Genomic DNA, 55313 nt, shown 5'->3' on the forward strand with positions numbered 1-55313 from the left:
GTTCGTGATTGGACCGGATAAGAAAATCAAATTGACAATCTCTTACCCGATGACAACGGGTCGGGATTTCAACGAAGTGTTGCGCGCCATCGACAGCCTTCAACTGACTGCGCGCCACCAACTTGCGACACCGGCGAACTGGGCCAAAGGCGAAGACGTGGTGATCGTACCGTCGGTATCGGATGACGAGGCCGCCAAGCGCTTTCCCAAGGGATGGAAGGCTCCGGTCCCCTATCTGCGTCTCGTTGAGATGCCAGGCTGAAGAAAACCCAAGGAGAAAAGGATGAGTACCAATCTTACCCGCCGTTCGTTCGGTGTCTTGTCAGCCAGTCTGACTGTCATCGCTCTACCGCAGCTCGGATTTGCACAGGCAACGCAGTACGCCAACCCAGGCCTGCTCACTGAGGCTGCGGACTTGATCGCCGCGATCTCGCCGGTCGTTGAAAGTGCTACTTCGCATGGCGATATCGGTCTGGTCGTGGTCGACGTTCGCACTCGTGACGCCTATGAGGCTGGTCACATCTCCGGAGCAGTTCATCTGGACCCGAACGCTGTCGTCGCGCCCCACAGCCCGATCGACGGATCCCTTCGATCAGTCCAAGAGATCGAAGCCATTATTGGCAACCTTGGCATAGATGCAGACAGCATCGTCGTGGTTTACGATGATCGCGGCGGATTTCACGCCGCTCGCATGTTTTGGCTCCTTGAATATCTCGGGCATCAGAATGTCTCCATTCTGAATGGTGGGTGGACGGCGTGGCAAGTCGCTGGCGGACCGAATTCAACGAAAGTCTCAATACCAGAAAACGCCATTTTCCAGGCTGCACCGAGCCCCCGGCGCCATGCAACGGCCGAAGATGTCTTAGAGCATCACGGCGCACCGGATGCGGTACTTATCGATGTCCGTCCAACACATATGTTTGATGAGGGTCATATCCCTTGGGCTCTGAATGTGCCTTGGTCGAAGAACCTCGACGAGGATGGAAAGTTCCTGCCCGCCGATGCGCTGATGGCGCATTTCGAACGCCACGGTATTGCGCCTGAGAGCAATTTGATCATGCATTGCCAGAATGGCCTCGCTTCGTCGCACAGCTACGTTGCGCTGCGTCTTTTAGGGGTCCCACGAGTACGGGTGTACCATCGATCCTGGGCGGAGTGGGGCAGCGATCCCTCCTTGCCGAAAGCCACATCCTGACAAAGTGCGCGCCCATTCCAACGGGCGTGTACAACGGATAAATTCACGGCGGAGGAGTTTGCGCAGTGAAGACGGTATTGCCATGTGGATCAAACTGCCTACGTCCGGTAACAAAGGTGGATGCTGGGCAGCTACTGACCCTCTTGACGACGCCCGAAGTGCAACGATTTCTCTGTGATGACAAGATTCTGACGCCACCCGAAATCGCAGCATTCCTTGCAGACAGCAACAGTCGCGACCCGGAAGGTCTGGGACTGTGGGTGATTGAAACGGAGACGAAGGAGATCGCGGGCATCGTCGGCCTGATGCCAGTGACTGGCCCTCTTGAAGATATTCCAGAGCTGGCGGGTGGCATTGAGCCAACCATTGCGCTTGGCCCCCGATTTTGGGGGCAAGGGTTGGCCCACCGCGCCTTGGCCGCCGTGATCGACCATGCTCGCGATACCCTTTGCCTTTCCAAGCTGGTTGCATCCGTTGATGTGCCAAATAAAGCGTCGCACCGTTTGCTTCAATCTTGTGGCTTCCAAAAGATCGGCAGGTCCAAGGGCGTCGCCTATGAGTTAATACTCTACGTGCTCCCGTTGAAGCAGCCCGTGGCAGACTAAGCCCGCGATGACACCCGCAAGCCCCTTTGTGTTCTTCGTCCTAACCGGCGTCGTGAGCCTTCCTTTTTGGGCACTTGGCACACTGACCGATATTCGGGTGTTACCTACGCTTCCGCTAAGCTCACTTATGGTGGTTGCTCCAGCCATGGCGGCCTCCGTTCTGGTTCTGCGTTTCGGCGGAGTTCAGGCGCTCAGACGATTCTGGAGAAGGTCCGTTGACGCCACTGCGATGCGGCCATGGGCATGGGTTGTCGCAGTTGGTACGATGCCATTGGTGATGGTCCTATCTGGCGTCTGGCTTCTCGCAACGGGGCAAGACCTGCCAGCCCTTCAGTTGGATCCGGGCAAACTACTAGTTTTGTTTGCACTGTTTCTGTTTGCGGCGACGGTCGAGGAACTCGGTTGGACGGGCTACGCCGCGCGCGCGCTTTATGTCTCGCATGGCTTGCTTGCTGCCGGTGCTATTCTTGGTGTCGCGACCGTCCTGTGGCACATCATTCCCCTGTCGCAGGCAGGGCGCACGTGGGAATGGATCGCGTGGTGGTCCGTCGGCACGATCTCCCGCAGAATCATCATCCTTTGGCTTTTCGTCCACGGCGGCCAGAGCGTGTTCGCAACCTCGCTGTTCCACGCCATGAGCAATCTGAGCTGGATGGCGTTCCCTGTCATGGGATCCCATTTCGATCCGCAGAGCGTCGCGGTAATAATGGTCTTGATCGCGACACTGATCTTGGTTTGTCACTGCGATTAGCAAGCCGCTGGCGGCTTGCTGACGGCCCAAATGTATGTACCGGCTGCTGTTCGCAAATGATTTCTAGCATGTTCTCGGAAGTCGCTCATATGTATCCGGCCTGTTGATCGACACGCGGGTCGTGGCCTTGTTGGGGTTACGCTCGCACCGTGATCTCATTAGCGGACAGGTCGGTGTTGACCATTTGGGCCGTCAGATTCTGGGGGCGTAGTTTTTCCGTTCCATGCTTTCGATCTATCGCGAACTCCTTTGGGTTGCCTCAGGTTCTCAAATACCGTCAGCAACCTCATCTCTCGGGGCGTCGAACGCCGTTTTGTGCCTCAGAATGCTCCATGCCATTCGCGCGAGCTTGTTAGCCAGCGCGACAGCAGCCTTGTTTCGATGCATGCGCTCTGAAGCGCGAGTCAACCACTCGCCGAAGCCGAAGTCCGGCCAACGGTGCGGTCTCATCATGATGATCTTGGCGGCCTGAACGAACAGCATCCTCAGATACCTACTGCCGCGCTTCGATATGCGTCCAAGTACCGTTCGTCCCCCGGTACTGTATTGTCGGGGCACAAGTCCGACCCAGGCCGCAAAGTCTCGACCGCGATCAAATGCGTCTCATGCGTGGCGATATTTCATCCTTGCGTTCTTCAAGGATAGTTTCGAATGAGCTCTTCAGGGCGCGTAGACCTTTGCGCACTGTGATGCCCTGTTCGATCAGAAAGGCGCGGATCTGATTGATCGTTGCCGTCCGGCGAGACACTAATCGTGATCTGACCCGGTGAAGCGCTTGAAGATCGAGCTGATCCTGGCTCTTCTCAGACACGGCTTGGAGATTAGGCCGAAGCGCGGCCTCGGCGATTGCCTCTGCATCGTTGTAGTCGTTCTTCTGACCTTTATTGAACGGCTTCACATAGATCGCCGGGATGATCCGGGGCTCGAAGCCCATCTCGCGCAGTGTCCGGCTGACAAAGTGGGCGCTCAGGCATGCCTCCATGCCCACGATACAGCGCGGCAGCTTCTCGAACGTCGCCGCCAACGCCAGTCGCTTGATCTGCTTGCGCAGAACCCGCTGCCCAGACAGATCAAAACCCACAATGTGGAATGTGTCCTTGCCAATATCGATGCCAACCGACATCAGCTCATCAAAGTCTTTCTTCGCCATGCTACTTCTCCAGTTTGCAGAAATAGGCAGAGCCTAACCTGCTGGGTGAAGCAGCCGGTACATCCCATTACCGGACCTTCGGCAATATCTCCGGCGCCGCAGTTCAGCCTACCTAGACCGGCCATTCGCTGCACGTGCAAAATCTCAATTAGCCTGAATTCACGGATCGCGGGACACATCGGAAATCGCGCACAATAACCGATGACTAAGGCACTTTGATCCGATCGGCATCCAAGGTTGACACATCCGTAACGTCGCATCACCTTTCCGAAAGGTTAAGTGCGTTTGAGTAGGAGTATTACATGCTAGGGTTATCGCACCCGCAGGCACTCACCCGCATTTCGGACCCTATACATGGAACCATTCCATTGACGATCTTTGACCGAGACTTTGTTGATCGCCCAGATTTCCAACGGTTGCACTACGTCCTTCAACAGTCCGTCAGTTTCGTTGCCTTCCCTTCGAACAAGAACACTTGGTTTCCGCATTCTCTCGGAACGGCCCACACCGTAGCCAGGATGTTCAGCAGTGCATTGTCGAACGCAAGTGACATCGACTTATGTGCATAGACACCCGAATGGATAAAATGAACGGATAGTGCGTGTTTTCTGAGAGAGCGTTTTTTGGCAACCACCCGCTGAAACGAAGAGCTTCAGTGTTGCGAGCACCAATCCGATCCTGCTAAGAAGATCGCAGAAAATGCAATTGAAAACGGTGCTGTTCCCCGACAGATTCTGGCGCGTTCCGCGGAAATTCTTGACAACAACACTATCCGCGAAGGAGCATTGTTCTGCACGAACTCGATCATCACCTCAGATACGAAAATCGGGAAGTTCTTCCATTTGAACATGAATTCTTATGCTTGCCATAATTGCGCCATAGGGGCCTATTTGACGTTCCGCCTGCCGTCTATTGCCGTGGTCGCGTGTATATTGGTAACTTTGCCTTCTTGGGCACTGGCATGATGGTCAAGCAGGGTGTTGAATCCAATCCATTGATCATTCGCGAGAGAGCGGTGATCGGTGCCGTCGTGACAAAAGATGTCCCGCCCCATACAACGGTGATCGGCAAGCCAGCCGGACCTTTGGCGAAAGAGTAGAGATGGCATACTTTCGAAAAAAGAAACGTCGACGCACTAACTCCTTTTGCCAGGAGCTTGCGCGAGACAGGTTGCTGCTGGGGCAGATTGCTTCCCGACAGGTCCGCAGTGTTGACCGCGTTTCGTGCTTGTCGGACGTAGAGTTCACCGCATTTTCACAATGGGGCGAAGATGGAATACTCGAGTGGATCGTTCATCAGGTTGGCGATCTGCCCGAGAGTTTCATCGAATTTGGCGTTGAAGACTATCGCGAGAGCAATACCCGTTTCCTCCTGCAGAACCGCAACTGGCGTGGGCTGGTGATCGATGGGTCGGTGGAGAATATTAAGAAAATTAGGTCCGACGCCCTGTCTTGGCGCCATGATCTGACCGCGCGTGATGCCTTCATCGACTGCGAAAACATAAATAGGCTTTTCGAGGAAGCCGGATTTGCGGGTGAGGTTGGGCTTCTCAGCATCGACATTGATGGCAACGATTACTGGGTCTGGGAGGCAATCACTGTCGTGAACCCGGTAATCGTAGTTGTCGAAACCAATGCGGTTTTTGGGGATGTGGCGGCGGTAACTGTGCCCTATCGCAAGGACTTCGAGCGTACGAAAGCACACTTCTCGAATCTGTTCTTTGGAGCGTCGCCCAAGGCGCTGGAGCATTTGGCGAATGAGAAAGGGTATCAACTGCTTGGCACAAACAGTGTCGGCAGCAACGCGTTCTTCGTTCGGAATGAAGTGGCCGAGCGCATTGTACCAAGGGTGTCCGACCGAGTTTTTCACCCGAGCCGCATTCGAGAGGCGCGCGACGTTTCAGGCGCTCTATCCTATTTGACGGGTCCCATGCGGACCGAGGAAATAGCTCACATGGAAGTTGTCAACGTGGAGTCTGGTGAAACTGCGCCGCTTTCGAATTTTGCGCCATTGTTCAGCGAGCAATGGACACAACGACTTGGCCAAGGTTCCACAGAATGAGCTTCATCCCAATTTATGCGCCAGACATAGGGGCACGTGAGGAAGCCAATGTTTTGGATTGTTTGCGGTCGACTTGGATCTCTTCCAAGGGAAAATACATCCCCGAGTTTGAGCAGGCTTTTGCCAAGCGCGTGATGGTTCCCCATGCAACGGGTGTTTGCAATGGAACCGTCGCGTTGCACTTGGCGCTTGAGGCTTTGAGGATCGGGCCTGGTGACGAGGTTCTGGTACCAACGCTCACCTATGTCGCGACGGCGAATGCCGTGGTTTACACGGGCGCGACGCCGGTGTTCGTGGATTGCGATCCCGAGACCTGGCAGGTCTCCGTTCCGGATATGGCTGCGAAAATAACGTCCAAGACCCGCGCAATCGTGCCGGTCCACCTATATGGCGGGGCCTGCGATATGCACGCAATTATGACTCTCGCAAGAGAGAAAGACCTGCATGTCATTGAAGACTGCGCCGAGGCAATCGGAACATATGTCGGCGAACAGCATGTCGGCAGCTTTGGCGACATCTCCACATTCAGTTTTTTTGGCAACAAGACGATCACCACCGGAGAAGGCGGAATGGTCGTGACGCCCGACAAGGCCCTTCATGACCGCGCGCTTCATTTGCGCGGTCAGGGGTTGGCCGCCAATCGCGAGTATTGGCATGACGCCATCGGGTTCAACTATCGGATGACGAATATCTGCGCGGCCATTGGTGTTGCTCAGCTGGAAAGGGTCGACGCGTTTTTGGAACGAAAGCAGGCGCTGTTTGAGGCGTTCCGGGCTGGGTTGGCTGACCTGCCGTTGCAATTTCAGGCCAGCCAGGATGGCACGACCCATAGCCAATGGCTGATTTCCATTCTCGTCAAAACGCCAGATCAGCGAGAGGATTTGCGCGCTGCGATGAAGAAGGATGGCATTGAGACACGCCCTGTGTTTTATCCCCTTCATACCCTGCCGATTTATGCGCAAGACGGTTTCTCCCTTCCCGTTTCCGAGAACATCAGCCTCAGGGGCCTCGCGTTGCCAAGCTGGCCGGGCCTGACGGATCAGGACGTCGAGCGTATTGTTGCATCTATTCGGCAGTTCTTTGGTGGCCAACGCAGATGACCCAGTCGAACCTGAGACCATGCGCGCCGCGCAAGGTGGGAATTGTCCTGGATGGCTTCGTCGATCTTTTGGGCGCTCGTGATTTCATTGTGGCTTTTGTCGACGCGTTGAACCGTTCCAGGGGCGATCGCGAGGTTGTGCTTTTGTTGCGCATACCACCCAAGAAATCTCTGGTGGAACGGGTGCGCTATCATCTTGGCTTTACAGACCTCACAGAACTGGCGCAGGAGAAGTTGACGCCGCTCTATGGGGCCGGGCTGTCAGACAACCAGATCGAAATCTTGCCGCGCGGTGACAAAGCGTTGCAAGGGACTATCGAGCGTCTTGGTATTGACGTCATAGGCCCTCTGACGAAGTGCCCAAAGTCCGATCTTAACGTTCCTTGGTTTGGTTATCTTTACGACTTCCAACACAAGTATTTGTCGGAACTGTTCACCGAAGAAGAATGTCTGGCCCGAGACCAGCGGTTTAGCGAGATCCTACTGGGCGCAAACTCGGTTGTTGTAAATGCGCTGGCGGTGAAAAAAGATGTCGAGAGGTTCTTTCCTGGATTGGGACACAAGGTTGTCAACCTGAGCCTCAGCGCGTCCCCAAAAGAAGACTGGTTCGACTTAGATATTGAAGGCACGCAAACGAGGTATGGCACGGGGTCCAGATACTTCATTGTATCCAACCAGTTTTGGCTGCACAAGAATCACGAGACGGTCATTGAGGCCTTTGCCAAATTCAGCGCCACCCACCCGAATATCGGTCTTGTTTTAACCGGGGATACCTTCGACTCTCGGTCGCCGACCCGGCTTGAGGACATAAACAACGTTATTGCAGAGCATGGCCTGACGGACCGTGTGCACGTTCTGGGACTGATCCCGAAACTTGATCAAATCGCATTGATGCGAGGTGGTATCGCCGTGGTCCAGGCGACGTCCTTCGAAGGCGGCCCCGGTGGCGGGAGCGTATTTGACGCAATCTCGCTCGGTGTGCCGACAATCGTGTCAGACATTGCGATAAACAAAGAGATTGAGCACTTAGTCACCCTGTATTTCAGGCTGAACGATGTGTCAGACCTCGTTGAGAAAATGGAACAGTCATTGGGATTGCCAGTTGGCAGACAGGATGTGGGTAATCTGCTTAAGTCTGGGGCTGAACGGCGAGAGAAACATGGTCACGGTATCTGGCGAGCCGTCGACATGGCCGCGGGCGGTCTTTATGATACTAACCCGAAAGGCGGTCCAGATGGATCGTAGGCAGATGTTGAACCAACAACCACTTTGAGCCAGTCGCGTTCCGACCGCTGAGTTCAAATGGGCAAAAAACAATCGGAGCAGACTACGATGAATACGCCTCCACTCGCTCTTCATAGCTACGCTGACCCTCGTGGCAGGTTGTTCAATCACGATGGGAAACTGCGTCGACTGATCTACAACGACGCGCGAGATTTCTACAAAGGCTTCATCTCCTCTGAGTTGTATCACGATCTCACGCGGGACGGGCTGTTGGTGGACGCGAACATTGTCGACGACGACCAAGACGGTGCACTTGTGATTGAACACCCGGTCATTCACCCGGTTTCCTTTCCTAACGAATGGTCTTTCGAAGGATTGAAGACGTGTGCGCTTATGATGCTCGATTTACAGCAACGCCTTCTGGAGCACGGCTTTTCCCTTTATGATGGCCATTCATTCAACGTTCTTTTTAGTGGCGCGCAGCCGACATTTGTCGATTTCACGTCAATCACAGAGTCCGCACCACGCGGATGGAGCGCCTATCGTGAGTTCCGCCACTATGTTTTGAACCCATTACGGCTCATGGCGGCCGGAAACGAAGAGATTCCCAGGGCGATGCTTGCCCGAGGAAAGGGTGTAAGTGATGATGACGTTGAGCTTCTTGTTGGGCGTGGAAGTGGCCTGCTTGGTAGGCCAAGCCGGTTTCTCAAGAAGAAATACTACAAGATAAAGAGAGACCCGAAAGACATTGTCAAAGGACTGCGGACGTCGGTCGAAAAGCTAGAGTTTCCCAGGAAGACAACGAAATGGGGCGACTATTCTGAGGATTCGCCACCGGTTGATCTTCCTCAGTATGACAACATGAAACGAGAGAGTGCTCGCAAAGTCTTGGAGCAGCTGAGGCCAAAAACCATTCTTGATGTGGCGTGCAATCAGGGATGGTATGCGCGGCTGGGAGAGCACTTTGGTGCAAAAGTCGTCGGCTTCGACATTGACGAACTTGCCATTAACAAGGCCTTTGTCGATTGCCGTAACGCAAAGGTGAATGTACTTCCTCTCGTCATGGATTTCGCCAATCCGTCTCCGGCGCGCGGATTGATAAATTCGGCATATCCGAATGCCATAGACCGTTTCAAAGCCGAGATGGTTCTGGCAATTGCAATTGTTCATCACCTTGTATTCACCGCAAATGTGCATCTTGAGCACATTGTCTCAACCCTTGATGCCTGGACCGAAAAAACGCTGTTGGTCGAATTCATACCCAGCGATGATGCCCATGTAAGTGCGTGGAAGAAGCCTGTGCCGGACTGGTACAAGCTCGACAACTTCAAAGCGATACTCGGGCGTGTATTTAACGAGGTTGAAGAACTCCCGAGCCATCCATCTCCTCGGGTTTTTTTGCTATGTCGCAGATAGAATGGAAGATGTGTCGCGAAGGATGTGTTGCAAAGTTTCTTACAGAACGAAGAGTTAGCACCGAACCCGCGGCTTATGCCGCCGGTTCTGCAAATTGACGAAACGGACAGATTCCGGGCGTGAGTTGACCTTTGCGGATCATGTGCGCCACTTCGATCCCGTCCAGTGTAGCCGCCGCTGAGGCGAAGGCAACGCTGGATGGGATTGATGTCACTGTACCCTAATTAACCAGATTCTTGTCTGAAATTATCCTGCAAAATCAATGGTGGTTTGTACTCTTAATTTTCATACTGTAGCCTTAATTGCCGTACTGTCGGAACTGTGGATGAGTGTCGGCCTATTGGGGCGGGGGATCTGCGTGATAAATGAGCGTCTCGCGAAACACCGTGCAGCGGTTTTTCAGCCGCGCTGAAAGTCGTACATATCTACAACTAGAGATCACAAATCAGTTGATCGAATGTCCGCTCTTGAAATCCATCTCGTTGTCCATCGCAACTGCAGCGAACGGCGGCTCTCCGCCCATTCGGGCCCAATGACCAAGGTTTCGTAGGACGGTTCAAGGTCGACTATCGGCCTCGAACTTTGGTTTCTGTTCTACCGCCGTCTGATCCGCTCGCGACGGCGCTCGCGACGTTCGATGTTGATCTGATGATCATGGCCTAGCGCCCTGTAGAATCCCAATCCCTTGGACCAGTTCAGAAAGTGGGCAAAGCTGTCGACCTGATCGTCGTTTCGCCCGCGTGGAAAGGACTGCAGTTCCCGTTTGAACGCCGCCAGCCAGGACGCGTCTGCAGGCAGATACACCTTACCCTCTTCAACGGGACCGCAAGCCGACTGGAACCGGGTTTCCTTGTCCTTGTCAGGTTTGACGCGTTCGTAGCGCCGACGGTCATCACGAAACAACTCGTCCAGAAGCGGTTTGCCGGAGGCAGCATCTTCGATCAGAACGCGATCCGGATCCCAACGGCCGACAAGTTGCAGTGCCTTGGCTTTCAGGTCTGGGTAGTCCACCTGCCCGCGCCAGACGTCGAGAAGGTACCACGCATTTTCGCGGAACCCCCAGGTTGTACAGGCCGAGAAGTCGGACCGGGGATCCGCAGACATCCCCGTATCCCAGCTTTGAACAACCAGTTGGAACCATTGGCGATCTTCGACGGTCTCGTAGGTCCCGAACCATTCCCAGCGCAGCGGCGATCCGTCTGGCGCAACCGGGTTTTGCTGATACTGGCAATTGAACACAGCTGCGCCCATTTCACGACGCTTCGTATCCAGCGTGTTCTGATCCAAACGGGACGGGCACAGGAGATCACCCGGTTTGCGGCGCATGACCCTTCCACGCCCAAGTGGAACCACCTCATGTTCTTCGGTGATGGCAGGCAGGTTTAGGTGCCGATAGGTGCCGCGTTCGAGCAGATAACCCGGCGGATCCATCTCGTGCAGCCGCTGTGCAACCATAACCACGCGCCCCTCGGCCGGGTTGTCAAAGCGCGATAGCAAGGTCCCCTCAATAAACTCCTGTGCCTTGATCAGTTCGGCTTCGGAGCCGGCATCTCCGGCTTTCAGCAGGTCATCGATGATAATGTAGTCAGCGCCATGGCCAGTAACAGAGCTGCCGATGGAAACAGCCTTACGGCTGCCTCCCTTTGTGGTGCGGATTTCTTCTGAGGTGTTGCCCTTTTTAGCCAAGACCGTTTCAGGGAACATTTCCCGGTACCAGCGCGCAGACATGATCCGACGACAATCTTCGGAATGCTTGCGCGCCAGATCTAGCCCGTAGCTGGCAACAATAATCTTGGCGCTGGGGTTATGACCGAGAAGGTAAGCGACATAGGAAACGGCCACGGTGACCGATTTCAGGCAACGTGGCGGGATGTTGATGATCAGCCGCTTGTTTTCGCCTTGGCGGACATTGTCTAACTCATGGCACATGGCACGCACATGCCAAGCCGGATCAAAGCTGCGGTCAGTCCCCTGGTGCAGCGTGTCAAACACACGCCACACGAATGGAAAGAAATTGTCCCGGCAAACCTCGCGCGCGACCTGCCGGACCATTTTTGGATCAGGAGTCGTCATCTTCCGCCTCCTCATTTTCCGGACCACCGTCACCGCCCAGTTGGCTGGAAAAGAAATCCCGGAGGATGTCATAGTCAACTGTCTCCGGCCCATTCACTGCAGAGCTAGCCTGTTCGCTCCCATCATCTGGACCGCCGAAAAGATCAGCGTCGACCTTGAGAAGCGCCATCAGCAATTTCGTGTCGCCCTTCAACGCGCCAGCCGTGAGCCGCTTGGCAATTGCCTCCGCCTTGGATATCCGAGTTTCGTGGTTGCCTTCGCGGACTGTGACCTTGGTTTCCAGTTCGCGTTTCAAGCTGGCATTCACGCCTTTAGCACCTTTCGGCCGTCCTTTCGGATTGCCGGATCGGCCTTTCTTGAATTGGGTCGCTTTGGGCGGTTTGCCGTAGCCCACCTCAAACTCTTTCGTATCGTCAGACATGATCCGCCTCCAGCTCTGAAGTGGTGTCACCGGCCGCAGAACGCGCATCGAACGTCTGGCCCGTCACCGCATGCACGGCGCTCTCACCAGTCATTTCCTGCCAACGGCGGATGGCGACATCAACGTAAGCCGGATCGAGCTCAATGAGCCGCGCCTGGCGTCCGGTATTCTCAGCTGCCAGCAGGGTCGCGCCGGACCCCCAAAGACGTCCAGCACGACATCACCGCGGTGGCTCACATCCATGATGGCATCTGCCACCAAAGCCGTCGGTTTCACCGTGGGGTGATCCGCGAGATCCGCCTCGCGCCCTGACCCAAAGCTGTTCACACCAGCATAATCCCAAACATTCGTTCGGTTGCGCCCGTGTTTACCCAGTTCGACATTGTTGATATGCGGCGCACCGGGCTTCTTAAAGATGCAAACCAGCTCGTGCTTGGACCGATATAGGCTGCCCATCCCGCCGTTGGTCTTGTTCCAGACACACAAATTGATGAGATCGAAACCGCCCGCCTTTCCTGTGGCGATCAGCTCTTCAATGTGACGCCAGTCCATGCAGATCATCGCGATGCCCCCGTCCGGCAAGCAGTGAAACAGCCGGATGATCACGTCCGAGAGAAAGCCACGGAACTCGCTATCCGACATTTCCCCCGACGCCATGGCGAACTCGCGATGTTCGCCACCGGTGCCACAGCGGACATGCCCATTGACCGGTACGTTGTAAGGAGGATCGGTGAAGACCATCTGTGGGGCCTCCCCATCTAGCAAGGTGTCGTAGCTCTGGGCTTGCAGGGCATCCCCGCAGAAGATGCGGTGATCTCCGAGAACCCAGAGGTCGCCCGGCTGCGTAATTACGGGTGCCGCAGAGTCCGGGGTGTTTACAGTTTCAGCTGCGGTTTCCGCAGCCTCGCCCGCAGCGTCGATGATAATGTCGATCTCCGGCGTTTCGAATCCGGTGATGTCCAGATCAAAGTCCAGCTCGCCATCAAGGCTGAGATCCATCAGCTCGGCAAACTCAATCTGCAGTGCTGCTTCGTTCCAGTCCGACAATTCCGCCAGCTTGTTATCTGCGATCCGCAGGGCGCGCACTTCCGATTCTGACAAGTGATCCGCGACAACCGTCGGCACAGACTTCAACCCCAGGGCCTTTGCGGCTTCATAGCGGCCATGGCCCGCGATGATTGTGCCCGAACCATCCAAAAGGATCGGAGTGACAAATCCAAACTTGGCCACCGACGCTTTGAGCTTGTCGATATTCTTGGCCGCGTGCACGCGGCTATTGTTCGCGTAGGGTTTGATCTGGCTGATCTGAGATTGGACGACTTTGTCCGCCATCCAGATCGGTGTGTTGGACGCCTTGGCGTCGCACTGTGTTTTTTTGGCAGACATAGCCGCCTCCTTTCGTTTGACGCTCGTTAGCGTCGACAAGAAAGGATCGTGTTGGGAATTCGGAGAGAGCACGATTAACAACTCTCCGGACCAATCGATCCGGTTCGTTGCCCCTTCGAATGCTCTCTGCGGAAACCTGTGTTTCCAATGAGTGCTGCCTGCGGGAGCAGTTTCCCGCCCTGATAGTCCGGGCGATTGGGTTAAATGTAGGTGCCATCATTACAAGACGCAACTCCCAAACAAAAAAAGTAACCAATTAAGATTGTTGACGAATAATCGAGGGTACAGCAGCAACGCCCTGCAAAACACACCCCTCCTGGGATTGCCCCAGAAAGAGCTGGACTGTTGCTGTGAACCACGCATCACTGGACCCACGCCCGAGCCATTCGGGCGCTCCTCAGTACCAGGGTTCGGCATTCCGCCAACGCCAGATCAGAGGAGACAATACATGCCCAAATCCAAACAAACCAAAATTGACAAGGTGCAAGCTTTGTTGCGTCGCCCGAGTGGCGCCAGCCTTGAGGCGCTCTGCAAAGCAACAGGGTGGCAACCTCATTCGGTCCGAGCAGCTCTCAGCGGTCTTCGGAAGAACGGCGTCACAATTGAACGGCGGGCATCCGACAAACCAAATGGACCATCCACGTATCACCTGACCGCGGGAACAGGAGAAGAGTCATGACGAAGACGAGCGACGTCGCCGATCTGGCCGCCATGGGTCGATCGGATCTGGTCACGCTTTGGCAGCAACTGTTTGATCAACCTGCGCCCGCCATGCTCAGCCAACCCTTCCTGCGCCGTTTTATTGCCTTTGAGATGCAGTCCCTCTGTCATGGCGGGCTACCCCGGCAGGTCAAAGCCAAGCTGGAAAAGGTTTCTGAGAAGAAACCCCGGCCTACATGCCCTGCCCTAAAACCCGGCGGGCGCCTGCTGCGCGAGTGGAATGGCGTGACCCATGTAGTCGACGTTACAGAAGACGGCTTCACCTGGAACGGTCGGTCCTATCGCTCGCTCTCGGCCATCGCCCGAGAGATTACCGGCGCGCATTGGTCAGGGCCGCGTTTCTTCGGACTCTCTGGCAAGGGTGCCAAATGAGCCCGCGCCGCAAAATCCGATGCGCCATCTACACGCGCAAGTCCTCAGAAGATGGACTGGATCAGGACTTCAATTCGCTGGACGCGCAATATGAAGCCTGCGCAGCCTATGTCGCCAGCCAGCGACATGAGGGCTGGACCCTGTTGGCCGAGCGCTACGATGACGGTGGCCTGTCGGGCGGCACCCTAGAGCGCCCTGCCCTGCGGCGCCTGCTTGAAGAGATCGACGCAGGGCGTATTGACATGGTTGTGGTCTACAAGATCGACCGGTTGACCCGATCGCTTGCCGATTTCTCCAAGCTGGTCGAACGGTTGGAACAGGCGAACTGTTCTTTTGTGTCCGTCACACAAGCATTCAACACCTCTTCCTCCATGGGTCGGTTGACCCTGAATGTACTGTTGTCCTTTGCTCAGTTTGAACGGGAAGTCACCGCTGAACGTATTCGTGACAAGATTGCAGCGTCTAAGAAAAAGGGGCTTTGGATGGGTGGCAACCTGCCTCTCGGCTATGACCGCCACCCCGATCCAAAAGCAAGAACGCTGGTGGTGAATAAGGAGGAGGCCAGAACGGTCCGGCATCTCTTTGATCTTTATGACGCGCTGGGTTGTCTGCGCAAAGTAGAAGAACGGGCAACGTCAGAAGACCTGCGGTCGAAGCGGGTTGTTCGGGCGGATGGAAACATAAAAGGGGATTGTCCGCTGTCACGGGGTCAAATCTATTACCTGCTGCGCAACCCGGTCTATCTCGGAAAAATCCGCCACAAGGATAAGATCTGGGACGGACAACATCCGGCGATCATCGATCAGGACATCTGGGACCGGGTGCAGGAAAAAATGCGCGAAGCGTCGCAGCGATCCCGTGCAAACCTTACGCCCGATGCGCGCCAACGCACCAACGACCCCGGCGCCTGGCTCACTGGTCTGCTGCAGGACGAAACAGGTGATCGGTTGACGCCAACCCACACCACGCGCAAAGGCCGACGGTTGCGCTACTATGTCTCCAACAGACTCACCTCGGGCGGCAAGGATATCTCGGGTTGGCGACTGCCCGGCCCGGCGCTGGAGCACGCAGTCATTGATGTCATCGTCAGACATCTGCAAGACGCCGCCGCCGCGCTCCAGGTGCTGGCGCAACCGGAGGCCGGGTCAACGGAGGCAGTTCAGACTTCAGCTGCGGATTTAGTAACTCGGCTTCGAGGCCAAGGCGCTCAGGTCGGTGCTGATATTCTGGCCAACGGCAGAATTGCACGAGGACAGATCGACCTCGAATTGAACCCCAAAACTCTGGCAAGCGCACTTGGCATCACGGCCGATCATCTGAACCCGGATCTCACACACATCACCTCATCCTTCGATCTGCGACGACGCGGCGTCGAGGCCAAGGTCATCGCTGGAGACATGGCACCCCAACCCGATCCCCACCTCCGGTCCATGCTGATCCGCGCCCATGGCTGGGCGCGTGATCTAAAAGCCGGCGTTCAACTGATGGAAATTGCCCGCCGCGAAAACCTCCCCGGCGCCTTCATCCGCACCCGTGCTCAGCTCGCGTTTCTCTCACCGAAGATTCAGGTCGCGATTCTCGACGGCGCTCAGCCGACCGAACTCACACTCAAGCGTCTGGTCAGCGTGACCCACCCACTAGACTGGTCTGAACAGGAGCGCCTGTTCGGCTTCTGACATCTCCAAGTCCTTCGTCCCTGTTACAGGGTTCGCCCTCCCTGATCCGGCGGAACAATTCCCTGTTCCCGCGAGAAAATTCCCTGTTCCACCATTTAGGGATTTTGCAACATAAACTATTGGAAAAATTAGAGTTGTGACATCTGAAATGTCGGGTTCCAGACCTGTTTCGCGAAAATTCCCTGTAAATTGCAGGGTATCAGTGAAATCCCGCCCAAAGCGACCCCGCCAAAATGCTGCGCTGAGACTACGGCCGAAATCGCGCTCGGAGTGTACGATCTGCTCCGTCTCTGATTGAAAGCGCATGCGCCAACGCGCAGGAATTGCGGCACAATTCCGGGTCAGAAAAAACAACTGGATTGAGACGGGTATGAGTGGCGGGGAGACAGGGATTCGAACCCTGGGGACGCTCTCACGCCCAACGGTTTTCAAGACCGCCGCATTCGACCACTCTGCCACCTCCCCGCGTGAGGCAGGGTCTAAGGCCAACTGAAATCGGTGGCAAGTCGAAATAGGGATTTCTTGCCGAAGCATGCGCAGCGGTCTTTCCATGACACAGCACCCACGCTATGATCTGCGGGAAAGACCGTAGCAGGCTGGCAAAAAGAACCAGCCGACCGGCGGCGGGGCTCGGGAAACGAGGCCCCTTCAGGCAAGGGATGAAGAAATGAAGCGAGCGACTGAGATACGCCCGGGGCCGAAAAGGCTGGCGTTTCTGGCTTTGACTTTAGCCGTTCTGTCCGGATGCGAAGAACCCTTTGGATCGACTGAAAAACCCGAGCAAAACGATGAATCGACAGAGCTGTTGCCCGAAGTTTCCAGCGGGTCGCAACGCGATGTCGAAGCGCCCGATGTGTTCGACGTAACCGAGGCCGGGCTTTGGGACGGGCGGCCATCACTGGGCGGTATCTGGGTCGCCCATCCGGATGTTACGCAACCGGAACGTGTGGTTATCAAAAACGAGAGCAACAACAAATCCGTGACCGGGGCCTTGTTCCGACGCGAACGCAGCCTGCCCGGACCGGCGCTGCAGGTCTCGTCCGCGGCCGCCGAGCAGTTGGGCATCCTGGCAGGCGCTCCCACACGGCTGAACGTGGTGGCGCTGCGGCGTGAGGTGGTTGCAGAAGAGCCTTTGCCACAAGAAGACGAACCCGCGCCACAGCCTGATGACGACACAGCAGACGCAGCAGTCGAAACCGCAGCGGCTGTTTCAGAAGAGCCAACCGTTGCCGAGCCGGAAAAGCCGGCAAAGAGAAAATGGTGGCAGAAAAAGGAACCCGTCGCTGCGGCAGTCGGAACTGCAACCGGAGTGGCAGCAGCAACGACTGACGACGCTGCGGAAGTCGCAACTGAAGCACCGACGGACGTAGCTGCCGCCCCTGCCTTGTCCGACGCCCCTGTTGCGGCGCCGCTGGAAAAGCCCGAAAAACGGAAATGGTGGCAAAGGAAAAAGCCGGACGAGATTACCGAGACACCGCTCGACCCCATCGAGGGGGCCGCAGCGGCCATTGATGCCGCCGAAGCGACCCCTGCGGCTGCGGCAACGCAGTCGTCTCTGGCGAAACCCTTTGTTCAAATCGGTACATTTGGGGTTGAAGCAAACGCCAACAGCGCCGCCGAGAAAATTCGCAGAAATGGCATGCCGGCGGAGGTGCGCGAACTCAAAACCGAAGACAAGACAGTCTGGCGGGTTCTGGTCGGCCCAGCTGCGACCCGCCCAGAACGCAAAGCCATTCAGAACGACGTCAAGGATCTGGGCTTTATCGATGCGTTCACTGTGTCCAACTGAGACAGGAGGCCCCACGTGCTCATTTCACTGCGCAGTTCCGCGCTCACCCTAGGGCTGGCACTGTTTGCCCTGCCCGCCCACGCGTTCGATACATCCGCCCGCGCAGCTTATGTGATGGATCAGACGACCGGCACGGTGCTGTTGTCGAAAGATGCGGACCAGCCGCTGCCGCCGGCATCGATGTCCAAACTCATGACGCTGTATGTTGCGTTCGAGGCGTTGCGGGATGGACGCCTGACGATGAACGAAACCCTGCCGGTGTCGGAACATGCCATGAGCTATGGCGGGTCGACCATGTTCCTGAACACGCAGGATCGCGTGACGGTCGAGGACCTGCTGCGCGGTATCATCGTCCTCTCAGGCAACGACGCCTGTGTTGTCATAGCCGAAGCGCTCAGCCCGGACGGTACAGAGGCGGGGTTCGCGCGCTACATGACCCAGCGCGCCAAGCAGATGGGCATGAACCATTCGAACTTTATCAACTCGAACGGCTGGCCCGCTGCAGGCCATATGATGTCCGTGCACGATCTGGCGGTTCTTGCGGATCGGCTGATCTCGGACTTCCCGGAATTCTATCCGCTGTTTGACGAAGAAGTGTTCGAGTTTGACGGTCGGGCCCCGTCGAACGCGCGAAACCGCAATCCGCTGCTGCGGCTGGACATTGGCGCGGATGGTCTGAAAACGGGCCACACGCAAGAGGCCGGCTATGGTCTTGTTGGGTCCGCCAAACAGGGCGATCGCAGGGTGATCTTTGTTCTGACCGGTATCGACACAACCGGCCAGCGCGCAGAGGAGGCTGAGGCCGTGGTTAACTGGTCGTTTCGAAATTTTGTCGAGAGGACAGTTGCCACAGCGGAAACGCCGATAGCCGAAGCGAAGCTGTGGATGGGAGTGAAAAAAACAGTCGGTCTGGTGCCCGAAGGTGACCTCAACGTTCTGTTTCCGGTGCTGGGAACACAGAATGTCGAGGCCGAAGTCGTGTATGAAGGCCCGATCAACGCGCCCGTCGCCAAAGGCCAGCAACTCGCCGAACTGGTCATCAAACCCGAAGGGTTGCCGGAAATCCGCCGCCCCCTGGTGGCCGCCGAGGATGTGGCTGTGGGCGGTTTCGTGGTGCGCTTGATGACGGTGGGCGGGATCGTCCTGAAGGATGTCATCAACACCCCGCTGGAATCGATGTGACGAGAGCCGGATTGTTTCTGACCTTCGAAGGCATTGACGGATCAGGCAAGTCCACGCAGGCGCGCATGCTTGCAGATCATCTGCGCAGCGCAGGTCGCGAGGTGGTTTTGACTCGCGAACCCGGGGGCTCTCCGGGTGCCGAGGAAATCCGCAGCCTCGTGCTGGAAGGCGACCCTGAACGCTGGTCTGCGGAAACGGAAATCCTGTTGTTTACCGCCGCCCGGCGCGATCATCTGGAACGCACGATCGAACCAGCGCTGGCAGAGGGCAAGGTCGTGATCTGTGACCGGTTCGTAGACAGCACACGTATGTACCAGGGTATGTCTCGCGGCGACTTGCGCGGGCTGGTCGATCAATTGCACAGCCTCATGATCCGGCGCGAACCGGACATGACCCTTTTGATCGATATGGACCCCGACACCGGTCTGTCGCGCGCCAAAGGGCGGCAGGGCACCGAAGAGCGGTTCGAAGACTTCGGACCCGCTCTGCAGCAGAAAATGCGGGCGGGATTTCTGGCGCTGGCGGACGAGTTCTCTGACCGGTTTCGCGTTGTGGACGGCAATCGGGACATGGACAGCGTCGCTCAGGATGTGGCAGAGATCGTCACGGCAGCTTTGCGATAGGCGATGAGTGACGACACCCCAATCCCGGATCAGGCGCCCGGCGCCCCGCACCCGCGCGAAACACCTCAATTGTTCGGGCAGCGCGCGGCTGAACAGGCCTTTCTGACCGCCTATACCTCTGACCGGTTGCACCATGGCTGGTTGCTGACCGGGCCGCGCGGTGTTGGCAAGGCAACGCTGGCCTGGCGCATCGCCCGGTTTCTGCTTGCAACGCCTCCACCAGACGATGGCGGGTTGTTTGGGGCGCCCCCGCCCCCCGAAACGCTGGATGTCGACGCTGATCATCCGGTCTCGCACCGCATTCTTGCTGGCGCGGAACCAGGACTTGCCGCGATCTCACGGTCTCTGAATGATCAGGGCCGTCTCAGAGGCGAGATCGTTGTTGACGACATCCGCAAACTTGGTCGGTTTTTTGGCCTGTCCTCTGCTGATGGTGGGCGCCGGGTTGTGATCGTTGATTCCGCCGACGAGATGAATGTCAGTGCCGCCAATGCCCTGCTGAAAATGCTCGAGGAACCGCCAGCCCGCACGACACTGTTGTTGGTGTCACACCAGCCTTCGCGCCTGTTGCCGACGATCCGGTCGCGCTGTCGCACATTGCGCCTGTCGCCGCTCGGGCCCGAAGATATGCAATCCGCGCTTGCGCAGGCCGGCGCTGAACTCCCATCGCAGGGCGATCATCTGGCGGCATTGGCCGCGGGTTCAGTGGGGGATGCGGTTCGCCTGATCAATCTGGGTGGGCTGGAGATATATGCCGAACTGATCGCTATTTTTAGCACGCTGCCCCGGCTTGACCGGCAGCGCGCGTTGAAGCTGGCCGAAGCCGCGGCCCAACGTGGCACGGCGGAAAAGTTCGAACTGCTGCTGACACTGATCGACTTGGCTCTTGCACGACTTGCCCTGACCGGGGCAACCGGTGCGCCGCCTATGCCCGAGGCCGCCCCCAGCGAGGCGGACACGTTGCGGCGCCTGTCTGCCTCGCCACATCAGGCACGGCGCTGGGCCGAGGTGGCCGCTGTGATCACGTCGCGGGCGCGTCACGGACAGGCTGTGAACCTTGACCCTGCCGCATTGGTCCTAGATACGGTGTTCAAGATACAGGAAACCGCCGGTCAGAGTTGATGAGCGACACCCCCCAGATCACTGACAGCCATTGCCATCTGGATTTCTCGGATTTCGATGGGCAGTTGGACGCAGTCGTTGCCCGCGCGGCGGAGGCCGGCGTGACCCGGATGGTGACCATCTGCACGCGGCTGCGCAACGAACCCGCCATTCGCGCAATCGCCGAGGCCCATGGCCCGGTGTTCTACGCCGCCGGCACCCACCCGATGAGCGTGGCGGACGAACCGATGGCCACCGTCGATGAACTCGTCGCACTGTCAACGCACCCGAAATTTGTGGGCATTGGCGAATCCGGACTGGATTATCACTACACTGCCGACAGCGCAGACCTGCAGAAACGCTCTCTGCGCGTCCATATCGAGGCGGCCCAGCGCACTGGCCTGCCCCTGATCATCCACGCCCGCTCCGCAGATGACGACATGGCCCGTATTCTGACTGAGGCGTACGCCAACGCGCCCTATTCCTGCGTCATGCATTGCTTTTCTTCGAGTGCCGCGTTGGCCAAGGCGGCGCTGGACCTTGGCTTCTACCTGTCAATGTCGGGTATCGCGGCCTTTCCCAAAAGTCAGGAATTGCGCGATATCTTTGCCAGCGCGCCGGTGGACCGCATTCTCGTGGAAACCGATGCGCCCTATCTGGCGCCGCCGCCTTTTCGCGGCAAACGGAACGAACCGGCCTATACCGCACACACGGCCCGCAAGGGTGCCGAGGTCTTCGGCATGGACTATGCCGCCTTCGCCGCACAGACGCAGGTGAATTTTGATCGGCTGTTCAGCAAGGCCGCGGCCTACAAGGCGGCTGCATGACCCAGGTGCGGTTCACCATCCTTGGCTGCGGATCATCGGGCGGCGTTCCTCGATTGGGCGGGCAATGGGGCCACTGTGATCCCGACAACCCCAAGAATGTCCGCCGCCGCTGCTCGATGCTGGTCGAACGTGACGGACCCAATGGAACAACTTCGGTTCTGATCGACACAACACCGGATATGCGAAGCCAGTTGCTCGACACCGGAACCGGCCGTCTGGACGGTGTCGTATACACGCATTCTCACGCCGATCACGTGCATGGAATAGACGACCTGAGAATGATCGTGTTCAACATGCGCACCCGCGTGCCGGTCTGGGCCGATGGCGATACGCAGAATGCCCTGCTTGGGCGGTTCGGATATGCGTTCATCCAGCCCGAAGGCTCACCCTATCCGCCAATTCTGGACCTAAAAACCATCGACGGTGCGTTCGACGTCGACGGACCTGGCGGGCCAATTCCGTTCCGCCCGTTCAAGGTCAATCACGGCTCGATCGACTCGCTGGGGTTTCGCATCGGCAAGCTGGCCTACTTGCCGGATGTGGCAGAAATCTATGATGATGCCTGGCCTGAAATGGAAGATCTCGATTGCCTTGTGATCGACGCGCTGAGGCGTACGCCCCACCCGACACATACGCATCTTGAAAAAACACTGGGTTGGATCGAACAATTGCAGCCCAAACGTGCAATTCTGACCAACATGCATATCGATCTCGACTATGACACTGTCGAGGCTGAGACGCCTGATTATGTCACTCCGGCCTATGACGGGTTGGTCATCCAACAGGTGCTTTGAGACGCTGTTCTGCGCACCCGCCATATGTTCTGCCGAGCCCAGACGCCACAGACCGGTGACGCGCTGACATGTTGCAGAACCTGATCAACGTCATTCTGCCGGTGTTCCTTGTCATTGGCGCAGGATATGCCGCGACACGGTCGGGGTACTTTAAAGAAGAGCATGTTGACGGGCTTATGAAGTTCACGCAGGGGTTTGCCATTCCCTGCCTGCTGTTTCTGGCCATCGCGCATCTGGATTTGAGCGCCAGTTTCGACCCGCGCCTGCTGGCCAGCTTTTATTCCGCGGCTGCGCTTTGTTTTCTGGCGGGCCTGTTCGGCGCCCGGATCATCTTTGGACGCGACTGGGAGGATTGCGTCGCCATCGGGTTCTGCTGCCTGTTTTCCAACTCCGTTCTGCTGGGTTTGCCGATCACCGAACGCGCCTATGGGCCCGAAAACCTGACCGGCAACTATGCGATCATCGCCTTCCATTCCCCCTTTTGCTACGGCGTCGGGATAACGGTTATGGAAGTTGTGCGAAACCGGGGCAATGGACACGTGCACATGGCCCGCTCGGTCCTGTCCGCAATGTTCAAAAACGCGCTGATCCTGGGCATCGCACTGGGCTTTGTGGTCAACCTGTCCGGTATCGCCATACCGGCGGTTGTGGACGAAGCACTGGGATTGGTAACCCGCGCTGCCCTGCCCGGTGCGCTGTTCGCGTTGGGCGGCGTCTTGGTCAAATACAAACCCGAAGGCGATTTGCGCACCATCACCTATGTCTGCTGCATCTCATTGATGCTGCACCCAAGCCTTGTCTGGCTGTTCGGAAAGTCCGTCAACCTGCCGCAGGACCTGTTCCGCTCGGGCGTGCTGAATGCTGCTATGGCGCCAGGTTTCAACGCCTATATCTTTGCCAGCATGTATGGCCGCGCCAAACGTGTCGCTGCTTCTTCTGTCCTGATCGGGACAGCTGCTTCAATCCTGACGGTCTGGCTCTGGCTGGCCATTCTGGGGTGATCCGGAGGAACATGCATTGACATCAGGCTCTGGTGACGCACCTATCGTGCATTCACACAGGAATCCGCACATGCCCCACGCCATCATCGTCGCTCATGGCCAGCCCTCAGATCCCGAGCCCGCCCAGGCGGCGCTGACCGCGTTTGCCACCAATGTTGATGCGTTGGCCGACGGAGTGACAATACATGGGGCCACGCTGGCCGCTCCGGGAAGGCTCGAGGCCAAGATGGACAGTCTGCCGGAAAGCACCTTGATCTACCCCCTGTTCATGGCCAAGGGCTGGTTCGTGACCAGCGCGCTCCCAAAGCGTGTCGGAGACCGAAAACTGCGCATCCTGGATCCATTGGGGATCGATCCTGAGTTGCCCGGGCTTGCAGTAGGTGCCCTTCGCACAGTGCTGTCCGAGCACCAATGGAACGCCGATGACACAGACCTGGTTGTTGCCGCGCACGGGTCAGGCCGCAGCCGCAACCCGTCTGCTGTTGCGGCGGAATTCGCGTCTCAACTGGCCCAGAACCTGCCTTTTCACTCGATCCGGGTTGGATTTGTCGAAGAGCCACCTTCCATAGAGGAAGCCGCGCGTGGCGCATCAGAAAAATCAGTTTGTCTTCCGTTTTTTGCCTGCACAGGAGGGCATGTCCTTGAAGACGTCCCTGAGGAACTGGAAAAAGCAGGTTTCAAAGGTATCGTCTTGCCCGTCGTCGGCGAACTGCCCCCGATCCAGAGACAGATAGCAAACAAGATATGTCAGGCCTTTAAAACCGTCGCGTAAGTGCCCTGACATTCGCGATGTCTGTGGAAACAACGCCAATGCAGCAGAGCGCCGCGTTCAACCACCGGCAAGCTACTTGTTTTCACCAACCTTCTGACCTTGCCGGTGTTGGACCTGACCATGCGGCAGGGCGGAAAACAATCGGTGGCGGGACCGCCCGTCTCTTTTGGCCTGATACAACGCAAGATCGGCGGCATGTAAAATGTCCGCCGCCTGAGGAGAGTCAAATTGAGTTGAAAGGGCCGTGCCAATGCTTGCTGAAATCCGGCAGGCCTGATGCTGGAACTCCATTGGCTCATTGAGCCGCCTGATCAGGCGGTCCGCAATTGAAGTCAGCCGGTCTTTTTGTGTTAATCCTTTGAAGATGATAACAAACTCATCTCCACCGACCCTGGCCACGGTGTCCTCGCTGCGCGTTTCCTCAATCATGATCATGGCAGCCTGCTGCAAAACATAGTCGCCAGCGGCATGACCAAATTGATCATTCACTGACTTGAAAAAGTCCAGATCCAGATGCATTAACGCAAAGGCACAACCCGTGGAAACCAACTGCCCGATTATGTGATCCATGGCACGGCGGTTCTTCAATCCGGTGAGCGTATCTGTATAGGCCTGCTCCTCGGCGGCAAGCATCGCCCCCTGCAGACGCAAGTTCAAAGATCGCGACGCCTGCATGGCTGCAGATTTTGCTTCCACAAGATAAAGCAACTCGATGGCAAGGTCGGTGCCGGAAAAATCGGCACTCGTCAGCGCATAGTCCCGAACCGCGTCCAGGATCGAGATACCAAAAGACAGATTGACAACAACACCACGCCCATCAGGCAGCGGCGCAACCAACCCTTTCAGCGCCGTACGCGGTTCATCGTGGAACCTGAGCCGCAACCTGGCGCCTGCCACTGACATAAGCGCCGGAATTGTCGTGACAGCGCGTGGCCGGATCAGCTCGAATACGTCCATGAAGCATTTTCCGGTCAACGGCATAGCCGGGCGCAGTTTCTGCAGGGTCGGTCCCGCCTTCTGAATCTGTCCGGTGTCATCCAGCAGCAGGTACATCGGACATAGCGTTTCCAGCAGATCCGCCAGTTCATGGGTGTCCATCATCCGTTTCGCGCCCCCAGATCAAAGTCCCGGCCTTCGGCGAAGGCGCTTTCCACAAGGGTCACGGATATGACTTCGGCTTCGCCCTGCTGTCCATCATGGGACAAGATCACCAGAGCACCGTAATCGTCGGCCATCGCCCGCAAGACACCGACCATGGTGCTGGAATAGCCCGGCATGCCCGGATAGCAGTACAGCTGATACTCGGCCGGCGAGACCTCTCGAAGTTCCAGCGCCGGCAGTTTGAGATCTGAAACAGCCAGTCTCACCCGATCTGCCAGATCGTCGAGGGAGTGCAGAAATTCGACATATGTCACGCCGCCAAATCTCAGCAATCGGCGCAAACCCTCCATATTCGGGTGTGACACGAGGTATGTTCCCAGGTCTTCAAGCAGTTCGGAGCGCGGGCGGTTCAGGTCAGCGCTCAGGGCATCCACAACCCGACCCGACATTCCGTCCTCGTACAGGAGCATGGCCTCGAACTCGACAAAATCCAGACCCGCGGCCTCAGTCACCCGCAGCCAGCATGACCGTCCGTACGTCGCACAGACAAAAGATTGTATCGCCCGGTTGGTCAGACCATGCATGGCGTGCCCCAGATTGGTTACGCCATCCATCTGGTCTGACAAAGCTTAACAAATAGCCAAAACAGGCCCTTGGATACCTCGAATGCAACGGAGTATCACTACGACACTATGTTGGTCAGAAATCCGTGGGCGCCCCACCCTCTGCCTTGCGGCGTGCAACGAATTCAGCCAGTTCCTCGCGGATGCCGTCATCCAGCGCGGGCGGTTCAAAGCTCGAGATGATCTCCTTGAACATGTGATGAGCGCGCTCTGCCGTCCAGATACCTCCGGCAATTTCCCATCCCTCGTAGTTTTTCCAGTCACTCAGGAAGGGTTGATAAAAGGCGGTGGTATAGCGGTCCTGCGTATGCTGGATTCCAAAGAAATGGCCGTCATTGCCAACCGCACGGATCGCGTCCAGCGCAATTTCATCCGGCCCCGTGGCTGTCAGTTCTGGGTTCATATAGCGTTGGATTTGCTGCAAAATCTCACAATCCATGACGAATTTCTCGGGGCTTGCGATAAGACCGCCCTCCAGCCAGCCCGCCGCATGATAGACCATGTTGGTGCCGGACTGCACGGCCGCCCAGAGCGAGTTCGACGTTTCCCAAATCGACTGGCCATCCGGCACATTGGCGGCGCAAACGCCAGAGGATCGCATTGGCAGGTTGTAAAACCGCGCCATCTGGCCAGTCATCTGTGTGGACCGCATGTATTCCGGAGTTCCAAACGCCGGTGCACCGGATTTCATATCGACATTCGAAGTGAACGTGCCGATCACACAAGGAATGCCCGGTCGCACGTATTGGAACAGGGCGATGGCACAGAGCGCCTCGGCCAGAGACTGAGCCACAGCGCCCGCCATGGTCACCGGCGCCATGGCACCCGCCAGCGTGAACGGGGTCACCACGATCGCCTGCCCGCGCCGAGCCAGGCGCAGGCAGCCGTCGATCATCGGATGGTCATGTTTCAGCGGCGACGTCGAATTGATGTTGGTGTACATCCGCGGTGTCGCTTCGAATTCCTCATGGCTGAGGCCGCCGGCAATCCGGACCATCTCCATCACATCTTCGACACGCTCTTTGCCCAGTGAATATGCGTGCATCGCCTTATCGGTCAGCGTCAGCTTGTCGTAGAGCACATCCAGATGGCGCACACTGGCATGGATATCGACCGGTTCGACCGGATAACCGCCCGCGAAATGGATACAGTTGAAGTACTGTGTCAGCTTCAGAAGGTTGCGGCACATTTCGCGATTGCCGGGAACCTTGGTTCCGATTTCCATGTCCCAGTAGTTGGGCGGCGACGAAACATTTCCGAACAGCAGGTTTTTGCCGCCAATTTCAATTGTCCGCTGAGCGTTTCGAGGCGTGATGGTGAAGCTTTTGGGTGCTTTGGCAACCATTTCCATGACAAAATCACGTCCCATGCGAACGTTGTCACCGTCAATTGAACAGCCCGCCTCACGCAGGATCCCGATGGCTTCCTCATTGTAGAACTCGACGCCGATCTCTTCGAGGATACGCATCGCACCTTCGTGGATCGCTTCGATTCCCGTCCGATCCAGCGGTTCAGTGGGTTGGTCAATGTTGACCGGCGGGTTCCACGGCATCTGGTCGATTGCTGCGGTACCGCGTCGGGCAGTTGCACCGGCGCGCCCACCACCGCGCCGTTTGCGTGTCGTGCTGTCGGCCATCGTTGTCTCCTGCTTGGCTGTCATCCAAGCAAGCCCCGAACGACGCAGACAGGCCGCTCTGTCTGCGACAGGTTGTGTCGGTTTTCTATTCCGAGTTGGCGAATTTCAGTCTGCGGCTCTCAGTTTTGGGAGAGCCAGTGTGGAATGTGGCCAATATCCGGCAACACAACATCCGCCATGGGTGCCAGATCTTCGGCCCCCGCCAGGCCCGTCAGGACACCGATTGTGATCATTCCAGCGGCCCGCCCGGCCTGAAGATCGTGAAGACTGTCGCCCACCATGGCAATACGGGCAGGATCGACGCCGACATGAGCCGCAAAAGCCAGCAACTGCCCCGGACCGGGTTTGAACCCATGGCCACTGTCATACCCGGCAATAAAGTCGAAATGGTCCTGAATGCCTGCTGATTCGAGGTGTTGGAGCGCTGGATGCTCACTGTCATTCGTTGCAACGCCCAGTTTGAGGCCAGATCTCCGGAGGCCTTTCAGAAAGGGCCGCAACGGGACAGCAGGAGATTGCGGCGCGATTGCAGCCTCGGAGTTCATCAGGTCAATCAACTGGTTTCTTGTGATGCCATCGACGTGTGGACCCAAGGCTTCGGCGATCTCCTCGACCGTTCCGGCGATTACGATGCTGTCTTCCGCATAGACCTGTTGCTCGAAATCGTAGCCTATTACTCGGCCCATTTCAGCCGCGCGTGTTTCGTCTCCATCTGTCAATCGCATCAACAACGAACGCCCGAACGCGCCCCATGTATTTGCAAAGTCAAACAGGGTGCCGTCCTTGTCGAAAACAATGGCATCTATTGGCATTCAAAGCTCCAAAAAATGAGACTTATGTCCAGTGAACGTCGGCGCCGCCCGATAACATCGCGCGCGCCTGGGCGGGACCGTCATAGGGAACTGAGTTTTGATCACAAAACGCCATCACCCACGAATCGTCTAACAGCAGAAAATCCAGAACCGACATAAGGAAATCCGGTTCGCTGGCCCTGTTGCGCAAATCATCGACCGCCGCCCCCGTCGATCCTAGAAAAACAGGCAATAGCTCGTCATTTCCAACCAGCCAGCCAAGGACAGTCAGGGCAAGCGATTCTGCGGATTCGGCTGAAATTGGCATAAACAAGCCTCTGAATGGGTCTTGGAAAGAGTTTGTTAACCAGACTCATAAAGAATTTGTTCACGCATGCAATCAACGGTGAAACGCTATGTCCGTGCAGGGAACCATCCTTGTCCTCGACGGGGTATCAACCAACCGCATAATGCTGAAGGTTCAGTTGACCGCGGCATGGTATCACGTTGTTCAGGGGCAGAAACTCGATGGATTGCCTGCCCTGTTGCGGCGCACCCGGCCTGATCTGGTTCTGACCGCACAAACACTGCCGGATGGAACGGCGGCAGACGTCAAGAAACTGATTCAGATGGAACCGGACCTTGTCGACGTTCCGGTGATCGCAATTGCCGACCAGAATGACAGGGGCGCAAGATTGCGCGCCCTGGCAGACGGGTTGGACGACGTTCTGACACATCCCTTCAAGGACACCCTGCTCCTGGCACGTATCCGCAGCCTGCTGCGCGCGCGTGCAGACACTCAGGATCTACAGGTCAGGGAAGGCCCGCAGTCGATTGGCTTTGGGGAATCAGCGTCGGCCTTCACGCCTCAAGCCAAAACCGCGCGTGTTGCCATACTTGCGCAAACGCCGCGAACCGGTGCGCTATGGCAAAAGTCACTGATTGGACAAACCCGTCACAAGCTGACCTGGCATACACAGTCCAACCTGCACAGCGTTCTTTCCGGATCAATCCCGGATGCGATCGTGGTCGAACTGGATGCCAACCCGGCCGGGCTGCACATATTGGCTGATCTAAGGTCCCGCAGCGCCACGCGGAACACGGTTCTGATTGGCGTTTTGGAGGATGACGACGCCGCCCGCGCGTCCGAGGCCCTTGATCGCGGGGCCGATGCGGTGTGTCTGGGGGGCTTTTATGCCAAAGAAATCCTGCTCCGGCTGGACAACCAGATCGCCCGGAAGGTGCGCTTGGATCAGATGCGTGCGTCTCTGAGAAAAGGCATTGCAGAATCCTGGGTCGACCCTCTGACCGGCCTGTACAACCGGCGCTACGCGTTGCGCGCAATGGACCAGATCGCGCAGCGATCTCTGCAAACCGGACGTGGATTTGCCGTAATGCTGGCCGATCTGGATCACTTCAAATCGATAAACGACAGTTTCGGTCACGCCAGCGGCGACCTTGTCCTGGCGCAGGCCGCAGAGCGAATGCAAAATGTCCTGGGATCGACCGGCTTTATTGCCCGCTTTGGCGGGGAAGAATTTGTGATCGGCGTTCCCAACATATCGCGCGCGCGCGCAGCCAAACTGGCCGAAGCCCTTTGTGACTGTATCTGCGACGAGCCGTTTTACCTACCTGATCAAAAGAAACAGGTGCCTGTCACAGTCAGCATTGGCCTGAAAATGTCGGCGCCGGCCTTTCTTGCGGAAACCACAAAACCGGAAACGGTGGAAAAGCTGATACGGTCGGCTGACAAGGCGCTCTATGCTGCCAAGAAGTCGGGACGAAACCAGGTTAGAATTCGACAAAGCGCCGCCTGAACCGTCAATCCCTTTTCTTGTGTCCGCGCGGGCCGCGCGCGACCACCTCCTCGAGGCGATCCGCGTAGGCCCGCCTTTCGCCATCGCTCATGTCGATGACACGCGTCAGCCATTGCGCCTGCAGAGCGGCCTGCAGTTGCGCCGTTGATTGCGCCTGCTGTTGCAACAACACCTCTAAAGTGGACTGATCAAATGGTACTTCCCGCAAGGCCAGGCTGATTGCCTCAAAATCCCGCGACCGATCTTTCGATCCATCTCTGTGCAGGTCCGACAATTCACCCCGTATGGTTTTGCGATCCTCTTTCGGCAAGGCACGGTACAGGGCTGGGCCAAAGCTTGGCGGCGCTTTGGCATGGTCGCTGCCTCTGAATCGCATCACGGTGCCCAGGGCAACACCCACGATCAGCAGGTTCAGCCCCAGCGATACGGCCAGAACGATGGGCATCCATCGCCGTTTGGGTTTGGCATCCGCGGTCATTCCGTGTCCTCCAGAAAAGTCGTGTCAAAGCCAAGGTCCGCCACCAGATATCCGACATCCTGCGACGCCAAAAGCAATGAAGGGTCAGGCAAAACCGCTGGCGCCGAAAACCCGATCCAAATACCCGCCGCACTGGCGGCGACCATGCCACCAAAACCCTGCCAGCCGCCAACGGCGCCAAGCACACGGGTCCAGATACCGGACTTTGGGGTCGCAGGTGGCTTGAGGCGGTCCAATCGAACGGCCTCTGCATCGGTCAGAATGCGAACAGCAAGGTCGTCAGACAACACAGGGCTGTCCTGCCGCGCTTCGGCAAACAGTTGATCCAGTTCCTGGTTTTCGTCAGCCATCGTCATACCCCAGTTCATTCCGTCGCCGCGCCAGTATTCCAGCGAGCGACCGCTTCCCACGCGCCGTCAGGCTTTCAACCGCTTCCACCGAAATGCCCATGATCCCGGCAATCTCGGGGTTGGGCAATTCTTCGATATGCCTCAACACCACAGCCTGTCTTTGCCGATCGGGCAGTTGTGTCAAAGCCATCTGCAACGCATCCCTGCGCGCCTCGTCCTGCAGGCGGTCCACCGCGCTGGCCTGCCCGTCTTCGGGTTCGGGCACATCGGCCAACCTGTGCGGCGTTTTCTTGCGCCTGATATCCACACACAAGTTCAGTGTGACACGGTAGAGCCACGTGGACACCTTGGCGTTTCCTGCCACCCAATCCGGTGCCATCTGCCACAAACGCATCATCGCGTCCTGAGTCACATCCTCGGCCTCTGTCCGGTTTCCCAGCAAGCGAAGGGCGACTGAAAAACTTCGAGGACCCAGCCGATCCGTCAGCAGGCGCGCAGCCTCGGCATCACCATCAGCAAAACGCCTCAGCAACGCATCGTCGCTGAGATCGTCCGCGACGCTGTGCGCGCCGCGAACCTGTTGCGCATGGGAGGTCAGATCCTCCATCCCGCATCAGTTGTTATCTGTGTTCGAGCCGTCGCGCTTCTTGAGTTTCCGGCCCATCTTGTCCTTGGCATCCGCAAATTCCTGTTCCGAAATCCCGCCGCTGTTATCTGCATCGATCCGGTCAAACATCTTGTCAGCCCGGCGCGGTTTCGGCAACTCATCGTCGCTCAAAAAACCGTCCTGATTGGCATCCTGCCGCTCGAACATCTTGGTGACCCGGTCATTTGCCTTTTGCCGTGCAGCGGCCTGCATTTCCTCAACACTCAACTGACCGTCCCCATTGGTATCCGCCTGGGTGAACCGTTGGTTGTGATGAGCCTGCATCTCTTCCTGCGTCACCTGACCGTCATTGTTGGCATCCAGTTCCTGGAATGAGACCGGTTGGCGGTCCTTTGGCCCTGCCGCCAAAGCGGATGTGCCTGTGATTGCGACCGCAGAAAGCACAATGGCCGAGATGAATTTCGAATTTTTCATTTCTGTCTTCCCTTGTTGACGCGGCCTCATTGCCGCTGCTCATACTCATTCAAACGGGACAGCACCCAGTTTCCGTCGCAAAAAAGTTATTCCCGTCTCACGGGATCGGAATCCAAACATCACAAAGGTTTTCATCGCCTGGGCGGTGCAAAGCGACGCACCCCCCTTTTCTAACCCCTCAAAGAGGCGCAATATCCCGCAAAGATGAACGCGCGAGTTACATTATGATTGATCAGACGATCGAAACCACGACCGAAGACGAACGCCCGACTTGGCCCGCGCTGGCCAAAGGGTTTCGCTGCAAATGCCCCAAATGCGGCGAGGGCAAGCTGTTGCACAGCTATCTCAAGGTCAATGACACCTGCTCTAACTGCGGAGAAGAACTTTTCCATCACCGTGCCGATGACGGGCCGGCCTATCTGACTATCCTGCTTGTGGGACACCTGCTGGCCCCCGTGCTTCATGTCTCGTACGTGCATCTGCGACCCGACCCATGGACCATGGCAATCAGCCTTTCGATCGGATGTGTTGCGCTGTCCCTGTATCTGCTCCCCAGATTGAAGGGCGCTGTTGTGGCCTATCAATGGGCCCGACGGATGCATGGGTTCGAAAGATCCTCGTGACTGTCACAACCAGATCAGGCAGGGCATGACTGCGGATAAAACTGCGATCCGAGACGCGGCAACCGTCATTGTGTTGCGCGACCGCCAGAGCGATCCGTCCATTCTGATGGGACAGCGGGGCGCCAACGCGGCCTTTATGCCAAGCAAGTTTGTGTTTCCGGGTGGTGCAGTCGACCCGGCCGACGCGCAGGTGCCGTTGGCCGCGGCACTGCCGGATGTGTGCCGCGAACGTTTGTCCGAGCAATCCACACCCGGCCTGCACCACGCGCTGGCCGCCGCTGCAATACGCGAGTTGTGGGAAGAGACCGGACTGATCCTGGGTCAGCCCGGACACTGGCAAGAGGATGCGCCCGCAGATTGGCAGAGCTTTGCAACCATGGGATTCACGCCCGCCGCAGGCGCGTTGCAGTTTGTATTTCGCGCCGTGACACCGCCGGGTCGTCCGCGCCGGTTTGATGCCCGGTTCTTTCTGGTCGATGCCGGTGCAATCCAGGGCGATCTGGATGATTTCAGCCATGCCTCGGACGAGCTGTCACACTTGCAATGGGTCCGGTTGGACCGGGCACGGGATCTGGATCTGCCCTTTATCACCGAGGTCGTGCTGGCCGAAATTGCCGGACGGGTCACCCAGTTGGACCCGCCCGAATCCGTTCCGTATTACCTCAATAATGACGAGCAGAGCCTGTTTTTGCGGCTCAAAGGCTATCCCATGCCGGAAACCGACTGAGGCGTCCGGATCACTTCAATCGGCTGATCACCACGGTAACCTCGGGCTTTTTGCCGATTTCGTCCTTCGCCGTTTGCCGCACGAGGCGGCGCATGTCCTCCTCCAGCTTGTCGTCATTGCGCAGGGTCCGGGTTTCAGCCCGCATCAGGAATTGGTTCAGGTCTTCCTCCAAAACCTCAACCAACGCTGTACGGGATGTTCCGGTCTCGGGCAGACCCATCGTGTCACACCACGGTTCGCCCAGCGGCTCGTCCTCTTCATCCAGAATGACGGTTACTGTGACATGACCGTTCAGCGCCATGCGAATCCGATCCCGCACGACACCGTCCAGCGCACCGATCTTCACTGACCCGTCCAGATAGGTGCGACCGGTTTCTATGTAGTCCACCACGGTCGGCGCATTTCCAGTGAGGTCCAGCATTGTCCCGTTCACCGCCAAAACCCCGGTGCGTCCACCCACCTCGGCAAGTCTGGCATGTTCGCGCAGATGGCGGTGTTCACCATGCATCGGAATCACCATCTGCGGATTGATCAGCGCGTGCACCTTTTCCAGATCCGGCCGGTTGGCGTGGCCCGACACGTGGTAAAGGCCCGAGCTGTCATCGACAACATCCACCCCCTTTTCACTGAGCTGGTTCATGATGAAGATCACGCCGCGCTCATTTCCGGGGATGGTTTTGGACGAAAAGAGGAACAGATCACCCTCTTTCAGTTCCAGCCCGCGGTACTTGCCCCGCGCCAGTTGCGCACTGGCCGCGCGACGTTCCCCCTGGCTGCCGGTGACGATCAGCATCAGGTTCTGCCGTGGCAGGTCGACCGCCTCTTCGGCACTGATGACACGTGGGAAATCCGACAGAATTCCGGTTTCGGTCGACGCCTCGATCATCCGGCGCATGGCGCGACCCAGCAGAACAACCGACCGCCCGGCCCGCTGCCCCGCCTCGGCCAGCGTCTTAACCCGCGCGACGTTCGAGGCAAAGGTCGTGGCCACCACCATACCCTGAGCGTCTTCAACCAGCTTGGTGATCTCTGGCCCGACTTCGGATTCCGACCGTCCGGGATGGGTGGAAAAGACATTGGTGCTGTCACAGACCAGCGCTTTCACCCCGGTTTTTGCCACCTCGGCCCATAGATCGGGGTCGAAAGGTTCTCCGACAACGGGATTTGCGTCCAGCTTGAAATCCCCGGAATGCAGAATCCGGCCCGCAGGGGTATCGATCACCAGCGCCGCGCTTTCCGGGATGGAGTGCGAAACGGGTAGAAATCCAACGGTAAACGGGCCGGCTGCAACCTGCTCGGGCCAGGCCGAAACAGTATGCACCGCGTCTTCGGGGTGGCCACGTTCTTCCATCTTTCGGCGGGCGATATTGGCCGTGAAGGCGCGGGCAAAAACCGGCACGTTCAGGGCGTCATAGCAATGCGCCACCGCGCCCACGTGATCCTCGTGCGCGTGGGTAACAAACACTGCTTCCAACCGGTCCACACGTTCCTTGAGCCACGAGATATCTGCGTGAATCAGGTCAACGCCGGGCGTTGTGTCCATATCGGGAAAGGTCACGCCCAGATCCACCAGGATCAACCGCTCCTGTCCCGGTTTTCCGTATCCGTAGACATAGGCATTCATGCCAATTTCACCTGCACCGCCCAGCGGCAGGTAGATCAGTCTTTCACTGCTCATGTGGAGCCATTTTCCTTGTTGTAGCGATGGATCACGGTCAGGCCGTGCATCGTCAGATCGTCTTCTATTGCGTCAAAGCCCACATCAGCCTGATCAAACAGCGGCGCAAGACCTCCGGTCGCGACGACCTTCATCGGCATGCCGTATTCCGCCCTGATACGCTCAATCAAGCCCTCGATCAGCCCTGAATAGCCCCAATACACGCCGGACTGGATGCAACTGACCGTATTGGTGCCGATGACCTTTTCCGGACGCGTGATGTCGATATGTGGTAGCGCCGCTGCCCCCTGATGCAGGGCTTCAAGGCTAAGGTTCACGCCGGGCGCGATGATACCGCCGACATAGGCGCCATCCGCGGCCACCACGTCGAAATTGGTGGCTGTTCCGAAATCAACCACGACCACATTTCCACCATGGCGATCAAAAGCGGCCGCAGCGTTTGCCAAACGGTCCGGTCCGGGGACGGTGCCCTCGTCCACGCGGGGGTTCATTGGCAAAAGGCACTCGGGCTTGCCCACGACCAACGGTCGGCACCCAAAGAAACGGTCCGCAAAGACGCGCAGGTTGAACACAACGCGCGGAACGGTAGACGCAATGATCACATCTGTGATGTCGGCGTCGATCCCATAGTGTTTCACCAGAGTCGAATACCACGTGAAATAGGCGTCCGCCGTCCGCGAATGATGGGTCGAGGTGCGCAGCGTGCACAGGAATTCTTCACCGTCCCAGATGGAGAAAACCGTATTCGTGTTGCCGCAATCGATGGCCAGAAGCATCTGCGCCCCCTTCAGAAAAACACATCTGCCGCGGGAATACTGACGCGGCCTTTCGCGGTGTTTAGGACAAGGTTGCCCCCCGCGTCCACCGTTTCAAACGTGCCAACCGTTTCCGAGGTTGTGGTTCGGGCGGTGATGACTTCGCCTAATCGGGCGGCACGCGACAGCCATGCGGCACGGATCGGCTCGAACCCATAGGTCCGAAATTGCGTCTCGTAGCGGGCGAAAGCCACCGCCAGTTCCGTCAGGAAATCATCGGGTGTAACGGCAGCCCCGGTTTCCGACAGCAGAGATACCGGCCGCACCGCGCCGGGCTCGACTTTATCGGCGCCAGGCGCTTCGGACAGGTTGACGCCGATGCCGATTGCCAAATGCGATACCCCACCCGCCTGACCGGTGCTTTCCAACAAAATCCCGGCCAGCTTGCCACCGTTTAGCAATACATCGTTTGGCCACTTCAGGGACAGGCCTGATGCCCGCCCTGTGACTGCAACACACGCGTCGAACAAAGCAAGCGCCGCGACGAAGCTGCGCAATGCGGCTTGCTCGGGGCTGCCTTCGGGGCGCATCAGCAAAGTTGCGGCAAGATTGTCTTTTGGGTGAGTCCACGCCCGCCCTCGTCGGCCCCGGGCTTCGGTCTGACGATGTGCCATGATCCAGACCGGCCCCTGCGCGACGGGCGCGATCCGCGCGGCCTCGTTCAAGGTGCTGTCGACCTCCTGCAACACATGCAGGCCATATCCCTGCGGCCAATCGCTCATGTCACAAGGCCCGGTGCAGCGCCCGAGCCCCGTGTCTCAGGTGAAGGTAAAGGTCAGTTGACAAGCGTTGCCGCCGCCGCCGCCGCGGCACTTTCAACACCGAACTGATAAAACACGCCAATCAGCATCAGAGCAGCCGACCCCATCAGGGCCGTCCACAAAACAGGGGACGAGCGGGTTTCAATCGGCTCTTCGTTCTCTTCCCCGAAATACATGTAGAACACGATCCGAAGATAGTAGAACGCCCCGATGACCGACGCGATGGCCGACACGATGACCAACCCGGTCAGACCGGCGCTGACACCGGCTTGCCAGACACCGAACTTGGCGAAAAACCCAAGCATCGGCGGGACCCCTGCGAGGCTGAACATCAGGATCAAAACAGCCAAAGCCTTGCCCGGATCACGCTTGGAATACTGGCGCAGCGCATCGATATCCGTCACCGGCTTGCCGTCGCGTTCCATCATCAGGATAAAAGCGAAGGTGCCGATATTCATCGTCACGTAGATCGCCAGATACATCAGCATCGCCTTGATGCCCAGTTCTGTCCCTGCTGCAAGGCCGATCAGCGCATAGCCCATATGAGCAATAGACGAAAAGGCCATCAGGCGCTTGATATTGCGCTGGCCGATGGCGGCGACGGCACCCAGCAACATCGACAGAACCGACAGCAATACGATCACCTGCTGCCAGTCTTTGACGACACCGCCAAAGGCATCATGCAGCAGACGCGCGAACAGAGCCATCGCAGCCACCTTGGGCGCAGTCGCAAAGAAGGCGGTGATCGGCGTGGGCGAACCTTCGTAGACGTCCGGGGTCCACATATGGAATGGAACGGCTGAAACCTTGAACGCCAGACCCGAGATCAGGAAGATCAGGCCAAACAGCAGCCCGACGGAAATCTCACCTGCCTGCACCGTTGCGATGATGCCGGAGAACAGCGTGGTCCCGGAAAAGCCGTAGACCAGCGACGCACCGTAGAGCAGCAGGCCCGAACTGAGCGCACCCAGTACGAAGTATTTCAGACCGGCTTCGGTCGATTTCGCGCTGTCCCGGCGCAGCGCGGCCACGACATAGAGAGACAGCGACTGCAGTTCCAGCCCCATGTAGAGTGACATCAGATCGCCGGCGCTGACCATCATCATCATGCCGACAGCCGCGAGCGCAACCAACAGCGGGTATTCGAACCGCAGCAGGTCGCGACGCGCCATGTAATCCTGGCTCATCAACAACACGGCGGCCGCAGATAGCAGGATCGCAACCTTTGCAAATCTGGAGAACCCGTCGTCGATGAACATGCCGTTAAAGGCGACATTCGTGCCTTCGCCGTTTGTGGCAATCCAGAAAGCCAGCAGGGCCATGACCCCGGCGGTCGTCCAGACCAGCACCGGCGCCAGTGCATCCTTGGTGGTGTAGACAGCCCCGATCAGCGCCGCCATCGCATACACGGCCAGAGCAATCTCTGGCAGGATTATCGTCAGATCAGCCTGGATCATGTCTCCAAAGCTCCCTTAATGCGAGGCGGCCGTCTGGATCGCAGCCTCAGCCGCGGCCAGAGCCGTGTCATAATTCGAAATCAGCGCGGCGGTCGAGTTGCCGATGACATCGGTCACCAGCGACGGATACACCCCAAGCAGGATGGTCATCACGATGAGCGGCGCAAAAATCAGCCGCTCGCGTGAGCTCATGTCGGTCATCGCCTTGAGGCTTTCCTTGATCAGATCGCCAAAGACCACCCGGCGATAAAGCCACAGAGCATAACCAGCCGAGAAGATCACACCGGTCGCCGCCACGGCAGTCACCCAGGTATTGACCTGGAACGTGCCCATCAGCGTCAGGAATTCACCGATGAACCCGCTGGTGCCTGGCAGGCCCACGTTCGCCATGGTGAACAGCATGAAGACCAGCGCGTAGGCAGGCATCCGGATCACCAGACCTCCATACGCCTCGATATCGCGTGTGTGCATCCGGTCATAAATCACGCCTACGCACAGGAAGAGCGCCGCCGAGATGAACCCGTGGCTGAGCATCTGGAAGATCGCACCATCAATGCCCTGCTGGTTCGCCGCGAAGATACCCATGGTCACAAAGCCCATATGCGCAACGGAGGAATAGGCGATGAGTTTCTTCATGTCTTCCTGCACCAGCGCCACGAGCGACGTATAGACGACCGCAATGGCCGACATCCACAGCACCACATCCGTCATCACGGCAGACCCGACAGGGAACATCGGCAGGCTGAACCGTAGAAAGCCATAGCCGCCCATCTTCAACAGGATCGCCGCCAGCACGACCGACCCCGCCGTGGGGGCTTGGACGTGCGCGTCCGGCAGCCATGTGTGCACCGGCCACATCGGCATCTTCACCGCGAAGGACGCGAAGAAGGCCAGGAACATCAGCGTCTGCAATCCGCCAACGACATGGATACCCAGCACGTTGAACGCCTCGGACGAGAACTGATGGGTCATCAGCGCCTCGATATCGGTCGTGCCCGCATCTGCGTACATCGCCACCATCGCCACCAGCATCAGCACCGAGCCGAGGAAGGTGTAGAGGAAGAACTTGAAGCTGGCATAGATGCGGTCCTTGCCGCCCCAGATGCCAATGATCAGGAACATCGGGATCAGGCCGGCCTCGAAGAACAGGTAGAACAGCACCAGATCCAGCGCCATGAACACGCCGAGCATCATCGTTTCCAGCAGCAAGAACGCGACCATGTATTCCTTGACCCGCTCGGTCACATTCCAGCTGGCCAGAATGGTCAGCGGCATGATGAAGGTGGTCAGCAAAACGAACAGAACACTGATCCCGTCCACGCCCATCTTGTACTTCAGGCCCAGCAGCCATTCCCCTTCTTCCACCATCTGAAAGCCGGTGTTCGACGGGTCAAAGCCGGTGTAGATGCCGATCGAGACAAGGAAAGTCACCGTGGTCGCCAGCAACGCAATCCACTTGGCGTTTCGTTGTGCCGCCGCGTCGTCACCATGCAGGAACAGGGCCAGGATGCCTGCTGCGATGGCCGGGATGAACGTGACGATGGAAAGGATATTGTCCATTACTGCACGCCTCCGCCGATCGACATCCAGGTGACAAGGGCGGCGATGCCCAGAACCATCCAGAAGGCGTAGGTAAAGATATACCCGGTCTGTGCCTTACCGGCGAGGCGCGTGAAGAAGGGAACAACGCCCATCGCCACACCGTTCAGGAAACCGTCGATTGTGTTGCCGTCACCGCGTTTCCACAGGAAGCGCCCAATCGCCAGCGTGGGTTTGACAAAGGCCACATCATAGAGCTCGTCAAAGTACCACTTGTTCTTGAGGAACAGGTACAGCGGGCGCTGGTTCTCGGCCAGACGCGCCGGTAGCGACGTGTTCACGATGTAGAACCAGTAGGCCACGACAAAGCCCAGCACCATTGCGACAAAGGGAGAGAACTTGACCCATTTCGGAACCGCATGGGCATCATCCAGAACCGTGTTGTCCGGCGCGATGTACAGTGCACCCTGCCCCGGCGCGCCAACAAAGACATAGTGGTGATCATCCCCATGCTTGCCCTCGTCTGCGTGGGCGGCGTCATCCCCGTGGCTTTCGTCCGCGTGTGCGGCATCATCACCGTGTCCGGCATCCGCTGCACCATGATCGCCGGCTTCGGAATGCTCCGACGCCTCCGCGACCGGAATGCCGTAGAACTTGCCAACCTTGTCCGTATGGCCAAAGAAATTGCCGAACCAGATCATACCGGCAAAGACCGCCCCCAGCGACAGAACGCCCAGCGGGATCAGCATGACCATGGGGCTTTCATGCGCATGATCGTGGGTATGCTTGTCCCCGCGCGGCGCACCATAGAATGTCAGGAAGATCAGCCGCCAGCTATAGAACGCAGTGAACACCGCTGCGATCACCAGCATCCAGAAGCCATAGGCCGACCCGGCTGCATACGAGCTTTCAATGATTGCGTCTTTGGACAGGAACCCGGCAAAGCCGATGGGCGTGCCAAAAAACGTGACGATAAAGCTGGGTATCCCGACACCTGTGATGGCCAAAGTGCCGATCATCATCGCCCAGAACGTATAGGGGATTTTCTTACGCAGCCCGCCATATTCCGTCATTTCCTGTTCGTGATGCATCGCATGGATGACCGAACCCGCGCCCAGGAACAGCAGCGCCTTGAAGAAGGCATGTGTCAGCAGGTGGAACATCGCCGCCGAGTACATCCCTACGCCAGCCGCCACGAACATGTAGCCAAGCTGCGAACAGGTCGAATAGGCAATGACGCGCTTGATGTCGGTCTGCACCAGACCAACAGTGGCGGCAAAGAACGCAGTTGATGCGCCCAGCACGGTGATGAACGCCGTGGCGCTTGGCGCGAACTCCATCAAAGGCGACATGCGGCAGACCAGGAACACACCCGCCGTCACCATGGTCGCAGCGTGGATCAGGGCGGAGACCGGTGTCGGGCCTTCCATCGCGTCCGGCAACCAGGTGTGCAGGATCAGCTGTGCCGATTTCCCCATTGCGCCGATGAATAGCAGCACACAGATCACTTCAACCGCGTTCCAGTCGCCCCACAAGAAACTCAGTTGGGTTTCTGCGAGCTTCGGCGCGGATGTGAAGATGTCAGACAGATTGATGCTGTCGGTCAGGAAGAACAGCGCGAAAATCCCCAGCGCAAAGCCGAAATCTCCGACCCGGTTGACGACGAACGCTTTGATCGCCGCCGCATTCGCGGATGGCTTACGATAGTAGAACCCGATCAGCAGATAAGACGCAACGCCCACGCCCTCCCATCCAAAGAACATCTGGACCAGATTGTCTGCCGTCACCAGCATCAGCATGGCGAAGGTGAAAAAGGACAGATAGGCGAAGAATCGCGGCTTATAGCTCTCGCCCTCGCGCCATTGCGGATCGTGATCCATGTAGCCGAAGGAATAGAGGTGCACGAGCGCCGAAACCGTTGTCACAACGATCAGCATGATGGCCGTCAGCCGGTCCAGGCGGATCGCCCAGCTTGTCGACAGCGACCCGCTCTCGATCCAGCGCATGATCTCGATCTGCTGAGTTTGGCCATCGAACGTAAAGAACACGATCCAGCTGAGCAGGCATGACAGGAACAGCAGGCCTGTCGCCGTCCACATCGCCGCCTTTTCGCCGATGAACTTCCAGCCGAACCCGCACAGCAGCGCGCCCACGAGCGGGGCAAAGAGGATGGTGGTTTCCATGGTTCTCTTAGCCCTTCATCATATTGACGTCTTCAACCGCGATCGAGCCACGGTTGCGGAAGAAGCAGACCAGAATGGCCAGACCAATCGCTGCCTCGGCCGCCGCAACGGTCAGCACGAACAGGGTGAACACCTGCCCGACCAGATCGCCGAGGAAGCTAGAGAACGCCACGAGGTTGATATTCACCGCCAGCAGCATCAGTTCGATGCTCATCAGCAGGATGATGACGTTCTTGCGGTTCAGGAAGAGACCGAAGATGCCGATGACGAACAGCGTCGCTGCGACCGTCAGATAGTGTTCTAGTCCAATCATTCTGTCCCTCCCGGCATCTACAACCGGTTGAAGTATCCAAAGGCGGCAACAATGGCCACGGCCACAGCGACCAGGATTGCAATCAGTTCTCCGCTCATCACAACCCCTGCCCCGGTTTTATGTTTTTCGGTTCTATCACATCGGCGGTTTCACGCATCATCTGGCGGACGACGCAATGACCGTGGCGCAGCGTCAGTACGATGACGCCGATCATGGCATCCGGCAGGATGATGACGTTCTTGCGGCTCAGAAAGAGACCGAAGATACCGATGACCAACAGCGTCGCCGCGACTGCAAGATAGTGTTCAATCCCGATCATCGTCTCAAAGTCCCTCGAATTTCTCTTTCCCGTTGCGAAGCTCCGGGAAGGCCGCGGCACAAGCGCAGTTCTCTTTAGTTTCTGTAGTCTCATCGACCCTGAAGGCTTTATTTTCAAAGGTCCTTTTCACAGAAATCCATGTCCGGGCAGATTCGTCATCGACGATTTGGTGCATGGCTTCTTTTGCCTCGTCCCTTCGATCCAGCAGGGTATTGTCGAGCTCCCTATCGAGTCGCGTGACTATGGTTAGTCTCTGTCCAGTCTGGCAGGCGGAGAAGATAAGTTTCTCAGATTTTGTACATTTGTTATCCCAGCAGAAAACTCCGCTGTAGTTAAATGCAACCACGCCTTCGCCAACAACTTGATGATTGGTTTCGACAGAATGATAATCCCATGACCCGATGCCGTTGCATTGCGACAAGGGATACGCGCTTGCCGAAAAGGGCATGCTTGCCAGTGCTAGGCCCGTTATGACCGCTCTAAAGCTCACAACCCCTGCCCCGGTTTCACGTCCTTCAGCTCCATCGCCTTGGCCGGGTCGCGCATCATCTGGCCGACGATGTCCTGACGCTTGATGTCCTGACGGTGGCGCAGGGTCAGTACGATGGCGCCAATCATGGCCACCAGCAGGATCAGGCCCGCCAGTTGGAACAGAAGGAAGTATTGATCATAGAGGATGACACCGAGTGCTTCGGTGTTGTGGCGGTCCGCCGGGATCGGCTGCGCCAGATTGGCCGCCGCGCCCTGCGCGCTGTCCCAGGCTCCAAAGGCCATGACGAACTGCATCAGGATGACCAGGCCGATCAGCAGCGCCAGCGGCATATAGCGCGCCATCTCGGCCTTGAGCTCTGCAAAGTCCACATCCAGCATCATCACAACGAACAGGAACAGCACCGCGACTGCGCCCACGTAGACGATGATCAACAACATCGCGACGAACTCTGCCCCCAGCAGCACGAACAGCCCTGCCGAAGACAGGAACGCGAGGATCAGCCACAGCACCGAATGCACCGGCTGACGGCTGATCACCGTGAACAGCCCGCCGGTGATGGCGCTGATGGCAAACAGGTAGAAGGCAAAGACGGTCATTGATCCTCATCCTCATTGTCGCCCAGGACCTCTTGCGCCAGATCCAGCGCGCGGGTCATGGCCGGGATGCCGGCAAAGACCGACATCTGACCGATCGTTTCCACGATCTCTTGTTTCCTGGCCCCGGCCTCCAGCGCATGACGCACCGTCTGGCGCACGGCGGTATCGGCCTGCGCGCCCTGACAGGTCAGCCCCGCCAACGTCAGCAGCAGGCGCGTCTTGGCATCCAGCCCGTCTTTGTTGACGGTGTTGCCGAACATCATCTCCATGACCTCTTTTGGCATGGTCGGCCACAGCGCCTCGAACCCTTTGGGCGAGAAACTCTCCATCGCCGGGTTCATCGCCTTGGCCATGTCCTGCGCCTGCTTCATCATCAGCTCGAACGGATTTGTCGGCGTGTCACTCATCTGTACGGCGCGTCCAGTTCCAGATTGCGGGCAATCTCGGCTTCCCAGCGTTCGCCGTTGTCGAGCAGTTTTTCCTTGTCGTAGAACAGCTCTTCGCGGGTTTCGGTGGCGAATTCGAAATTCGGGCCTTCGACGATGGCATCAACCGGGCAGGCTTCCTGACAGAATCCGCAATAGATGCATTTGGTCATGTCGATGTCATAGCGCGTCGTACGGCGGCTGCCGTCCTCACGCGGTTCGGCGTCGATGGTGATGGCTTGGGCCGGGCAGATCGCCTCGCACAGTTTGCAGGCGATGCAGCGTTCTTCCCCATTCGGATAGCGGCGCAGGGCGTGCTCACCCCGGAATCGCGGCGACAGAGGGCCTTTTTCGTGTGGATAGTTCACGGTGGCCTTGGGGGCGAAGAAATACTTCATACCCAGTTTGAAGCCGACCCAAAAGTCTTGCAGCAAAAAGTATTTGGCGGCGCGGGTGTAGTCGATTTGGGTCATGTCTTACAAATCCTCCTCGCAACGGCCAGCAGTATCTTCGAGAATAAACTGAACTTGCTCGCTCACATCTGCGGCGTTTGCGTCAACTGCCAAAACCCGGCGACCGGCCTCAATCGTTTGCATACACTCGGCATCGGTTTGCGCTGAAAGCAAGGTTTCTACGTTGACATGGTTGGGTAGGTTTCCAGCCTCGACGCTCACGTCTACGAATTCTGCAAGCCGTATTTTGTCATCCGGCGTTATTCGCAGACACTCTACCAAATCCAATAGTGCCAGTGATTTGTCGCGCGCCGCGTCCGGGATAGATTTTCGGCTCTTCAAAGCCCCCATATACGCAGCCATGTCTCCGAGTTGGATCGCGTTTATTACAGATCCGACTACGTATTTGTCAAAAGCTAGATGCTGCTCAGCAGACACGAGCGGGTATTTTTGGCCCAACTCTTTTGAGAAGGATTCCCGAAGACCGTCATTGAACTGGAACACTGTTTTGAACTCAGGCACACAGACTCGATGAGTAACATCAAGCAAACTCTGAACTTCACCAGGTTCAGTTTCGGCAGCATAGGTCGGCGCGTTCAAAAAAGTGAACGCAATGAGCGAGGCAAATATGTGTCGCATTCTCTGCTCCATCAACCCACGCCCCAACGCGCAAACGCGCCCCAGAACCAGTCGAACCTCGCCGCAAAGGCCACGAACACCACCCAACCCAGCGAGAACGGCAGGAACACTTTCCAGCCCAGTCGCATCAGTTGGTCATAGCGGTAGCGGGGCGTGATCGCCTTGACCATCGCGAAGAGGAAGAAGAAGAACGCCATCTTGGCGACCATCCACAGCACGCCATCCGGCAGGCCCGGGATTGGCGACAGCCAGCCCCCGAAGAACAGCAGCGTGGTCAAAGCGCACATCAGGAAGATGGCGATGTATTCACCGGCCATGAACAACAGGAACGGCGTGGCCGAGTATTCGACCTGATATCCGGCGACCAGTTCCGATTCCGCCTCGGGCAGGTCAAACGGCGGGCGGTTGGTTTCCGCCAGTGCCGAGATGAAGAACAGAAACACCATCGGAAGATGCGGCAGCCAGTACCAGTTGAACAGGCCCAGATTGCCGTCCTGCGCTTGCACGATGGCCCCGAAGTTCATCGATCCGGTTGAAATGATCACGCCGATAATGATCAGACCGATGGAGACTTCATAAGAGATCATCTGCGCCGCCGAGCGCAGCGAGCCGAGAAACGGGTACTTTGAGTTCGATGCCCAACCACCCATGATCACACCATAAACTTCCAGTGATGACACGGCGAAGACATAGAGGATCGCGACGTTGATGTCCGACAGGACCCAGCCGTCGTTGAACGGGATCACCGCCCAGGCGATCATGGCCAGAACAAACGAGGTCAGCGGCGCGAGGATAAAGACCGTGCGGTCGGCTCCCGCCGGAATGACCACCTCTTTCACCACGTATTTCAACGCGTCCGCGACCGATTGCAGAAGGCCATAGGCTCCCACTACGTTCGGTCCGCGACGCATCTGGACGGCGGCCCAGATCTTGCGGTCTCCGTAGACGAGGAACAGCAGCGAGATCATTACAAAGGCCACAACGGCAAGCACTTGTGCCAGGATGATGATGGCTATGCCGCCTGGGGTGGTAAAGAAATCAGCCATTGGTCCTCACACCGTGGGTCTTCTGTTGACCGCGAGTGATGCAAAGGCCATGTGCCTGCGCAAACTGCGGCTGGGTCGGCGCGTTGGTGTAAACAGCATATGCCGCCGCGACGCCACCCTTTTTCTTTGGTTTCTGACGCAAATCAGGCGAACCCGTCCGCGATACGAAACAGGTCTGGCTCATTCCGCTGCAATCTTCTCGGATTTGAGGGCCTGCGCCTGTGCCGATAGCTCAGCCATCAGTTGGGAGGCGCGCGCAATCGGGTTGGTCAGATAAAAATCCTTGATCGCATTGCGGAATGTCGCCGCGCCCAAGGAACCGGGTTCAAGCGGTTGCACCTCGTTCTCGATCACCTCATCGATGCGGGCCAGATGTGGCACCGCCTCGATCAACGCGCTGCGCAGTTGCGCCAGCGAATCGAAAGGCAGCGTCGCACCAAACTCCGCAGACAGCGCCCGCAGGATGGCCCAGTTTTCCTTGGCCTCGCCCGGCGCGAACCCGGCGCGCATCGCAAGTTGCGGGCGACCTTCGGTGTTCACGAACAGGCCGTTTTCTTCGGTGTAGGCCGCACCCGGCAGGATCACGTCAGCGCGATGCGCCCCCCGATCACCATGACTGCCCTGATAGATCACAAAGGCGCCTTCGCCGATTTCAACCTCATCCGCGCCCAGGTTATAGATCACGTCGGCCGCGCTGACGGCATCCATGCCACCTTCGTTTGTGGCGTCCACATCCATAGCGCCGACGCGCGAAGCTGCGGTGTGCAGGACCAGCAGTTTTGCACCGGAGGCTTGCGTGATACGCAAGACCTCACTCAGGACAGCCGCGCCATCGGCCTCCTGCAGCGCCCCCATGCCGACAACTACAATGCCCGGTCCTTTGGAGGACATGTTATCTATGGCGCATTGTGCATTATCTGTCAGTGCCTTGCGATCTGTACCGAAATGCGCGTAATCGTAGGTCAGGTCGACCGCCTCGCCGACCAGTCCAACGTCAGCACCTTTCGCCCAAGCCTTGCGCAGTCGCGCGTTGAGCACCGGTGCTTCATCACGCGGATTTGTTCCCACCAGGAGAATCGAGGCCGCGTCATCGATATCTTCGATGGCAGCCGTTCCGGCATACGCCCCCCGGTTGCCTGCAGGCAGCTTGGCGCCGTCGGTCCGGCATTCAACAACGCCACCCTGCCCTTCGACCATTTGTTTTAAGGCGAATACCGCCTCAACCGGCGCAAGATCGCCGACGATCCCCACTGGCTTTTCGGCACCTTTCAGGGCCTCTGCCGCCTTGGACAACGCCTCGGGCCATGTCGCCGCGCGCAGCTTGCCGTTTTCGCGGATATACGGCCGGTCCAGCCGCTGACGACGCAGACCGTCCCAGACGAAACGGGTCTTGTCGCTGATCCACTCTTCGTTGACGCCATCATGGTTGCGCGGCAGGAACCGCATCACTTCACGGCCTTTGGTGTCCACGCGGATGCTGGACCCCAACGCATCCATCACGTCAATGGACTCTGTCTTGGTCAGTTCCCAAGGGCGCGCTGTAAACGCATAAGGTTTAGAGGTCAGGGCACCCACCGGACACAGATCAATAATGTTCCCTTGCAGATTGCTGGCAAGGGTCTCGCCCAGGTAGGATGTGATCTCGGCATCCTCACCCCGACCAGTCTGGCCCATCTGGGTAATGCCTGCCACCTCGGTCGTGAAGCGAACGCAACGTGTGCAAGAGATGCAGCGGGTCATGTGGGTTTCGACCAGCGGGCCCAGGTCCAGGTCGTCTACCGCGCGTTTCGCCTCGCGGAAGCGGCTGAAGTCCACGCCATAAGCCATTGCCTGATCTTGTAAATCGCATTCGCCGCCCTGATCGCAAATCGGACAATCCAACGGGTGATTGATGAGCAGGAACTCCATCACCCCTTCGCGGGCCTTCTTGACCATGGGCGAGTTTGTCTTGACCTCGGGCGGCTGACCTTCCGGGCCGGGACGCAGGTCGCGCACCTGCATCGCACAGGAGGCAGCAGGTTTCGGCGGACCACCCACAACCTCAACCAGACACATCCGGCAGTTGCCGGCAATCGACAGGCGCTCGTGATAGCAAAAGCGCGGTATCTCGACACCCGCCTGCTCACAGGCCTGGATCAAGGTCATAGCCCCATCGACTTCGATTTCCTGCCCGTCGATATTGATCTTGCGAAGGTCAGACATGGTCTAGTTCGCCCTCAAATACACGCCTATTGCGCTGTTTCTGTCGATTTCCTTCCGCCCCAAACTGCAGAAGGAATTGGGGTTCTCGTAAGACACACCATTTTGGGCCAGATACCTCTCGCCCTTGGCGCGCATCCGATCCTTTTCGGTGTCCGAGTCCACATAGGCCCGGATTTCCTTGTCCGAGTACCCCAGTTTGTTTGCCTTGGACCGCAGGTCCCACATCACACCAATCGCCTTGAGCCTGCGCCCGCTGATTGACGGGCAATACTCGGAAATCTCGTTTGCGATGGCGATGTAGTAGAGTTCGTTGTCGATCTCTTTGACATCCCTCAAGGGCGGTTTTGCATCGGCACCGGCGGGTATTGCCATCAGGGTGGTCAGGGCCAGAATTTTCACAACAGACATGACTGTTCCTTTCGTCTTGGTGAAACCAAGACGAGCGGCGACCGGCCTGCTATGCAATAACGGCCCTTCGGTCTTGCGCTGATATGCGAAAACGCTGCTCATGGTCGTTGACAGGTTCCCGCAAATGTCAATTTGTCGTCGCTGATACGCAGGTCCTGAGGTTCGGTATCCGGACCCACTTTCCAGACAATGCGCGACGACCCGAAATTCTGAATACAGAACCGGGTTCCCTCGTAGCGACCTGCCTCACGCGCGCCATCAAGCGACGCTGAAACGCCGTTTACCGTCACCGTGAAGTCGGTCGGAGAGACTTTCTTGTCGACAACCTGGGCTTTGGCGCGAAACGACTGCCCGTCGAACAATACCCGGTCCTCGGACGGTCTGATCAGGCCACAGGCGGACATGAGCACACACGCAGAAACAACTGCAATTTTTGACACAAAACACTTTACCACGTTGTCCATCTCCGTTTGGAGGCTGGCACGACCAGCGCGCAGAGGCATACAGTAATCATGGCCTTGGTCCGCATTGCCTTCACTCCGCCGCTACATGGTCGCAACGGTTGTCACGCCACTTGCTTGCCTGTTTCAGTTGATCCCAGCCAAAGGCATGGGCGTCGGGTCCGTTTGCCCGCAGGTGGTTGAGGCGCTCCAGCCCTTCGTCGAGCGATGGCTGGTGCCCGGCAGGCACCCACCACATGACAAAATGCTGATCCCCCAACACTTCGAACCATTCGTGCCGTCGTTCGTAGAACCGTTTGTGGATCGTGCCCCAAACAAACTGTTCAAGGCTTGCCACGTCCTGCCAAACCGTCATGTTGGCCACGAATTGTGGATCATCTCCAATGTTGTTTTCGGTGTTCCCCGTACCCGGTTCGCCTGAGCCTTCCATCATCCAGACGAACCCGGGCATGCGTTTACCCAGCCCGTTGATCCGGTCAAGATTCGCCATGAACTCGGCCACGCGTGGATCATCTGTCGGGGCCAGCAGGCGCCCGATGTTCAGTTCGGCAAGGTGATATCCGTCGGGCTGTCTCAAAACGCCGCCCCCAAAGCCATTACTCCGAGGATGACCATGCAGGCCCACCCAACCACGTAAAAGACGGAACGAGGCCCGCTGTGCGGCTTTCCAATTCCGCGCAGATGGATCACCAGCATGACGATCCGGGACAACAACACGAGAGAAGCCAGGAGGTTGACCCAGAACGGGCTTGCCCCGAGCAGGATCGCAGCCAATGTGACGCTCAGGTAAGCAGGCAACGTTTCCGTGCCATTCAGATAGGCGCGGTTCAGTCGGTAGGCTTTGTCGGAATAGTCCTGTTCGGGTGTCGCGCCCGGCGCCAGCCCCTTGTCCTGTTTCGCAATTGCCGAAAACGGCGACATGAACAGAACGATCAGGGTGAAAATCACCAGCGACGCAAGAGCGTGCGAGTATTCGGCCATGATATCCACCATTTTTCCTCCTTCACCCAACGGGTTCGCATTGAGCGGTCTTCCAAAGGCCAGACGTCTTGGCACCAGCCCAGCCAAAGGCAAAATCGGTGTCGCCATGCTGTTCAAGATGCCTGAAACGCTCGACAGCCTCGACTATTGTCGGACGATGCCCAACCGGCACCCACCATAGAACCAGGCGCAGAGCGTCCGTGGGCGCGTACCATTCCTGCTTACGGTCGTAGAACTGCTTGTGGACGGTGTTCCATACAAACTGTTCCAGACTGGCAACGTCCTCCCAGACCGACAATGTCGACGCGGTGCGTGGATTGCCGCCCAAGGGTCCGGCAGGATCGGCCTGCGCCTCTTCCATTGCCTCATCCGACATGCGCCAAACGAAACCCGGGGACCGTGTGGCCACGGCATAGACCCGATCAAGATTATCCGCGAAGTCCTTGACCCGCGGATCCTCCCAACCGTATCGCAACGTGCCGATATTGAACTCGGCGATATGATGCCCAGATGGCTGCATACTCATTCCGCCGCCATCGCGCCCATGCGACCGGATTTCTGAGCCTTGATGCGGTCCTCGATTTCTTCACGGAAATTGCGGATCAGCCCCTGGATCGGCCAGGCCGCCGCGTCGCCCAGGGCACAAATCGTGTGACCTTCGACCTGCTTGGTGACATCGAACAACATGTCGATCTCTTCCAGTTCCGCCTCGCCGCGCACCAGACGATCCATGACCCGCATCATCCAGCCTGTGCCCTCGCGGCAAGGTGTACACTGACCGCAGCTTTCGTGTTTGTAGAACTTCGACAGCCGCCAGATTGCTTTGATGATGTCGGTGGATTTGTCCATCACGATCACCGCCGCAGTTCCCAGACCCGAGCCCAGTTCATTGCGCAGGTGATCGAAATCCATGATCGCGTCACGCATGTTTTCCCCACGCACGCAAGGCACCGAGGACCCACCGGGGATCACCGCCAGCAGATTGTCCCAGCCACCGCGAATGCCGCCGCAATGGGTTTCGATCAGTTCCTCGAAACTGATCGACATCGCCTCTTCGACGACGCAGGGGTTGTCCACATGACCAGAGATTGCAAACAGCTTGGTGCCCGCGTTGTTCTGGCGACCAAAGCCCGCGAACCAATCCGCGCCGCGGCGCAGGATGGTCGGTACAACCGCGATGGATTCCACGTTATTCACCGTGGTCGGACACCCGTAGAGCCCCGCACCCGCCGGGAACGGAGGCTTCATCCGAGGCATCCCCTTCTTGCCCTCAAGGCTTTCGAGCAGAGCGGTTTCCTCGCCGCAAATATAGGCCCCGGCCCCGTGATGCAGGAACAGGTCGAAATCCCAGCCTGACCCAGCGGCGTTCTTGCCCAGCAACCCGGCGTCATAAGCCTCGTCAATCGCGGCCTGCAGTGCCTCACGCTCACGGATGTATTCGCCGCGCAGGTAGATATAGCAGGTATGCGCATTCATCGCGAAGGACGCGATCAGGCAGCCTTCGATCAGCGTATGTGGATCATGACGCATGATCTCGCGGTCTTTGCAGGTGCCGGGCTCGGATTCATCGGCGTTTACCACCAGATAGGCCGGGCGCCCGTCGCTTTCCTTGGGCATAAACGACCATTTCAGACCGGTCGGAAAACCCGCACCGCCGCGACCCCGCAGCCCTGAATCCTTCATCGTCTGGATGATCCAGTCACGGCCCTTGTCGATCAGGCCAGCAGTGCCGTCCCAATGCCCCCGGGCCTGTGCACCGCGCAATGTGCGCTCATGCATCCCGTAGATGTTGGTAAAGATCCGGTCCTGATCCTTCAGCATCGCGTGTTACCTTCAGCTATCCTGGCGCATGCGCCAGAGTTGAAAAATGTTGACGCCCGCATAGATGAACCCGGCCAGAGCGGCAAAATCAAAAAGCAGCGCAAACCGGCCCGGCAGTCCCAACTGCGGACCGACAAAGGACATGGCAAGCCACAGGATCATCGTCACGGCGATGACGATGCCAATATGACGGCCCTTGCGGGCCAAGGCCTGTTCCTTGTCCTTGTTCATTCTTGGTCGACACCCCCCGGTATCGTTCAGTTCCGTTTGGGCCTATTCGTCATAGGTCCCTTCTTCCTTGGCACGTTTTGCGAACTCGGTGTCCTCGCCTGCTGCCAGCTTGGCCGCCTGCTCGATCCAGCCGTCGCGTTCGATCCGGCCTTTGAATTTCAGCCGGGCATCAACCCACGCTATGTGTACCGGCGTCCACGCCGCAATCTGGTCGAAATGGTAAAACCCCATTGCATTGAGCGTTTGTTCCAGTTTCGGGCCCACGCCTTTCAGCAGCTTGAGGTCATCTGGCGCGCCGTCACGCGCGCCATCCAGCGTTTCGGGCTCGGCTTCCTGGATCTCTGCGGCCTTTGCCTCTGCCGCCTGTTTCACTGCCGGTTTAGCGGGCGCAGGAACCTTTGGTGGTTTCGGCGCAGTTTTGGTCGCCTCGGCCTTGCCATCCTTGCCCAGCCACGGTGTCAGGATCGGCACTTCGGTCCCGTCGATCCGCTTGATCGTGTCGCCCAGGTCAGCCGCCAATTCGACGCTGGCGTTGTATTTGGGTTTCCCGGCCTCATACTCCGTGAGGCTGCTGAGCCCCTTCAATGGTTCCGCCGCATAGCGGCCGTTCTGCGGGCCGGGCAATGGGACCTTGCCGGCAACCAGATCATCAAGGATCTGGCCAAAGCTTTCAGTCGTCAGATCTTCGTAATAGTCCTTGCCGATCTGCGCCATCGGGGCGTTGGTGCACGAGCCGAGGCATTCCACCTCTTCCCAGCTCAGCTTGCCATCGGCAGAGAGTTGATGTGGTTTCGCCGCAATCTTGTCCTTGCAGACCGCAATCAGATCCTCGGCCCCACAAATCATGCAGGAGGTCGTGCCGCAGACCTGAATATGCGCCACCGACCCAACCGGTTGCAGTTGGAACATAAAGTAGAACGAGGCCACCTCAAGCACACGGATATAGGCCATGCCCAGCATATCCGCGACAGATTCAATCGCCGGACGGGACAGCCACCCCTCCTGCTCCTGCGCGCGCCACAGCAGCGGTATGACCGCGCTGGCCTGACGGCCTTCGGGGTATTTCGTAACCTGCGCTTCGGCCCATTGCTGGTTGGCAGCAGTGAAGGCAAAGTTATCAGGTTGTTCGGGGTGGAGACGGCGCAACATTCAGTTATTCCCCAATTTCGTCATTCTTCGTACATAGCAGGTGGCATCAGAACCTTCGTCGCTGACCATCACGACAAACCTAATTGACCCTGCTCGTAATATCTTGCTTGCGTTTATGCCCTGTTTGGAATCGCTGTTTCTCAGTGTGAAAGCCGGAAATCCCATCAGCATAGAAGTCAGAACATAAGACGCTTTTTGGTCGACCAGAACTGCTTGCTGTGACCACAAATCCACGTCTGTAATGCGCCTGCAGACGTCTGGGCTGAATTCAAACCCCTCAACAGTTTCGAACATTAGGCTGTAGTATGAGTCTAGCCCACTTAACGCTCCGGATTGATTAAGGCCGTCCCAATACCATGACCTTATGTTCAGCGCATGATCTTTCTCTTCGATACTTTCGTCGAGAAATTTCTCGTAGATCTTAACTGTCTCTGGTGGGAAATCGCTCTGCAATCGCTGCCACATAACATCCTCAGAACGCTCATATGCGAACGTACTGGATGCCGCGCAAATCGAAGCGCATAACGTCAGGGCAGACAGGCGCTTCACCGGTCAATCTCCCCAAACACAACGTCCATCGTTCCGATGATGGCGGCAACGTCGGCCAGTTGGTGGCCGCCGGCAACATGGTCCATAGCTTGCAGGTGCAGGAAGCCCGGGGCGCGCAGTTTGGCGCGGTAGGGTTTGTTGGTGCCGTCGGCGACCAGATAAACGCCGAATTCGCCCTTGGGGGCTTCAACGGCGGCATAGACCTCGCCTGCTGGAACGTGGAACCCTTCGGTATACAGCTTGAAGTGATGGATCAGGCTTTCCATCGAGGTTTTCATGTCCGACCGGCTGGGTGGCGTGATCTTGCCCCGCGCGAGAATGTCGCCGGGGCAGTCGCGCAGCTTGGCGATGGCCTGACGAATGATCAGCAGCGACTGGCGCATCTCTTCCATCCGCACAAGGTAACGGTCGTAGCAGTCGCCGTTCTTGCCGACAGGGATCTGGAATTCGAATTCGTCATAGCATTCGTAGGGCTGCGCGCGCCGCAGGTCCCATGCGAGGCCCGAGCCACGGACCATCACGCCCGAGAAGCCGTATTTCTGGATGTCATCCTCGGTCACCACACCAATATCGGCGTTGCGCTGTTTGAAGATGCGGTTTTCGGTCAGCAGACCGTCGATATCGTCCAGAATGGCGGGGAATTCGTGACTCCACGCCTCGATATCATCCAGCAGTTCCGGCGGCAGGTCCTGATGCACACCACCGGGGCGGAAATAGGCGGCGTGCAGGCGGGCCCCGCAGGCACGCTCATAGAACACCATCAGCTTTTCACGTTCTTCAAACCCCCACAGCGGCGGGGTCAGCGCGCCGACATCCATCGCCTGTGTGGTCACGTTCAGCAGGTGGTTCAGGATGCGCCCGATCTCGGAATACAGCACCCGGATCAGCGAGCCACGGCGTGGCACTTCGACCCCGGTCAGTTTTTCGATGGCCAGACACCAGGCATGTTCCTGATTCATCGGCGCCACGTAGTCCAGACGGTCGAAATACGGCAGGTTCTGCAGATACGTCCGGCTCTCCATCAGCTTTTCTGTGCCACGGTGCAGCAGGCCGATATGCGGATCACAGCGTTCGACGATCTCGCCGTCCAGCTCCAACACAAGACGTAAAACTCCATGCGCTGCAGGGTGTTGCGGGCCGAAGTTGATGTTGAAGTTGCGGATCTTCTGTTCTCCGCTCAGCGCGTCGGTGCTGCCGTCATCATATCTGGAGCCGTCCATCTAACATGCCTCCTTCGGAGAACCACCACCCAAAAACCATTCTTGGTAGTATTTGGTAGTAAACTCAGATTTTTTAAAAAGGTCAGCTGCCGCGACCAGCACCAGAAGCG

At 57.8% G+C, this 55313-nt stretch carries 60 protein-coding genes, 1 tRNA gene and 3 pseudogenes (2 of these 64 only partly in view); 23 read left to right on the forward strand and 41 right to left on the reverse strand.

The features are described from left to right. The 4 genes from ACR3E0_RS13860 to ACR3E0_RS13875 form a co-directional block, all read left to right on the forward strand. Positions 1-262, forward strand: partial view of a peroxiredoxin gene (locus tag ACR3E0_RS13860; RefSeq protein ID WP_480479400.1) — the end only. The gene continues 398 nt to the left of window position 1, outside the view; 262 of the gene's 660 nt are visible here — the last part of the coding sequence; its start codon lies beyond the left edge, outside the window; its stop codon occupies positions 260-262. Positions 263-283: 21 nt separating this feature from the next. Beyond that, on the forward strand, positions 284-1195 hold the full coding sequence (locus tag ACR3E0_RS13865; RefSeq protein ID WP_480479401.1) for a sulfurtransferase: 912 nt from the start codon (positions 284-286) through the stop codon (positions 1193-1195). A 65-nt stretch (positions 1196-1260) separates the two neighbouring features. Then, positions 1261-1800, forward strand: a complete 540-nt coding sequence (locus ACR3E0_RS13870) for a GNAT family N-acetyltransferase (RefSeq protein WP_480479402.1) — start codon at positions 1261-1263, stop codon at positions 1798-1800. A 7-nt stretch (positions 1801-1807) separates the two neighbouring features. Continuing rightward, positions 1808-2551 carry a CPBP family glutamic-type intramembrane protease gene (locus tag ACR3E0_RS13875; RefSeq protein WP_480479403.1) on the forward strand — a complete coding sequence of 248 codons (744 nt, stop codon included), beginning with the start codon at positions 1808-1810 and terminating at the stop codon, positions 2549-2551. A 267-nt stretch (positions 2552-2818) separates the two neighbouring features. Here the strand turns inward: ACR3E0_RS13875 and ACR3E0_RS13880 are convergent. Then, positions 2819-3701 (reverse strand): annotated as a pseudogene (locus tag ACR3E0_RS13880) (IS110 family RNA-guided transposase). Positions 3702-4626: 925 nt separating this feature from the next. Between ACR3E0_RS13880 and ACR3E0_RS13885 the strand changes: the two are divergent. The 5 genes from ACR3E0_RS13885 (at position 4627) to ACR3E0_RS13905 (ending at position 9501) form a co-directional block, all read left to right on the forward strand. After that, on the forward strand, positions 4627-4800 hold the full coding sequence (locus tag ACR3E0_RS13885; protein ID WP_480479404.1) for an acyltransferase: 174 nt from the start codon (positions 4627-4629) through the stop codon (positions 4798-4800). Positions 4801-4928: 128 nt separating this feature from the next. Beyond that, the gene (locus ACR3E0_RS13890; protein ID WP_480479405.1) at positions 4929-5762 is read left to right on the forward strand and encodes a hypothetical protein; all 834 of its coding nucleotides are present in this window, start codon (positions 4929-4931) and stop codon (positions 5760-5762) included. Further along, entirely contained in the window at positions 5759-6862 is a 1104-nt protein-coding gene (locus ACR3E0_RS13895; protein WP_480479406.1) for a DegT/DnrJ/EryC1/StrS family aminotransferase, read from the forward strand. Before ACR3E0_RS13890 ends, ACR3E0_RS13895 begins: the two co-directional genes overlap by 4 nt. 182 nt (positions 6863-7044) lie before the next feature. Beyond that, complete coding sequence (locus ACR3E0_RS13900; protein ID WP_480479407.1) at positions 7045-8106, forward strand: glycosyltransferase; 1062 nt, start codon at positions 7045-7047, stop codon at positions 8104-8106. A gap of 57 nt (positions 8107-8163) precedes the next feature. After that, on the forward strand, positions 8164-9501 hold the full coding sequence (locus tag ACR3E0_RS13905) for a class I SAM-dependent methyltransferase (RefSeq protein ID WP_480479408.1): 1338 nt from the start codon (positions 8164-8166) through the stop codon (positions 9499-9501). Between the two features lie 73 nt (positions 9502-9574). Here the strand turns inward: ACR3E0_RS13905 and ACR3E0_RS13910 are convergent. From ACR3E0_RS13910 to ACR3E0_RS13925, 4 genes and pseudogenes are all read right to left on the reverse strand, one after another. Further along, positions 9575-9691, reverse strand: a pseudogene (locus ACR3E0_RS13910) (IS6 family transposase); the annotation flags it as partial. 404 nt (positions 9692-10095) lie between these two features. Beyond that, complete coding sequence (gene terL / locus ACR3E0_RS13915; RefSeq protein ID WP_480479409.1) at positions 10096-11574, reverse strand: phage terminase large subunit; 1479 nt, start codon at positions 11572-11574, stop codon at positions 10096-10098. Next, positions 11561-11995 (reverse strand): DUF5681 domain-containing protein, encoded by a 435-nt coding sequence (locus ACR3E0_RS13920; protein ID WP_480479410.1) that lies wholly within the window; start codon positions 11993-11995, stop codon positions 11561-11563. Before ACR3E0_RS13920 ends, terL begins: the two co-directional genes overlap by 14 nt. A gap of 90 nt (positions 11996-12085) precedes the next feature. Continuing rightward, positions 12086-13381: a site-specific DNA-methyltransferase gene (locus ACR3E0_RS13925; protein WP_480479411.1), complete on the reverse strand. Its 1296-nt coding sequence runs from the start codon at positions 13379-13381 to the stop codon at positions 12086-12088. Between the two features lie 448 nt (positions 13382-13829). Here ACR3E0_RS13925 and ACR3E0_RS13930 point away from each other — a divergent pair, with 448 nt between their 5' ends. Genes ACR3E0_RS13930 through ACR3E0_RS13940 form a run of 3 tightly spaced genes read left to right on the forward strand, consistent with a single transcriptional unit; the run spans position 13830 to position 16149 of the window. Beyond that, the gene (locus tag ACR3E0_RS13930) at positions 13830-14060 is read left to right on the forward strand and encodes a DUF3489 domain-containing protein (RefSeq protein ID WP_480479412.1); all 231 of its coding nucleotides are present in this window, start codon (positions 13830-13832) and stop codon (positions 14058-14060) included. After that, a complete protein-coding gene (locus ACR3E0_RS13935; protein WP_480479413.1) occupies positions 14057-14473 on the forward strand; it encodes a DUF2924 domain-containing protein in 417 nt (138 codons plus the stop codon). Before ACR3E0_RS13930 ends, ACR3E0_RS13935 begins: the two co-directional genes overlap by 4 nt. After that, entirely contained in the window at positions 14470-16149 is a 1680-nt protein-coding gene (locus ACR3E0_RS13940) for a recombinase family protein (protein WP_480479414.1), read from the forward strand. Before ACR3E0_RS13935 ends, ACR3E0_RS13940 begins: the two co-directional genes overlap by 4 nt. 375 nt (positions 16150-16524) lie before the next feature. On the opposite strand, the gene ACR3E0_RS13945 is transcribed toward ACR3E0_RS13940, so the two are convergent. Then, positions 16525-16614, reverse strand: a tRNA-Ser gene (locus tag ACR3E0_RS13945). Positions 16615-16816: 202 nt separating this feature from the next. Here ACR3E0_RS13945 and ACR3E0_RS13950 point away from each other — a divergent pair. From ACR3E0_RS13950 to ACR3E0_RS13985, 8 genes are all read left to right on the forward strand, one after another. Continuing rightward, positions 16817-17938 (forward strand): SPOR domain-containing protein, encoded by a 1122-nt coding sequence (locus ACR3E0_RS13950; RefSeq protein ID WP_480479415.1) that lies wholly within the window; start codon positions 16817-16819, stop codon positions 17936-17938. 15 nt (positions 17939-17953) lie between these two features. Continuing rightward, positions 17954-19120: a D-alanyl-D-alanine carboxypeptidase family protein gene (locus ACR3E0_RS13955; protein WP_480479416.1), complete on the forward strand. Its 1167-nt coding sequence runs from the start codon at positions 17954-17956 to the stop codon at positions 19118-19120. Continuing rightward, positions 19117-19743, forward strand: coding sequence for a dTMP kinase (gene tmk / locus ACR3E0_RS13960; protein WP_480479417.1), 627 nt, complete (start codon positions 19117-19119; stop codon positions 19741-19743). The genes ACR3E0_RS13955 and tmk overlap by 4 nt, the downstream gene beginning before the upstream one ends. A 3-nt stretch (positions 19744-19746) precedes the next feature. Further along, positions 19747-20865 carry a DNA polymerase III subunit delta' gene (locus tag ACR3E0_RS13965; RefSeq protein WP_480479418.1) on the forward strand — a complete coding sequence of 373 codons (1119 nt, stop codon included), beginning with the start codon at positions 19747-19749 and terminating at the stop codon, positions 20863-20865. Then, positions 20865-21671, forward strand: coding sequence for a TatD family hydrolase (locus ACR3E0_RS13970; protein WP_480479419.1), 807 nt, complete (start codon positions 20865-20867; stop codon positions 21669-21671). The genes ACR3E0_RS13965 and ACR3E0_RS13970 overlap by 1 nt, the downstream gene beginning before the upstream one ends. Further along, positions 21668-22465 (forward strand): MBL fold metallo-hydrolase, encoded by a 798-nt coding sequence (locus ACR3E0_RS13975; protein WP_480479420.1) that lies wholly within the window; start codon positions 21668-21670, stop codon positions 22463-22465. The genes ACR3E0_RS13970 and ACR3E0_RS13975 overlap by 4 nt, the downstream gene beginning before the upstream one ends. 68 nt (positions 22466-22533) lie before the next feature. Further along, positions 22534-23466, forward strand: coding sequence for an AEC family transporter (locus tag ACR3E0_RS13980; protein ID WP_480479421.1), 933 nt, complete (start codon positions 22534-22536; stop codon positions 23464-23466). Positions 23467-23536: 70 nt separating this feature from the next. Next, the gene (locus tag ACR3E0_RS13985) at positions 23537-24238 is read left to right on the forward strand and encodes a CbiX/SirB N-terminal domain-containing protein (RefSeq protein WP_480479422.1); all 702 of its coding nucleotides are present in this window, start codon (positions 23537-23539) and stop codon (positions 24236-24238) included. Positions 24239-24310: 72 nt separating this feature from the next. On the opposite strand, the gene ACR3E0_RS13990 is transcribed toward ACR3E0_RS13985, so the two are convergent. The 5 genes from ACR3E0_RS13990 to ACR3E0_RS14010 form a co-directional block, all read right to left on the reverse strand. Next, the gene (locus ACR3E0_RS13990) at positions 24311-25339 is read right to left on the reverse strand and encodes a diguanylate cyclase domain-containing protein (protein ID WP_480479423.1); all 1029 of its coding nucleotides are present in this window, start codon (positions 25337-25339) and stop codon (positions 24311-24313) included. Further along, on the reverse strand, positions 25336-25923 hold the full coding sequence (locus ACR3E0_RS13995) for a heme NO-binding domain-containing protein (RefSeq protein ID WP_480481047.1): 588 nt from the start codon (positions 25921-25923) through the stop codon (positions 25336-25338). Before ACR3E0_RS13995 ends, ACR3E0_RS13990 begins: the two co-directional genes overlap by 4 nt. 115 nt (positions 25924-26038) lie before the next feature. Next, positions 26039-27598 carry a trimethylamine methyltransferase family protein gene (locus ACR3E0_RS14000; RefSeq protein ID WP_480479424.1) on the reverse strand — a complete coding sequence of 520 codons (1560 nt, stop codon included), beginning with the start codon at positions 27596-27598 and terminating at the stop codon, positions 26039-26041. Positions 27599-27717: 119 nt separating this feature from the next. After that, entirely contained in the window at positions 27718-28410 is a 693-nt protein-coding gene (locus tag ACR3E0_RS14005) for an HAD family hydrolase (protein ID WP_480479425.1), read from the reverse strand. A gap of 22 nt (positions 28411-28432) precedes the next feature. Next, positions 28433-28717 (reverse strand): DUF3572 domain-containing protein, encoded by a 285-nt coding sequence (locus tag ACR3E0_RS14010; RefSeq protein ID WP_480481049.1) that lies wholly within the window; start codon positions 28715-28717, stop codon positions 28433-28435. Positions 28718-28805: 88 nt separating this feature from the next. Here ACR3E0_RS14010 and ACR3E0_RS14015 point away from each other — a divergent pair, with 88 nt between their 5' ends. Next, on the forward strand, positions 28806-30206 hold the full coding sequence (locus ACR3E0_RS14015) for a diguanylate cyclase (RefSeq protein WP_480479426.1): 1401 nt from the start codon (positions 28806-28808) through the stop codon (positions 30204-30206). 4 nt (positions 30207-30210) lie between these two features. Here ACR3E0_RS14015 and ACR3E0_RS14020 read toward each other — a convergent pair whose 3' ends face one another. Genes ACR3E0_RS14020 through ACR3E0_RS14035 form a run of 4 tightly spaced genes read right to left on the reverse strand, consistent with a single transcriptional unit; the run spans position 30211 to position 32115 of the window. Next, positions 30211-30684, reverse strand: a complete 474-nt coding sequence (locus ACR3E0_RS14020) for a periplasmic heavy metal sensor (RefSeq protein WP_480479427.1) — start codon at positions 30682-30684, stop codon at positions 30211-30213. Next, positions 30681-31034 (reverse strand): hypothetical protein, encoded by a 354-nt coding sequence (locus ACR3E0_RS14025; RefSeq protein ID WP_480479428.1) that lies wholly within the window; start codon positions 31032-31034, stop codon positions 30681-30683. Before ACR3E0_RS14025 ends, ACR3E0_RS14020 begins: the two co-directional genes overlap by 4 nt. Further along, positions 31027-31641: an RNA polymerase sigma factor gene (locus tag ACR3E0_RS14030; RefSeq protein ID WP_480479429.1), complete on the reverse strand. Its 615-nt coding sequence runs from the start codon at positions 31639-31641 to the stop codon at positions 31027-31029. Before ACR3E0_RS14030 ends, ACR3E0_RS14025 begins: the two co-directional genes overlap by 8 nt. A 6-nt stretch (positions 31642-31647) precedes the next feature. After that, positions 31648-32115 carry an EF-hand domain-containing protein gene (locus ACR3E0_RS14035; RefSeq protein WP_480479430.1) on the reverse strand — a complete coding sequence of 156 codons (468 nt, stop codon included), beginning with the start codon at positions 32113-32115 and terminating at the stop codon, positions 31648-31650. Positions 32116-32339: 224 nt separating this feature from the next. Here ACR3E0_RS14035 and ACR3E0_RS14040 point away from each other — a divergent pair, with 224 nt between their 5' ends. After that, positions 32340-32738 (forward strand): DUF983 domain-containing protein, encoded by a 399-nt coding sequence (locus tag ACR3E0_RS14040; protein ID WP_480479431.1) that lies wholly within the window; start codon positions 32340-32342, stop codon positions 32736-32738. Between the two features lie 25 nt (positions 32739-32763). Then, entirely contained in the window at positions 32764-33465 is a 702-nt protein-coding gene (locus ACR3E0_RS14045) for an NUDIX hydrolase (protein WP_480479432.1), read from the forward strand. A 10-nt stretch (positions 33466-33475) separates the two neighbouring features. Here the strand turns inward: ACR3E0_RS14045 and ACR3E0_RS14050 are convergent, their stop codons facing one another. The 26 genes and pseudogenes from ACR3E0_RS14050 to ACR3E0_RS14175 form a co-directional block, all read right to left on the reverse strand. Further along, positions 33476-35143 (reverse strand): ribonuclease J, encoded by a 1668-nt coding sequence (locus ACR3E0_RS14050; RefSeq protein WP_480479433.1) that lies wholly within the window; start codon positions 35141-35143, stop codon positions 33476-33478. Further along, entirely contained in the window at positions 35140-35919 is a 780-nt protein-coding gene (locus tag ACR3E0_RS14055) for a type III pantothenate kinase (protein ID WP_480479434.1), read from the reverse strand. Before ACR3E0_RS14055 ends, ACR3E0_RS14050 begins: the two co-directional genes overlap by 4 nt. A gap of 11 nt (positions 35920-35930) precedes the next feature. After that, on the reverse strand, positions 35931-36680 hold the full coding sequence (locus ACR3E0_RS14060; RefSeq protein WP_480479435.1) for a biotin--[acetyl-CoA-carboxylase] ligase: 750 nt from the start codon (positions 36678-36680) through the stop codon (positions 35931-35933). A 53-nt stretch (positions 36681-36733) separates the two neighbouring features. After that, complete coding sequence (gene nuoN, locus ACR3E0_RS14065) at positions 36734-38176, reverse strand: NADH-quinone oxidoreductase subunit NuoN (protein WP_480479436.1); 1443 nt, start codon at positions 38174-38176, stop codon at positions 36734-36736. 15 nt (positions 38177-38191) lie between these two features. Next, on the reverse strand, positions 38192-39736 hold the full coding sequence (locus ACR3E0_RS14070; protein ID WP_480479437.1) for an NADH-quinone oxidoreductase subunit M: 1545 nt from the start codon (positions 39734-39736) through the stop codon (positions 38192-38194). Further along, positions 39736-41898: an NADH-quinone oxidoreductase subunit L gene (nuoL, locus tag ACR3E0_RS14075; protein WP_480479438.1), complete on the reverse strand. Its 2163-nt coding sequence runs from the start codon at positions 41896-41898 to the stop codon at positions 39736-39738. The genes ACR3E0_RS14070 and nuoL overlap by 1 nt, the downstream gene beginning before the upstream one ends. A 7-nt stretch (positions 41899-41905) precedes the next feature. Next, a complete protein-coding gene (nuoK, locus tag ACR3E0_RS14080) occupies positions 41906-42211 on the reverse strand; it encodes an NADH-quinone oxidoreductase subunit NuoK (protein ID WP_050602759.1) in 306 nt (101 codons plus the stop codon). A gap of 223 nt (positions 42212-42434) precedes the next feature. Further along, a pseudogene (locus ACR3E0_RS14085) lies at positions 42435-42530 on the reverse strand (NADH-quinone oxidoreductase subunit NuoK); the annotation flags it as partial. A gap of 4 nt (positions 42531-42534) precedes the next feature. Beyond that, positions 42535-42978, reverse strand: coding sequence for a hypothetical protein (locus tag ACR3E0_RS14090; RefSeq protein WP_480479439.1), 444 nt, complete (start codon positions 42976-42978; stop codon positions 42535-42537). Between the two features lie 38 nt (positions 42979-43016). Continuing rightward, complete coding sequence (locus ACR3E0_RS14095) at positions 43017-43619, reverse strand: NADH-quinone oxidoreductase subunit J (RefSeq protein WP_480479440.1); 603 nt, start codon at positions 43617-43619, stop codon at positions 43017-43019. Beyond that, positions 43616-44026 (reverse strand): carboxymuconolactone decarboxylase family protein, encoded by a 411-nt coding sequence (locus tag ACR3E0_RS14100; protein ID WP_480479441.1) that lies wholly within the window; start codon positions 44024-44026, stop codon positions 43616-43618. The genes ACR3E0_RS14095 and ACR3E0_RS14100 overlap by 4 nt, the downstream gene beginning before the upstream one ends. Then, on the reverse strand, positions 44023-44517 hold the full coding sequence (gene nuoI / locus ACR3E0_RS14105; protein WP_480479442.1) for an NADH-quinone oxidoreductase subunit NuoI: 495 nt from the start codon (positions 44515-44517) through the stop codon (positions 44023-44025). The genes ACR3E0_RS14100 and nuoI overlap by 4 nt, the downstream gene beginning before the upstream one ends. A gap of 3 nt (positions 44518-44520) precedes the next feature. Continuing rightward, positions 44521-45135: a hypothetical protein gene (locus ACR3E0_RS14110; RefSeq protein WP_480479443.1), complete on the reverse strand. Its 615-nt coding sequence runs from the start codon at positions 45133-45135 to the stop codon at positions 44521-44523. Positions 45136-45146: 11 nt separating this feature from the next. Next, positions 45147-46181, reverse strand: a complete 1035-nt coding sequence (nuoH, locus tag ACR3E0_RS14115) for an NADH-quinone oxidoreductase subunit NuoH (RefSeq protein WP_480479444.1) — start codon at positions 46179-46181, stop codon at positions 45147-45149. A gap of 180 nt (positions 46182-46361) precedes the next feature. Continuing rightward, a complete protein-coding gene (nuoG, locus tag ACR3E0_RS14120) occupies positions 46362-48383 on the reverse strand; it encodes an NADH-quinone oxidoreductase subunit NuoG (RefSeq protein ID WP_480479445.1) in 2022 nt (673 codons plus the stop codon). A 3-nt stretch (positions 48384-48386) separates the two neighbouring features. Further along, positions 48387-48791: a DUF5333 domain-containing protein gene (locus ACR3E0_RS14125; RefSeq protein WP_480479446.1), complete on the reverse strand. Its 405-nt coding sequence runs from the start codon at positions 48789-48791 to the stop codon at positions 48387-48389. Between the two features lie 98 nt (positions 48792-48889). After that, positions 48890-49195 carry a hypothetical protein gene (locus tag ACR3E0_RS14130; protein ID WP_480479447.1) on the reverse strand — a complete coding sequence of 102 codons (306 nt, stop codon included), beginning with the start codon at positions 49193-49195 and terminating at the stop codon, positions 48890-48892. Positions 49196-49325: 130 nt separating this feature from the next. Then, positions 49326-49829: a DUF3291 domain-containing protein gene (locus ACR3E0_RS14135; protein WP_480479448.1), complete on the reverse strand. Its 504-nt coding sequence runs from the start codon at positions 49827-49829 to the stop codon at positions 49326-49328. Next, the gene (locus tag ACR3E0_RS14140; protein WP_480479449.1) at positions 49826-50245 is read right to left on the reverse strand and encodes an MAPEG family protein; all 420 of its coding nucleotides are present in this window, start codon (positions 50243-50245) and stop codon (positions 49826-49828) included. Before ACR3E0_RS14140 ends, ACR3E0_RS14135 begins: the two co-directional genes overlap by 4 nt. A 10-nt stretch (positions 50246-50255) precedes the next feature. Beyond that, on the reverse strand, positions 50256-50759 hold the full coding sequence (locus ACR3E0_RS14145; RefSeq protein ID WP_480479450.1) for a DUF3291 domain-containing protein: 504 nt from the start codon (positions 50757-50759) through the stop codon (positions 50256-50258). Next, positions 50756-52054, reverse strand: a complete 1299-nt coding sequence (nuoF, locus tag ACR3E0_RS14150) for an NADH-quinone oxidoreductase subunit NuoF (RefSeq protein ID WP_480479451.1) — start codon at positions 52052-52054, stop codon at positions 50756-50758. The genes ACR3E0_RS14145 and nuoF overlap by 4 nt, the downstream gene beginning before the upstream one ends. 12 nt (positions 52055-52066) lie before the next feature. Beyond that, entirely contained in the window at positions 52067-52285 is a 219-nt protein-coding gene (locus ACR3E0_RS14155; RefSeq protein ID WP_480479452.1) for a DUF5337 domain-containing protein, read from the reverse strand. Between the two features lie 42 nt (positions 52286-52327). Beyond that, complete coding sequence (gene nuoE / locus ACR3E0_RS14160; protein ID WP_480479453.1) at positions 52328-53434, reverse strand: NADH-quinone oxidoreductase subunit NuoE; 1107 nt, start codon at positions 53432-53434, stop codon at positions 52328-52330. Beyond that, positions 53435-53983, reverse strand: coding sequence for a hypothetical protein (locus ACR3E0_RS14165; protein WP_480479454.1), 549 nt, complete (start codon positions 53981-53983; stop codon positions 53435-53437). Further along, positions 53980-55203 (reverse strand): NADH-quinone oxidoreductase subunit D, encoded by a 1224-nt coding sequence (locus tag ACR3E0_RS14170; RefSeq protein WP_480479455.1) that lies wholly within the window; start codon positions 55201-55203, stop codon positions 53980-53982. Before ACR3E0_RS14170 ends, ACR3E0_RS14165 begins: the two co-directional genes overlap by 4 nt. Then, on the reverse strand, positions 55204-55313 hold the 3' portion of the coding sequence (locus ACR3E0_RS14175; RefSeq protein WP_480479456.1) for a hypothetical protein. The gene runs 40 nt beyond the window's last position; only the last 110 of its 150 coding nucleotides appear in the window; its start codon lies beyond the right edge, outside the window; the stop codon is at positions 55204-55206.

This window comes from Ruegeria sp. AJ12, from assembly GCF_056536245.1.

Coding starts and splice junctions, on each gene's coding strand:
- ACR3E0_RS14145 (WP_480479450.1), bottom strand. CDS start 50,759: ATGAGTATGCAGCCATCTGGGCATCATATCGCCGAGTTCAATATCGGC.
- ACR3E0_RS14035 (WP_480479430.1), bottom strand. CDS start 32,115: ATGAAAAATTCGAAATTCATCTCGGCCATTGTGCTTTCTGCGGTCGCA.
- ACR3E0_RS13950 (WP_480479415.1), top strand. CDS start 16,817: ATGAAGCGAGCGACTGAGATACGCCCGGGGCCGAAAAGGCTGGCGTTT.
- ACR3E0_RS13895 (WP_480479406.1), top strand. CDS start 5,759: ATGAGCTTCATCCCAATTTATGCGCCAGACATAGGGGCACGTGAGGAA.
- ACR3E0_RS14060 (WP_480479435.1), bottom strand. CDS start 36,680: ATGAGCGATTGGCCGCAGGGATATGGCCTGCATGTGTTGCAGGAGGTC.
- ACR3E0_RS14005 (WP_480479425.1), bottom strand. CDS start 28,410: ATGCCAATAGATGCCATTGTTTTCGACAAGGACGGCACCCTGTTTGAC.
- ACR3E0_RS13935 (WP_480479413.1), top strand. CDS start 14,057: ATGACGAAGACGAGCGACGTCGCCGATCTGGCCGCCATGGGTCGATCG.
- nuoK (WP_050602759.1), bottom strand. CDS start 42,211: ATGATTGGACTAGAACACTATCTGACGGTCGCAGCGACGCTGTTCGTC.
- nuoF (WP_480479451.1), bottom strand. CDS start 52,054: ATGCTGAAGGATCAGGACCGGATCTTTACCAACATCTACGGGATGCAT.
- ACR3E0_RS14045 (WP_480479432.1), top strand. CDS start 32,764: ATGACTGCGGATAAAACTGCGATCCGAGACGCGGCAACCGTCATTGTG.
- nuoL (WP_480479438.1), bottom strand. CDS start 41,898: ATGGAAACCACCATCCTCTTTGCCCCGCTCGTGGGCGCGCTGCTGTGC.
- ACR3E0_RS14140 (WP_480479449.1), bottom strand. CDS start 50,245: ATGGTGGATATCATGGCCGAATACTCGCACGCTCTTGCGTCGCTGGTG.
- ACR3E0_RS13970 (WP_480479419.1), top strand. CDS start 20,865: ATGAGCGACACCCCCCAGATCACTGACAGCCATTGCCATCTGGATTTC.
- ACR3E0_RS14055 (WP_480479434.1), bottom strand. CDS start 35,919: ATGCTTCTGGCCATCGATTGCGGCAACACGAATACGGTTTTCTCCATC.
- ACR3E0_RS14090 (WP_480479439.1), bottom strand. CDS start 42,978: ATGCCCTTTTCGGCAAGCGCGTATCCCTTGTCGCAATGCAACGGCATC.
- terL (WP_480479409.1), bottom strand. CDS start 11,574: ATGACGACTCCTGATCCAAAAATGGTCCGGCAGGTCGCGCGCGAGGTT.
- ACR3E0_RS13990 (WP_480479423.1), bottom strand. CDS start 25,339: ATGATGGACACCCATGAACTGGCGGATCTGCTGGAAACGCTATGTCCG.
- ACR3E0_RS13940 (WP_480479414.1), top strand. CDS start 14,470: ATGAGCCCGCGCCGCAAAATCCGATGCGCCATCTACACGCGCAAGTCC.
- ACR3E0_RS14100 (WP_480479441.1), bottom strand. CDS start 44,026: ATGAGTGACACGCCGACAAATCCGTTCGAGCTGATGATGAAGCAGGCG.
- ACR3E0_RS14040 (WP_480479431.1), top strand. CDS start 32,340: ATGATTGATCAGACGATCGAAACCACGACCGAAGACGAACGCCCGACT.
- ACR3E0_RS14025 (WP_480479428.1), bottom strand. CDS start 31,034: ATGGCTGACGAAAACCAGGAACTGGATCAACTGTTTGCCGAAGCGCGG.
- ACR3E0_RS14000 (WP_480479424.1), bottom strand. CDS start 27,598: ATGGCCGACAGCACGACACGCAAACGGCGCGGTGGTGGGCGCGCCGGT.
- ACR3E0_RS14130 (WP_480479447.1), bottom strand. CDS start 49,195: ATGTCCGCCTGTGGCCTGATCAGACCGTCCGAGGACCGGGTATTGTTC.
- ACR3E0_RS14070 (WP_480479437.1), bottom strand. CDS start 39,736: ATGGACAATATCCTTTCCATCGTCACGTTCATCCCGGCCATCGCAGCA.
- ACR3E0_RS13920 (WP_480479410.1), bottom strand. CDS start 11,995: ATGTCTGACGATACGAAAGAGTTTGAGGTGGGCTACGGCAAACCGCCC.
- ACR3E0_RS14050 (WP_480479433.1), bottom strand. CDS start 35,143: ATGAGCAGTGAAAGACTGATCTACCTGCCGCTGGGCGGTGCAGGTGAA.
- nuoH (WP_480479444.1), bottom strand. CDS start 46,181: ATGGCTGATTTCTTTACCACCCCAGGCGGCATAGCCATCATCATCCTG.
- ACR3E0_RS13905 (WP_480479408.1), top strand. CDS start 8,164: ATGGGCAAAAAACAATCGGAGCAGACTACGATGAATACGCCTCCACTC.
- ACR3E0_RS13965 (WP_480479418.1), top strand. CDS start 19,747: ATGAGTGACGACACCCCAATCCCGGATCAGGCGCCCGGCGCCCCGCAC.
- nuoN (WP_480479436.1), bottom strand. CDS start 38,176: ATGATCCAGGCTGATCTGACGATAATCCTGCCAGAGATTGCTCTGGCC.
- ACR3E0_RS14170 (WP_480479455.1), bottom strand. CDS start 55,203: ATGGACGGCTCCAGATATGATGACGGCAGCACCGACGCGCTGAGCGGA.
- ACR3E0_RS13975 (WP_480479420.1), top strand. CDS start 21,668: ATGACCCAGGTGCGGTTCACCATCCTTGGCTGCGGATCATCGGGCGGC.
- nuoE (WP_480479453.1), bottom strand. CDS start 53,434: ATGTTGCGCCGTCTCCACCCCGAACAACCTGATAACTTTGCCTTCACT.
- ACR3E0_RS13980 (WP_480479421.1), top strand. CDS start 22,534: ATGTTGCAGAACCTGATCAACGTCATTCTGCCGGTGTTCCTTGTCATT.
- nuoI (WP_480479442.1), bottom strand. CDS start 44,517: ATGACCCAAATCGACTACACCCGCGCCGCCAAATACTTTTTGCTGCAA.
- ACR3E0_RS13865 (WP_480479401.1), top strand. CDS start 284: ATGAGTACCAATCTTACCCGCCGTTCGTTCGGTGTCTTGTCAGCCAGT.
- nuoG (WP_480479445.1), bottom strand. CDS start 48,383: ATGTCTGACCTTCGCAAGATCAATATCGACGGGCAGGAAATCGAAGTC.
- ACR3E0_RS14125 (WP_480479446.1), bottom strand. CDS start 48,791: ATGTCTGTTGTGAAAATTCTGGCCCTGACCACCCTGATGGCAATACCC.
- ACR3E0_RS14095 (WP_480479440.1), bottom strand. CDS start 43,619: ATGACCGTCTTTGCCTTCTACCTGTTTGCCATCAGCGCCATCACCGGC.
- ACR3E0_RS13930 (WP_480479412.1), top strand. CDS start 13,830: ATGCCCAAATCCAAACAAACCAAAATTGACAAGGTGCAAGCTTTGTTG.
- ACR3E0_RS14010 (WP_480481049.1), bottom strand. CDS start 28,717: ATGCCAATTTCAGCCGAATCCGCAGAATCGCTTGCCCTGACTGTCCTT.
- ACR3E0_RS13985 (WP_480479422.1), top strand. CDS start 23,537: ATGCCCCACGCCATCATCGTCGCTCATGGCCAGCCCTCAGATCCCGAG.
- ACR3E0_RS13925 (WP_480479411.1), bottom strand. CDS start 13,381: ATGTCTGCCAAAAAAACACAGTGCGACGCCAAGGCGTCCAACACACCG.
- ACR3E0_RS13995 (WP_480481047.1), bottom strand. CDS start 25,923: ATGCATGGTCTGACCAACCGGGCGATACAATCTTTTGTCTGTGCGACG.
- ACR3E0_RS14030 (WP_480479429.1), bottom strand. CDS start 31,641: ATGGAGGATCTGACCTCCCATGCGCAACAGGTTCGCGGCGCGCACAGC.
- ACR3E0_RS14110 (WP_480479443.1), bottom strand. CDS start 45,135: ATGCGACACATATTTGCCTCGCTCATTGCGTTCACTTTTTTGAACGCG.
- ACR3E0_RS14020 (WP_480479427.1), bottom strand. CDS start 30,684: ATGACCGCGGATGCCAAACCCAAACGGCGATGGATGCCCATCGTTCTG.
- ACR3E0_RS14015 (WP_480479426.1), top strand. CDS start 28,806: ATGTCCGTGCAGGGAACCATCCTTGTCCTCGACGGGGTATCAACCAAC.
- ACR3E0_RS13875 (WP_480479403.1), top strand. CDS start 1,808: ATGACACCCGCAAGCCCCTTTGTGTTCTTCGTCCTAACCGGCGTCGTG.
- ACR3E0_RS14155 (WP_480479452.1), bottom strand. CDS start 52,285: ATGAACAAGGACAAGGAACAGGCCTTGGCCCGCAAGGGCCGTCATATT.